58 protein-coding genes and 2 pseudogenes (1 of these 60 running past the window's edge) are annotated in these 57,671 nt (G+C 39.8%); 5 read left to right on the plus strand and 55 right to left on the minus strand.

Features of this window, described 5'->3' with window-relative positions:
• Window positions 1-82 precede the first annotated feature (82 nt).
• The 9 genes and pseudogenes from JOC31_RS00905 to argF all read right to left on the minus strand — a co-directional run.
• Window positions 83-502 (minus strand): annotated as a pseudogene (locus JOC31_RS00905) (ADP-dependent NAD(P)H-hydrate dehydratase); the annotation flags it as partial.
• Window positions 502-1,362, minus strand: a complete 861-nt coding sequence (locus JOC31_RS00910; protein WP_205016344.1) for a bifunctional methylenetetrahydrofolate dehydrogenase/methenyltetrahydrofolate cyclohydrolase — start codon at window positions 1,360-1,362, stop codon at window positions 502-504. The pseudogene JOC31_RS00905 and the gene JOC31_RS00910, both read right to left, overlap by 1 nt.
• Window positions 1,363-1,436: 74 nt before the next feature.
• Window positions 1,437-1,589: a FeoB-associated Cys-rich membrane protein gene (locus JOC31_RS00915; protein WP_205016345.1), complete on the minus strand. Its 153-nt coding sequence runs from the start codon at window positions 1,587-1,589 to the stop codon at window positions 1,437-1,439.
• A 1-nt stretch (window position 1,590) separates the two neighbouring features.
• Window positions 1,591-3,732, minus strand: a complete 2,142-nt coding sequence (gene feoB, locus JOC31_RS00920; RefSeq protein ID WP_205016346.1) for a ferrous iron transport protein B — start codon at window positions 3,730-3,732, stop codon at window positions 1,591-1,593.
• Window positions 3,732-4,202, minus strand: coding sequence for a ferrous iron transport protein A (locus JOC31_RS00925; protein ID WP_205016347.1), 471 nt, complete (start codon window positions 4,200-4,202; stop codon window positions 3,732-3,734). The genes feoB and JOC31_RS00925 overlap by 1 nt, the downstream gene beginning before the upstream one ends.
• 176 nt (window positions 4,203-4,378) lie before the next feature.
• Window positions 4,379-5,113, minus strand: a complete 735-nt coding sequence (locus JOC31_RS00930; RefSeq protein WP_205016348.1) for an amino acid ABC transporter ATP-binding protein — start codon at window positions 5,111-5,113, stop codon at window positions 4,379-4,381.
• On the minus strand, window positions 5,113-5,799 hold the full coding sequence (locus JOC31_RS00935; protein WP_205016349.1) for an amino acid ABC transporter permease: 687 nt from the start codon (window positions 5,797-5,799) through the stop codon (window positions 5,113-5,115). Before JOC31_RS00935 ends, JOC31_RS00930 begins: the two co-directional genes overlap by 1 nt.
• Before the next feature lie 213 nt (window positions 5,800-6,012).
• Window positions 6,013-6,243: a DUF1797 family protein gene (locus JOC31_RS00940; RefSeq protein WP_205016350.1), complete on the minus strand. Its 231-nt coding sequence runs from the start codon at window positions 6,241-6,243 to the stop codon at window positions 6,013-6,015.
• A gap of 100 nt (window positions 6,244-6,343) precedes the next feature.
• A complete protein-coding gene (gene argF, locus JOC31_RS00945; RefSeq protein ID WP_205016351.1) occupies window positions 6,344-7,324 on the minus strand; it encodes an ornithine carbamoyltransferase in 981 nt (326 codons plus the stop codon).
• A gap of 440 nt (window positions 7,325-7,764) precedes the next feature.
• On the opposite strand from argF, the gene JOC31_RS00950 reads away from it, so the two are divergent.
• The 3 genes from JOC31_RS00950 (at window position 7,765) to JOC31_RS00960 (ending at window position 11,109) form a co-directional block, all read left to right on the plus strand.
• Window positions 7,765-10,026 (plus strand): ATP-dependent Clp protease ATP-binding subunit, encoded by a 2,262-nt coding sequence (locus tag JOC31_RS00950; protein ID WP_205016352.1) that lies wholly within the window; start codon window positions 7,765-7,767, stop codon window positions 10,024-10,026.
• A 265-nt stretch (window positions 10,027-10,291) separates the two neighbouring features.
• Window positions 10,292-10,738 (plus strand): NUDIX hydrolase, encoded by a 447-nt coding sequence (locus JOC31_RS00955; RefSeq protein ID WP_205016353.1) that lies wholly within the window; start codon window positions 10,292-10,294, stop codon window positions 10,736-10,738.
• 68 nt (window positions 10,739-10,806) lie between these two features.
• The gene (locus tag JOC31_RS00960; RefSeq protein ID WP_205016354.1) at window positions 10,807-11,109 is read left to right on the plus strand and encodes a DUF1827 family protein; all 303 of its coding nucleotides are present in this window, start codon (window positions 10,807-10,809) and stop codon (window positions 11,107-11,109) included.
• Between the two features lie 141 nt (window positions 11,110-11,250).
• On the opposite strand, the gene ileS is transcribed toward JOC31_RS00960, so the two are convergent.
• The 16 genes and pseudogenes from ileS to JOC31_RS01040 form a co-directional block, all read right to left on the minus strand.
• A complete protein-coding gene (gene ileS, locus JOC31_RS00965) occupies window positions 11,251-14,049 on the minus strand; it encodes an isoleucine--tRNA ligase (RefSeq protein WP_205016355.1) in 2,799 nt (932 codons plus the stop codon).
• Between the two features lie 399 nt (window positions 14,050-14,448).
• Window positions 14,449-15,130: pseudogene (locus JOC31_RS00970) on the minus strand (DivIVA domain-containing protein); the annotation flags it as partial.
• Window positions 15,131-15,147: 17 nt separating this feature from the next.
• Entirely contained in the window at window positions 15,148-15,936 is a 789-nt protein-coding gene (locus tag JOC31_RS00975; RefSeq protein WP_205016357.1) for a YlmH family RNA-binding protein, read from the minus strand.
• On the minus strand, window positions 15,936-16,190 hold the full coding sequence (locus JOC31_RS00980) for a YggT family protein (RefSeq protein ID WP_205016358.1): 255 nt from the start codon (window positions 16,188-16,190) through the stop codon (window positions 15,936-15,938). The genes JOC31_RS00975 and JOC31_RS00980 overlap by 1 nt, the downstream gene beginning before the upstream one ends.
• 3 nt (window positions 16,191-16,193) lie before the next feature.
• The gene (locus tag JOC31_RS00985) at window positions 16,194-16,793 is read right to left on the minus strand and encodes a cell division protein SepF (RefSeq protein ID WP_205016359.1); all 600 of its coding nucleotides are present in this window, start codon (window positions 16,791-16,793) and stop codon (window positions 16,194-16,196) included.
• A gap of 9 nt (window positions 16,794-16,802) precedes the next feature.
• The gene (locus JOC31_RS00990) at window positions 16,803-17,477 is read right to left on the minus strand and encodes a YggS family pyridoxal phosphate-dependent enzyme (protein WP_205016360.1); all 675 of its coding nucleotides are present in this window, start codon (window positions 17,475-17,477) and stop codon (window positions 16,803-16,805) included.
• Between the two features lie 2 nt (window positions 17,478-17,479).
• Window positions 17,480-18,784: a cell division protein FtsZ gene (gene ftsZ, locus JOC31_RS00995; protein WP_205016361.1), complete on the minus strand. Its 1,305-nt coding sequence runs from the start codon at window positions 18,782-18,784 to the stop codon at window positions 17,480-17,482.
• Between the two features lie 21 nt (window positions 18,785-18,805).
• Complete coding sequence (ftsA, locus tag JOC31_RS01000; RefSeq protein WP_205016362.1) at window positions 18,806-20,203, minus strand: cell division protein FtsA; 1,398 nt, start codon at window positions 20,201-20,203, stop codon at window positions 18,806-18,808.
• Between the two features lie 132 nt (window positions 20,204-20,335).
• Complete coding sequence (locus JOC31_RS01005) at window positions 20,336-21,469, minus strand: cell division protein FtsQ/DivIB (protein ID WP_205016363.1); 1,134 nt, start codon at window positions 21,467-21,469, stop codon at window positions 20,336-20,338.
• Window positions 21,470-22,546 (minus strand): UDP-N-acetylglucosamine--N-acetylmuramyl-(pentapeptide) pyrophosphoryl-undecaprenol N-acetylglucosamine transferase, encoded by a 1,077-nt coding sequence (locus JOC31_RS01010; protein ID WP_205016364.1) that lies wholly within the window; start codon window positions 22,544-22,546, stop codon window positions 21,470-21,472. It lies immediately after the preceding gene.
• A 48-nt stretch (window positions 22,547-22,594) separates the two neighbouring features.
• Window positions 22,595-23,947 carry a UDP-N-acetylmuramoyl-L-alanine--D-glutamate ligase gene (gene murD / locus JOC31_RS01015; RefSeq protein WP_205016365.1) on the minus strand — a complete coding sequence of 451 codons (1,353 nt, stop codon included), beginning with the start codon at window positions 23,945-23,947 and terminating at the stop codon, window positions 22,595-22,597.
• Between the two features lie 300 nt (window positions 23,948-24,247).
• Window positions 24,248-24,571, minus strand: coding sequence for a DUF3165 family protein (locus tag JOC31_RS01020; protein ID WP_205016366.1), 324 nt, complete (start codon window positions 24,569-24,571; stop codon window positions 24,248-24,250).
• A 54-nt stretch (window positions 24,572-24,625) separates the two neighbouring features.
• Complete coding sequence (typA, locus tag JOC31_RS01025; protein ID WP_205016367.1) at window positions 24,626-26,467, minus strand: translational GTPase TypA; 1,842 nt, start codon at window positions 26,465-26,467, stop codon at window positions 24,626-24,628.
• A gap of 177 nt (window positions 26,468-26,644) precedes the next feature.
• Complete coding sequence (locus JOC31_RS01030) at window positions 26,645-27,025, minus strand: rhodanese-like domain-containing protein (protein WP_205016368.1); 381 nt, start codon at window positions 27,023-27,025, stop codon at window positions 26,645-26,647.
• Between the two features lie 12 nt (window positions 27,026-27,037).
• Window positions 27,038-28,009 carry an ROK family glucokinase gene (locus JOC31_RS01035; RefSeq protein WP_205016369.1) on the minus strand — a complete coding sequence of 324 codons (972 nt, stop codon included), beginning with the start codon at window positions 28,007-28,009 and terminating at the stop codon, window positions 27,038-27,040.
• Between the two features lie 38 nt (window positions 28,010-28,047).
• Entirely contained in the window at window positions 28,048-28,269 is a 222-nt protein-coding gene (locus JOC31_RS01040) for a YqgQ family protein (RefSeq protein ID WP_205016370.1), read from the minus strand.
• Window positions 28,270-28,385: 116 nt separating this feature from the next.
• On the opposite strand from JOC31_RS01040, the gene JOC31_RS01045 reads away from it, so the two are divergent.
• Window positions 28,386-28,871, plus strand: a complete 486-nt coding sequence (locus tag JOC31_RS01045; RefSeq protein WP_205016371.1) for a prepilin peptidase — start codon at window positions 28,386-28,388, stop codon at window positions 28,869-28,871.
• Here the strand turns inward: JOC31_RS01045 and JOC31_RS01050 are convergent.
• From JOC31_RS01050 to rsmD, 30 genes are all read right to left on the minus strand, one after another.
• Window positions 28,823-30,019, minus strand: coding sequence for a hypothetical protein (locus tag JOC31_RS01050; protein ID WP_205016372.1), 1,197 nt, complete (start codon window positions 30,017-30,019; stop codon window positions 28,823-28,825). The genes JOC31_RS01045 and JOC31_RS01050 overlap by 49 nt on opposite strands.
• A 96-nt stretch (window positions 30,020-30,115) precedes the next feature.
• A complete protein-coding gene (locus JOC31_RS01055) occupies window positions 30,116-31,498 on the minus strand; it encodes a GHKL domain-containing protein (protein WP_205016373.1) in 1,383 nt (460 codons plus the stop codon).
• Window positions 31,499-31,728: 230 nt separating this feature from the next.
• Window positions 31,729-32,511 carry a tryptophan synthase subunit alpha gene (gene trpA / locus JOC31_RS01060; RefSeq protein WP_205016374.1) on the minus strand — a complete coding sequence of 261 codons (783 nt, stop codon included), beginning with the start codon at window positions 32,509-32,511 and terminating at the stop codon, window positions 31,729-31,731.
• A gap of 3 nt (window positions 32,512-32,514) precedes the next feature.
• Window positions 32,515-33,717: a tryptophan synthase subunit beta gene (gene trpB / locus JOC31_RS01065; protein ID WP_205016375.1), complete on the minus strand. Its 1,203-nt coding sequence runs from the start codon at window positions 33,715-33,717 to the stop codon at window positions 32,515-32,517.
• Window positions 33,714-34,295: a phosphoribosylanthranilate isomerase gene (locus JOC31_RS01070; protein WP_205016376.1), complete on the minus strand. Its 582-nt coding sequence runs from the start codon at window positions 34,293-34,295 to the stop codon at window positions 33,714-33,716. Before JOC31_RS01070 ends, trpB begins: the two co-directional genes overlap by 4 nt.
• Window positions 34,282-35,049 carry an indole-3-glycerol phosphate synthase TrpC gene (gene trpC, locus JOC31_RS01075; protein ID WP_205016377.1) on the minus strand — a complete coding sequence of 256 codons (768 nt, stop codon included), beginning with the start codon at window positions 35,047-35,049 and terminating at the stop codon, window positions 34,282-34,284. Before trpC ends, JOC31_RS01070 begins: the two co-directional genes overlap by 14 nt.
• Window positions 35,046-36,050, minus strand: coding sequence for an anthranilate phosphoribosyltransferase (gene trpD, locus JOC31_RS01080; RefSeq protein WP_205016378.1), 1,005 nt, complete (start codon window positions 36,048-36,050; stop codon window positions 35,046-35,048). The genes trpC and trpD overlap by 4 nt, the downstream gene beginning before the upstream one ends.
• Window positions 36,050-36,631: an aminodeoxychorismate/anthranilate synthase component II gene (locus JOC31_RS01085; RefSeq protein WP_205016379.1), complete on the minus strand. Its 582-nt coding sequence runs from the start codon at window positions 36,629-36,631 to the stop codon at window positions 36,050-36,052. The genes trpD and JOC31_RS01085 overlap by 1 nt, the downstream gene beginning before the upstream one ends.
• On the minus strand, window positions 36,628-37,983 hold the full coding sequence (gene trpE, locus JOC31_RS01090) for an anthranilate synthase component I (protein ID WP_205016380.1): 1,356 nt from the start codon (window positions 37,981-37,983) through the stop codon (window positions 36,628-36,630). Before trpE ends, JOC31_RS01085 begins: the two co-directional genes overlap by 4 nt.
• Before the next feature lie 499 nt (window positions 37,984-38,482).
• Window positions 38,483-39,109 (minus strand): GntR family transcriptional regulator, encoded by a 627-nt coding sequence (locus tag JOC31_RS01095; protein ID WP_205016381.1) that lies wholly within the window; start codon window positions 39,107-39,109, stop codon window positions 38,483-38,485.
• Between the two features lie 754 nt (window positions 39,110-39,863).
• Window positions 39,864-40,406, minus strand: coding sequence for an Asp23/Gls24 family envelope stress response protein (locus JOC31_RS01100; RefSeq protein ID WP_205016382.1), 543 nt, complete (start codon window positions 40,404-40,406; stop codon window positions 39,864-39,866).
• A gap of 60 nt (window positions 40,407-40,466) precedes the next feature.
• The gene (locus JOC31_RS01105) at window positions 40,467-40,664 is read right to left on the minus strand and encodes a CsbD family protein (protein ID WP_205016383.1); all 198 of its coding nucleotides are present in this window, start codon (window positions 40,662-40,664) and stop codon (window positions 40,467-40,469) included.
• Window positions 40,665-40,743: 79 nt separating this feature from the next.
• Window positions 40,744-41,247 carry an Asp23/Gls24 family envelope stress response protein gene (locus tag JOC31_RS01110; protein ID WP_205016384.1) on the minus strand — a complete coding sequence of 168 codons (504 nt, stop codon included), beginning with the start codon at window positions 41,245-41,247 and terminating at the stop codon, window positions 40,744-40,746.
• 18 nt (window positions 41,248-41,265) lie between these two features.
• Window positions 41,266-41,460: a DUF2273 domain-containing protein gene (locus JOC31_RS01115; RefSeq protein ID WP_338058821.1), complete on the minus strand. Its 195-nt coding sequence runs from the start codon at window positions 41,458-41,460 to the stop codon at window positions 41,266-41,268.
• Window positions 41,461-41,469: 9 nt separating this feature from the next.
• Complete coding sequence (amaP, locus tag JOC31_RS01120) at window positions 41,470-42,060, minus strand: alkaline shock response membrane anchor protein AmaP (protein WP_205016385.1); 591 nt, start codon at window positions 42,058-42,060, stop codon at window positions 41,470-41,472.
• A gap of 35 nt (window positions 42,061-42,095) precedes the next feature.
• Window positions 42,096-42,335, minus strand: coding sequence for a GlsB/YeaQ/YmgE family stress response membrane protein (locus tag JOC31_RS01125; protein WP_205016386.1), 240 nt, complete (start codon window positions 42,333-42,335; stop codon window positions 42,096-42,098).
• A 318-nt stretch (window positions 42,336-42,653) separates the two neighbouring features.
• Window positions 42,654-43,256, minus strand: a complete 603-nt coding sequence (locus tag JOC31_RS01130) for a response regulator transcription factor (protein ID WP_205016387.1) — start codon at window positions 43,254-43,256, stop codon at window positions 42,654-42,656.
• Entirely contained in the window at window positions 43,253-44,350 is a 1,098-nt protein-coding gene (locus tag JOC31_RS01135) for a sensor histidine kinase (RefSeq protein WP_205016388.1), read from the minus strand. Before JOC31_RS01135 ends, JOC31_RS01130 begins: the two co-directional genes overlap by 4 nt.
• Window positions 44,347-45,081, minus strand: a complete 735-nt coding sequence (locus JOC31_RS01140) for an ABC transporter permease (protein ID WP_205016389.1) — start codon at window positions 45,079-45,081, stop codon at window positions 44,347-44,349. Before JOC31_RS01140 ends, JOC31_RS01135 begins: the two co-directional genes overlap by 4 nt.
• The gene (locus tag JOC31_RS01145; protein WP_386705148.1) at window positions 45,081-45,956 is read right to left on the minus strand and encodes an ABC transporter ATP-binding protein; all 876 of its coding nucleotides are present in this window, start codon (window positions 45,954-45,956) and stop codon (window positions 45,081-45,083) included. Before JOC31_RS01145 ends, JOC31_RS01140 begins: the two co-directional genes overlap by 1 nt.
• 189 nt (window positions 45,957-46,145) lie before the next feature.
• A complete protein-coding gene (locus JOC31_RS01150; RefSeq protein ID WP_205016391.1) occupies window positions 46,146-47,273 on the minus strand; it encodes a hypothetical protein in 1,128 nt (375 codons plus the stop codon).
• Between the two features lie 270 nt (window positions 47,274-47,543).
• Window positions 47,544-49,289, minus strand: coding sequence for an ABC transporter ATP-binding protein (locus JOC31_RS01155; protein ID WP_239551614.1), 1,746 nt, complete (start codon window positions 49,287-49,289; stop codon window positions 47,544-47,546).
• The gene (locus tag JOC31_RS01160) at window positions 49,282-51,030 is read right to left on the minus strand and encodes an ABC transporter ATP-binding protein (protein ID WP_205016392.1); all 1,749 of its coding nucleotides are present in this window, start codon (window positions 51,028-51,030) and stop codon (window positions 49,282-49,284) included. The genes JOC31_RS01155 and JOC31_RS01160 overlap by 8 nt, the downstream gene beginning before the upstream one ends.
• A 322-nt stretch (window positions 51,031-51,352) precedes the next feature.
• On the minus strand, window positions 51,353-51,853 hold the full coding sequence (locus JOC31_RS01165) for a VanZ family protein (RefSeq protein ID WP_205016393.1): 501 nt from the start codon (window positions 51,851-51,853) through the stop codon (window positions 51,353-51,355).
• Window positions 51,854-51,855: 2 nt separating this feature from the next.
• On the minus strand, window positions 51,856-52,944 hold the full coding sequence (gene rlmN / locus JOC31_RS01170) for a dual-specificity RNA methyltransferase RlmN (RefSeq protein ID WP_205016413.1): 1,089 nt from the start codon (window positions 52,942-52,944) through the stop codon (window positions 51,856-51,858).
• A 27-nt stretch (window positions 52,945-52,971) separates the two neighbouring features.
• A complete protein-coding gene (locus JOC31_RS01175; RefSeq protein WP_205016394.1) occupies window positions 52,972-53,628 on the minus strand; it encodes a YutD family protein in 657 nt (218 codons plus the stop codon).
• Between the two features lie 16 nt (window positions 53,629-53,644).
• A complete protein-coding gene (locus JOC31_RS01180; protein WP_205016395.1) occupies window positions 53,645-54,970 on the minus strand; it encodes a bifunctional metallophosphatase/5'-nucleotidase in 1,326 nt (441 codons plus the stop codon).
• 133 nt (window positions 54,971-55,103) lie between these two features.
• A complete protein-coding gene (locus tag JOC31_RS01185) occupies window positions 55,104-56,141 on the minus strand; it encodes a SepM family pheromone-processing serine protease (protein WP_338058823.1) in 1,038 nt (345 codons plus the stop codon).
• Complete coding sequence (gene coaD, locus JOC31_RS01190; protein ID WP_205016397.1) at window positions 56,131-56,619, minus strand: pantetheine-phosphate adenylyltransferase; 489 nt, start codon at window positions 56,617-56,619, stop codon at window positions 56,131-56,133. Before coaD ends, JOC31_RS01185 begins: the two co-directional genes overlap by 11 nt.
• Complete coding sequence (rsmD, locus tag JOC31_RS01195) at window positions 56,609-57,148, minus strand: 16S rRNA (guanine(966)-N(2))-methyltransferase RsmD (protein WP_205016398.1); 540 nt, start codon at window positions 57,146-57,148, stop codon at window positions 56,609-56,611. Before rsmD ends, coaD begins: the two co-directional genes overlap by 11 nt.
• 143 nt (window positions 57,149-57,291) lie before the next feature.
• Between rsmD and JOC31_RS01200 the strand changes: the two genes are divergently transcribed.
• Window positions 57,292-57,671, plus strand: partial view of a hypothetical protein gene (locus JOC31_RS01200; protein WP_205016399.1) — the start only. The gene runs 721 nt beyond the window's last position; the window shows 380 of its 1,101 coding nt (coding positions 1-380); it begins with the start codon at window positions 57,292-57,294; the stop codon falls past the right edge of the window.

The following is a 57,671-nucleotide window of genomic DNA, read 5'->3' on the forward strand; positions in this document are numbered from 1 at the left end:
CTTAACAGGACACCTCTACTTTAACACAAAGAAAAAGTAGTGAGTACTCTCTCCCGTCAGAGATTTCCTCACTACTAATCTTAGTATGTTTTTGTCGCTTCGCTAGCAGATTAAGAGCAGAGCCATCAATCACTAATGCTGTTTTCGGTCCTATCTCACTTAGTACCGTTTCAAATACTGAACTGGCTCTGCTATTTTCACCTAAGCCCGGTCCTATCAAAATCACATCTGCCTTAGCGATATTCTCCAAAAGGAGATCTTGATCGACAACATCAAAGGCCATAGCCTCTGGAAGATGGCTGTGTAGGGCAGTGATATTATCCTGCTCTGTCGCTACTGTAACAAGGCCCGCCCCGCTATGCACACAGGCAAGTGCCGACATGATAATGGCACCCCCATAGGGATAAAAACCTCCTACCAGCATGACCCTACCGTAGCTTCCTTTATGACTTTCTTTTTGACGCTCAACAACAACTCTACGAACAAGGTCAAATGCTTCCATCAGCGATCTGCCTTAGCACTTCTAAGAGCTGCCTGATAGGTCTGTTCAAGCAGCATGGTAATCGTCATCGGACCAACACCACCTGGTACAGGTGTAATCATGCCTGCTTGAGCCGCTACTTGTTCATAATCGACATCTCCAACTAGCTTACCGTCTTGATCACGGTTGATTCCGACATCAATAACAACTGCTCCATCCTTCACATAGTCTGCAGTAACAAAGTTAGCTCGACCAATAGCCACAATAAGAATATCTGCTTGTTTACAAACTTGGGCAAGATTTGGTGTACGCGAGTGTGTCAATGTTACCGTAGCATTTTTGTCCAAAAGTAGTTGTGCCATAGGCTTGCCGACGATATTAGATCGTCCAATAATGACAGCTGTCTTTCCTTCTAGCTCAACATTATAATCATGCAACATCTCCATAATCCCTGCTGGTGTACAAGGTACCATCTGCGGACGTCCATTCCACAGGTTACCAGTATTCATTGGATGAAAACCATCCACATCTTTTTTGGGATCAATCGCCAATAAAATTTTCATTTCATTGATATGCTTTGGAAGTGGTAACTGAACTAAAATGCCATGAAAAAGATCATCTTGATTGTATTGTTCAATAACTTCAATCAATTCTTCTTCGCTGATACTTTCTGAGAGACGGACTGTCTCACTTTTAAAACCAGCTTTAGTGGCAGCGCGCTCTTTATTGCGAACATAAACCTGACTAGCTGGATTGTCCCCTACCAAAATAACAACAAGACCTGGAACTACCCACTCTTTTTCTTTAAGTTTGATGACTTTCTCAGCAAGTTGTCCTTGCATCTTGGCCGCCAAAGCTTTTCCATCAATTACTTGAACCATTTGTATCCTCCTAAAACGATTAGCACTGCTCATATTATATCAAAAAACACCTGGTTTCGATACTCCATAGCTAGTCACCCCCGATGATTTGTCTCGGAGTGAGACATCTTATCCTTGATTGGACACGCACAATCACAGTCCCCACAGGAGCCTTTTCCCTTTATGAAACTTCTCAATGAGATAAATACCAAAACTAAAATCAAGCCAAAAATAATAAACGTTGACATACTAAACCTCCTTGCTCAATTCACCTAAAGTCGATAGACTAATCACTTCTTGCCGACTTGCTTTCGGTCTTCTGAAAATAAAATAACAGAAGATAAGGACCAATAAAAGCGCCAAAAACGTCTCAACTGTTATTGGTTTGCCATAACCTAAGACAAGACCAAATTGATAAATCATAAAACTAATCCCATAGGCTAAGCCAGTCTGAAAGACGATGGCTCCCACGGTCCAAGCCAAGTGATTCATCTCTCTTTTGATAGCTCCAATAGCTGCAAAACAAGGGGCACAAATCAAATTAAAAATCAAAAATGAATAGGCTGCTAGTGAACTATAGTCCAGCTCCAAAGCCTTCCAAAGACCAGATTGGCTATTATTATGATAAAGAATACCAAAAGTAGCTACAACGGTTTCTTTGGCCGCCAACCCTGTAACAGCAGCAACAGTCGCCTTCCAGTTTCCAAAGCCGACAGGAGAAAAGATAGGGGCTATCAAATGCCCAAAGCCAGCCAAAAGGCTCTGGTCGGTATCCACTTGTTGCAGCTGCCAATTGTAGGACGATAAAAACCAAATCAAGACTGTCAAACTAAAAATAATAGTTCCCGCACGCTTAACAAAACTAAGTGCCTTTCGCATAGCATAAGTCAAAACCGTCTGCAGTTTAGGGAAATGATAGGTTGGCAATTCCATAATAAAAGGACTGGTGTAACCTCCTAAAAACGATGTCTTTTTCAAGGCAATTCCTGACAAGACAATAGTGATCAAGCCGATAAAATACGTCGACGGAGCAACGAATGGATTTTCTGGGAAAAAAGCTCCTGTAATCAGCGCAATAATTTCCAGCTTGGCCGAACATGGCATAAAGGTAGCTGTCATAATTGTGATTCTACGATCTCTCTCATTTTCAATGGTTCGACTCGACATAATCGCTGGAACACCGCACCCTGTCGCAATCAACATTGGGATAAAGGATTTTCCGGATAGGCCAAATCTTCTAAAAAGACGATCCATAATGAAAGCAATCCGACTCATATAGCCAATATCCTCTAATATTCCCAGACAAGTGAAAAGAACAAAAATTTGAGGCAGAAATCCTAGTACAGTCCCCACGCCTGCTATGACTCCATCGATAATTAGTGAGCGTAGCCAGCCAGCAACCTGTAACCAGTTCAAAAAGTCTTGAGCTATTTTGGGGATATACTGACCAAACAAGACATCATTAACCCAATCTGTCCAAAAAGTACCCACTGTTTGTATCGCTAAAAAATAAACAATAAACATGGCTAAGGCAAAAATAGGAAGAGCCAAAAAACGATTGGTAACAATCTTATCAATCTGATCTGACAAAGTCATTCTAAGTTCATCGGATGAACTCTGCACCTCCTTGGCAACTTTTTCGATAAAAAGGTAACGCTCATTGATGACAATACTTTCAGAATCATCGGTAAAAACACCTTCGGTCAGCTCGATAATTTCAGTTATCTCATTCTTTTGATAGTCTGATAAGGTCAACTCTTGCCAAATCAGTGGGTCTTTTTCAAACAGTTTTATCGCATAGAAACGCTGAGCAGACGAAGGAACCAGGCCAAAGATTAAGTCACTAATCTGAGAAATCGCTGCTTCTAATCGGTTATCGTAAACAACCGACTCACTTCGGTCACTCCTAGAGCCAGCCTCTTTTTTAGCCACTTGAATCGCCTTTGTTAACCCTGTATTTTTTAAGGCACTGGTTGCTACCACAGGTGTTCCCATTAGGTAGGACAGTTTATCCAGTCGGATTTTACGTCCTTGACTTTCTAAAACATCACTCATGTTCAAAGCTAGGACAACTGGTATTCCCAGATCTAAGAGCTGTGTTGTCAAATATAAATTTCGCTCAAGATTAGTAACATCAATGATATTTAAAATCACATCTGCCTCTTGGGTCACTAAGTAATCCCTTGCCACCTGCTCCTCAGGAGTGTAGGGAGATAAGGAATAAATCCCTGGCAAATCCTGCAGTTTTATAGTCTTATCAAACTTGACATAACCCATCTTTCGCTCAACAGTGACACCAGGCCAGTTACCGACACGTTGATTAGCTCCTGTCAACAGATTAAAGACACTCGTCTTACCACTATTTGGATTTCCGATTAAAGCTATCTCCATTACCTTACCTCCTCTAGTGGAATCACACTAATCAATTGCGCTTCTGAACGTCGTATCGTCAACTCATATCCCCTCAAGCAAAGCTCGATAGGATCTCCTAAAGGAGCCACTTTACGAACATACACCTTAGTCCTCTTTGTCAAGCCCATATCCATCAGCCGTCTTTTCGTTTCCTTAGTTGCAAAGATATTGTCAATATAAGCAGAGGAGCCAACAGCTATTTCTGATAAAGCCAGTCTCACATCACTACCTGAAACTTCCTGAACATCAACCCTGGTCAGAATAGAATCATCAAAAGCCAATCGGTGTGATTTTAACATGATGATGCCTCCTGTTTTCGTCATACTGACTAATTGAAGTAATTCTCCTTCTTTTAGCCCAATATTGGCCAGATGTCTCCGACTGTCACTTGGGAGATCAATTCCGATAATCCGATAACTTTTTCCTAAAACAGTATCGCTTAACAGCATTTTCCTAACCTCTTCTCTATATCAGATAGCTACATTTTATCACAGAATATTATAAAAACCGTAAACTAAAGGAATATTCAGTTATTTTTGTTTTTCTTAGAATCATTATAAAAAGCTCTTGAAACGAAGCCTAAACAAGGCCTCATCTCAAGAGCTCAGATTTATATCGTGTAAGATTACAAGACTTTAGACAAGAAGTCTTTCGTACGTTCTTCTTTGGTATTACCAAAAACCTCTTCTGGGCTACCATCTTCAACAACAACACCACCATCCATGAAAATAACACGATCTGCAACCTCACGCGCAAATCCCATTTCATGGGTAACGATAACCATTGTCATACCAGATTTAGCAAGATCCTGCATAACAGCAAGTACCTCTCCAACCATCTCAGGGTCAAGAGCAGACGTTGGTTCATCAAAGAGCAGAACATCTGGATCCATCGCTAAACCACGAGCAATCGCAATACGTTGTTGCTGACCACCTGATAGACTTGGAGGAAAGGCAGTCGCTTTTTCTTTCAAGCCGACTTTTTCCAACAGGTTATAGGCTTTCTTTTCAGCATCAGCTTTAGAGATTCCTTTTGTCTTAATCGGTGATAAAGTGATGTTATCAAGAACACTCATATTTGGAAAGAGGTTAAACTGTTGGAATACCATCCCCATCTTTTCACGCATCTTAAACACATCATTTTTCTTATCAGTGATATCAACACCTTCAAAGGTTACCGTTCCCTTAGTTGGAACTTCAAGAAGGTTAAGAGAACGTAGGAAGGTTGATTTCCCAGATCCTGACGGACCAATCACTACAACCACTTCACCTGGCATAATATCCAAGTTAACCCCTTTTAAAACTTCATTTTTCCCAAAATATTTATGAAGATTTTTAATTGAAATAATCGCTTGCGTCATTAAGCGTGACCTCCTTTAGCCATCTTAGACTCGAAAAATTTTAAGAGCCAAGACATTGCACTTGTAACCATGAGATAGTAGAATGCTGCAAACAAAAGAGGTTCTACTGGAATATAAGTTGCTGTTGCAACCGACTGAGCTCCATTCCACAACTCCATTACACCAATTGTTTGCAGAAGCGAACTATCCTTGATAATCGTGATAAATTCATTTCCCAAAGCAGGTAAGATATTTTTAATCGCTTGTGGAAGGATGACATAACGCATGGCATTCACAGGTTTAATCCCCAATGAATACGCAGCTTCCATTTGACCCTTTGGAACAGCCTCAATACCGGCACGTACAATTTCTGAAATGTAGGCACCACTATTCAAAGAAATAATGATAATACCAGGAACAACACGTGTCAAGTCAATGTCCAAAACACCAAAACTAATGGTTGGTAAGCCACTAAATTGCATCCAAGTGAAGGCAATCATGATTTGAACCACCATAGGTGTTCCCCTAAAAATCCAAACATACAGACTAACCAACCACTCAAGAGGCTTGATATTAGAACGTTTAGCTAGGGCTACTAAGATACCAATGATCGTACCAAACAAGACCACACATACTGAAATCATGATGGTCACCATCACGCCATAGTTAAAGTAAGCCCAATATTTGGACAAGAATGAAAAATCCATTACTAACTCCTATTTACAAAATTCATATGAGAGATATTATACCACAAGTCGTATAAACATACAAGAAAACTCCTTTATTAAACCGTATTTCCCCTTCTTAATGTATAATACACCCATGTATCCTCAAAAATCAGATTGTTTATCCTTATCTTACTAGCAGACAGGTATAAAAATAAAGCTAGGTACCTTGACCCAGCTTTATTCGTCATCATATTAGTACAAAAGATCGTAGATTTCCATAGCGATCAAGTCAATGCTGTCAAATGAGTATGACTCACGAGCCTCAACATCACGCAATGTGAAAACTGGACCATTTTCAGGATCGTTGCTAAATGACACTTCTGCCACAACAACACCCTCACGTTCAAAATTACGTTTTAAATTATTGTCATCAGTTGCCATCAATTCAAGACGGTTGATGATTCTCACCAAATGTGATTCCATGAATAGATTCTCCTATTTGTTTATTCGTTACCCCTATTTTAACATAAAACCCAGCAAACAAACAAGACAAACCCTTATTTATAGTCAAAAAGGCTAACTATTAGAGTCTTTTTAAGCTACGGTACATGATAGCTTTGATAGAATGCATACGATTTTCAGCTTCTTGGAAAATAGTTGTACTGTATTTTTGAAAGACCTCATCTGTGATTTCAAGTTCAGATAGCCCGTATTGCTCATAAATATCTCGACCAATCTCAGTATTTAAATCATGAAAAGCAGGCAGGCAATGCATCACAATAACCTGATCATTACCTGTTTTAGCAAGCAAATCGCTGTTAATCTGATAAGGTAATAGCAAATCAATTCTCTCTTTAAAATCCACTTCTTCTCCCATGGATACCCAGACATCTGTGTAAATCATATCTACTCCAGCGACAGCATTGACATCATCTGTGATAGTCAAGATGGCACCAGTATTATGGGCATGGGCCAAATCAATAATTTCCTGTTCTGGCTGCAGAGTCTTAGGCGAGATGATCGTCACATTGACACCCAAAATAGCCGAAGTTACTAAAAGTGAATTGGCCATATTATTGCGTCCATCACCAATATAAGCAATACTAAGACCTTCCAAAGTCCCAAAGTGCTCCTTCAATGTCATAAAATCTGCAATCATCTGAGTCGGATGCCAAGTATCTGTCAAACCGTTCCAGACAGGAACACCCGAGTACTTAGAAAGGGTTTCCACATCCTCTTGCTTAAAACCACGGTATTCAATACCATCAAACATAGACCCTAGAACCTTGGCAGTATCCTCAACAGACTCTTTCTTACCCAGCTGAATCTCCCCAGATCCTAGATAGGTCACATTCATCCCTAAATCTTGTCCAGCAACGGTAAAAGCCGAACGTGTCCGAGTTGAGGCTTTTTCAAAAATAAGCGCTATATTAAGCCCCTCCAAGTACTTGTGACTAATTCTCTTTTCTTTAAGCCCCTTAAACTGAATGGACAAGTCGATAAGTTCCATCAACTCTGCTTTGCTAAAATCTATTTCTTTTAAAAATGATGCTTTATTTACCATACTCTTTTCCTCTTTTATATCTATCTTTTGGTAATATGATAGTATATTTATACATATATGTCAATATTTTTATTATTTATTTTATTTTTATTCAAAAACTCTTTTTTAGCACTCTCTTTTATAGACTGCTAAAAACAAACACTTTTTACTTGCAATGTAGAGCGAGAGTGCTATAATAAGGGCATAAAGTCTTGACCATTTTTGACCTTTGATCAAAATAAGATGACTGGTCCCAAAACTAAAATAATTTCTACTACACGATTGTTTTGATAATGGTCAATAGCTGACTTTATTGACACAACGACACAGTCTTTTACTTCTATAAGATGATTTTTATACAAATAGATTATTAGAAGTAATTGCTACTTAAAGAAGATTGGGCTTTCTTACCTAGCCCTGTCCTTTTATATCATTTTTGTGAAAGGAAAAGGTAACCAACTATGCTATGTCAAAATTGTAATCTCAATGAATCTAGTATTCATCTTTATACTAATGTTAATGGACAACAAAAACAGATTGATCTCTGCCAAAACTGCTATCAAATTATGAAAACTGATCCTAGCTCTGCTATTGGCAGTATTACCAACCAATCATCAAATCTTTTCGATGACTTCTTTGGTGATTTAAACAACTTCCGCGCCTTCAGTGGCGACCTCCCAAATGCTCCTAAAACACAGTCTGGTGGTAATGGAGGAAATAACGGTGGCGCTGGTAATAACAATCGTGGACCTCAAGGAACAAGACCTCAGCAGCAACAACCGCAAGGACTTCTGGAAGAATTCGGAATCAACGTGACAGATATTGCGCGTAAAGGTGATATTGACCCTGTTATCGGACGTGACGAAGAAATTATCCGTGTCATCGAAATCCTCAACCGCCGTACTAAGAACAATCCTGTTCTTATCGGCGAACCTGGGGTTGGTAAAACTGCCGTTGTTGAAGGCCTAGCCCAAAAGATTGTCGATGGTAACGTGCCTCAGAAACTACAGAGTAAACAAGTTATTCGCCTAGATGTTGTCAGTCTGGTTCAAGGAACTGGCATTCGTGGCCAATTCGAAGAACGCATGCAAAAACTCATGGAAGAAATCCGTCAACGTCAAGACGTCATACTCTTCATTGATGAAATCCATGAAATCGTTGGTGCTGGTAATGCAGGTGACGGCAACATGGATGCTGGTAATATCCTCAAACCAGCCCTCGCACGCGGTGAATTACAACTGGTCGGTGCCACAACACTCAATGAGTACCGTATCATCGAAAAAGATGCAGCCCTGGAACGTCGTATGCAGCCTGTCAAGGTTGATGAACCAAGTGTTGAAGAAACCATTACGATTTTACGCGGCATTCAGCCAAAATACCAAGACTACCACCATGTCAAGTATACTGACGAAGCTATCAAAGCTGCAGCAGAATTATCAAACCGCTATATTCAAGACCGTTTCTTGCCTGATAAGGCTATCGACCTCTTGGACGAAGCAGGTTCTAAGATGAACTTGACCCTCAACTTTGTCGATCCTAAAGAACTAGACAAACGCTTGATTGAGGCTGAAAACCTCAAAGCCCAAGCAACACGTGATGAAGACTTTGAAAAAGCTGCCTTCTTCCGTGACCAAATTGCTAAATACAAAGAAATGCAAACTCAGGAAATCACTGACCAAGACATGCCAGTCATCACTGAAAAGCACATCGAAGCGATTATTGAGCAAAAAACCAATATTCCAGTTGGTGACCTCAAAGAAAAAGAGCAATCACAACTCATTAACCTAGCTGACGACCTCAAAAAACAAGTCATCGGACAAGATGATGCTGTTGACAAAATTGCCAAAGCTATCCGTCGTAATCGTGTTGGACTGGGTGCCCCAAATCGTCCAATCGGTAGCTTCCTCTTTGTCGGACCTACAGGAGTTGGTAAGACCGAACTCTCTAAACAACTGGCTATCGAACTCTTCGGATCAGCCGATAGCATGATTCGTTTCGATATGTCTGAGTACATGGAGAAACATGCTGTCGCGAAATTGGTCGGTGCCCCTCCAGGTTATGTCGGTTACGAAGAAGCTGGACAACTAACTGAAAAAGTTCGTCGCAATCCTTACTCACTCATTCTTCTTGACGAGGTTGAAAAAGCTCATCCAGATGTCATGCATATGTTCCTCCAAGTTTTGGACGATGGTCGATTGACAGATGGACAAGGTCGCACAGTCAGCTTTAAAGATACCATTATCATCATGACTTCTAATGCTGGTACTGGTAAAGTTGAAGCATCCGTTGGTTTTGGAGCTGCTCGAGAAGGGCGTACCAATTCTGTCCTCGGTCAGTTAGGAGATTTCTTTAGCCCAGAATTTATGAACCGCTTTGACGGTATCATCGAATTCCAAGCCCTCAGTAAAGATAATCTTCTTTCTATCGTTGATATCATGCTTGATAATGTCAACCAACGCCTTGCCAACAACGGTATTCACCTTTCAGTCACTGACAAAGTGAAAGAAAAACTGGTTGATCTAGGCTACGATCCAAAAATGGGTGCTCGTCCCCTTCGTCGTACCATCCAAGACCACATCGAAGATGCTATCACAGACTACTATCTAGAACACCCTAGCGAAAAAGACCTCAAAGCTGTTATGACTTCTAATGGAAATATTATCATCAAATCAGCTTATAAGGCAGAAACATCAAGTGTTTCAGAAGAAATCAAAGAAAACTAATCCTATCTGATTGAAAATAGCCTTGACCTGTTTAATGAATAAAATAAGAGCAGTAGGTTCATACAGTCACTCTGATTGTATGAATCTACTGCTCTTTTAATAACTCAACAGTTACACTACTAAATTCCTAGAAGCATTTCAATACCTTATCTCGTAAACCACTACCTTTAGTAATTCTTGAATTTTCGGAAAATTATGACTTTAACTTTAAATAACTTTTTAGTATAATATAAGCACATTAAAAAACCATAATAAGGAGTCTACTATGACCAATCCAACATTCGGCAATAAAGAAGAAGGGGTCCATTATCAAAACCGCTACGGCGTCTATGCAGTTATCCCAAATCCTGAAAAAGATAAAATCATTTTGGTGCAAGCACCAAACGGAGCATGGTTCTTACCAGGTGGTGAGATTGAAGCAGGCGAAGACCATATGAAGGCACTCGAACGTGAACTAATCGAAGAATTAGGATTTACAGCTCAGGTCGGTCACTACTACGGTCAAGCTGATGAGTATTTCTATTCAAGTCACCGAGATACCCACTACTACAACCCAGCCTATATTTATGAAGTCACTAGTTTCAAAGAAATTGATAAACCATTAGAGGATTTCAATCACCTTGCTTGGTTTGATATTCACACTGCTATTGATGAACTCAAACGTGGAAGTCACAAATGGGGAATCCAAGAATGGCAAAAAAATCATCACTAATGACATTTAGCACGTCCGCTTTTTGAAATAAGTGTTATAATAAAGGTAAGAATAAGCAGGAGGTTCCTATGAGACTTATTAACACAACAAGTAGCCATTCTGAAATGGTTCGCAATCAACTACGTAATACCGATGCAACTCTGGTTGAAGTCTATTCTGCTGGAAACACTGATGTTGTCTTTACTCAGGCACCTAAGCACTACGAGCTTCTCATCTCTAACAAGCATCGTGCGATCAAAGAGGATGAACTAGATGCCATTCGTGAATTTTTCTTAAAACGAAAAATCAACAACGATATCACTATTCAAAATCAAATTAAAACATTGCATACTGCTAACTTGATTGAGATTTCTATCCCTACAACAGTCTAAGAATTTTCTTAGGCTGTTTTTTTATTGTCTCAAAGAGATAGATTCTAAAATCCTCTTAATAGAACTCAACACAAAAAACCTCACTGGAAATTCATTCCTAGTGAGGTTTTCTATCACTTAAATCAAACTAGCTAGACTAGTTTATTTAGCTTTTGCTTCAAAGCCTTCTGTAACTGCTTGAGCAAAATTGTTTTCTACAATTTCAGCACAGTGATCACAGATATGAGCATTATAGCTATGGTCTGCTGTTGTTAAATCAACGCGACGGCAACGATCACAAACATCACCTTCTGCAGCAACTACTGTAAAGGCGACATCTTCAAAGCTAACTGCTTCTGTAGGTGCGGTATCTTCTGTCACCGTTAATTGTGACACGATAAGAAGTTGTGCAACATCACTTTGGATGGCTTCAAGCAAAGCTTTAACGTCAGCTGATGCATAAACTGTCAAATGTGCTTCCAGTGATTTACCAATCACTTTTTCGTTACGAGCTTCTTCAAGAGCTTTTTGAGCCTGTGTACGGAAGGCCATGAATGACTCCCAGTTAGCAAGAAGAACTTCTGCATTATCAAAAGTTTCTACCTGAGGCATCTCTGATAATTGAACAAAGTCTTCTGTCTCAAACTCAAGATATGACCAAATTTCTTCAGCCGTGTGAGGCAAGATTGGGGTCAAGAGCTTAGTGATTTTAACTAAAATATCGTAAAAGACAGTTTGCATTTGACGACGAACAGTGCTGTCTGCTGCTTCGATATAAACAACATCTTTGGCAAAATCAAGATAGAAGGCTGACAAATCAACTGTGATAAAATTGACAACTGCTTTATAGATTGCCATGAAATCATAGTTGTTGTAAGCGTCAAGGATTGTCTCAACCAATTGGTTAAATTTAACAGTCATGTATTGGTCAACCTGACGAAGATCTTGGTAGGCAATCTTATCTGTCTCTGGGTTAAAGTCTGATGTATTGGCAATCAAGAAACGAAGCGTGTTACGGATTTTACGGTAAGTTTCAGAAACTTGTCCAAGAATATCCATTGACACACGCACATCATTGTCAGTATCAACAGATGTTACCCATAGACGAAGAATCTCTGCACCGTATTGTTTGGCCACATCGTTTGGTGAGATGATATTCCCTTTTGATTTAGACATTTTCTCACCCTTACCATCAAGAACAAAACCTTGTGATAAGACTGATTTGTATGGCGCATGACCATTAACGGCAACTGAGGTAATGAGTGATGAGTTGAACCAACCACGGTATTGGTCTGAACCTTCAAGGTAAAGGTCAGCAGGGTAGCCAAGATTGTCACGAGCATTCATGACACCATTCCAAGATGAACCAGAGTCAAACCAAACGTCCATGATGTCTGTTTCTTTCTCAAAGATACCATTTGGTGATCCTGGATGTGTAAATCCTTCAGGAAGAAGGTCTTTAGCATCACGTTGCCACCAGATGATTGATCCATGCTCTTCAAAGAGGTCAGCAATATGGTCTGTGATTTCTTTAGTCAAAATAGCCGTGCCATCTTCAGCATAGAAGATTGGAAGTGGAACACCCCAAGCACGTTGACGTGAAATGACCCAGTCACCACGGTCACGAATCATATTGTAAAGACGTTTTTTACCCCATTCTGGTTGGAAACTTGTTTTTTCAATTTCATCAAGAATTTCTTGACGGAATTGTGAAACTGAAGCAAACCATTGTGGGACAGCACGCCAGATGATTGGTTTTTTCGTACGCCAGTCAAATGGGTATGAGTGGTTGATGACTTCGCTAGCAAGAAGAAGGTCTCCTAGTTTTTCTTGAACGATAGGTGTAACCTTGTCATAGAATTGACCTTCGAAGTCAGGACCAGCATTTTCCATCATGAGACCACGGCTATCAACAGTCACTGCTACTTCTAGACCATTGGCAATACCGACATTGTAGTCGTCCTCACCAAAACCTGGTGCTGTATGGACAATACCTGTACCAGAATCAGTTGTAACGTGATCACCAAGGATAACTAACTCATCAACCTCAGTATCCCAAGGGTGTTCTGTCACGATCTGCTCAAGTTCCTTACCTGTGTGATGTGCAAGGACTTCAAAAGTTTCCCAGCCAAATTTAGCAGCTAGGCTATCCACAAGTGCTTCAGCAAGAAGGTATTTACGGTCACTGCCAGATGGTGTTACTACTACATATTCCATGTCTGGACCAACTGTCAAACCACGTGAGGCTGTAACTGTAAAAGGTGTTGTCGTCCAAACAACGATATAAGTATCTGTATCAAGCACACCCTTACCGTCTTTGACCTTGTTGGCATAGTAAAGTGATGTTGAATCAATATCATGATACTCAATTTCAGCTTCGGCAAGAGCTGATTCTGATGACCATGACCAATAAACAGGCTTAGCACCACGGTAAATATAGCCTTTGTCTGCCATAGCACCAAAGACACGAATCTGATCTGCTTCGTACTCAGGTTTCAAAGTGATGTAAGGATTTTCCCAATCAGCTGATACACCAAGACGTTTGAAATCTTCACGTTGCTTATCCACCTGGCTAAGGGCATAGTCACGACACATCTTAAGGTATTCAGCCAAATCCATTTCTTTACGCTTGACACCTTGCTTAGCTAAAACTTGCTCGATAGGAAGACCATGTGTATCCCAACCTGATACGTAAGGCGCACGGAAACCTGACATTGATTTTGAACGAACAATAATATCTTTTGAAATCTTGTTCAAGGCATGTCCAACGTGGATATTTCCATTGGCATATGGAGGCCCATCATGCAAATGGAAAGATGGTTTGCCTTCATTTAATTCTTGACGCTTTTTATAAATCTCAGCTTGGTCCCAAGCTTTTTGCCATTCTGGTTCTTTATTTGGAAGACCGGCTCTCATTGGGAATTTTGTTTGCCCAAGATTCAAGGTTTCTTTTAATTTCATAATCGGTATGACTCCTCTAGTAATATATAACTGACGATAATATAAAAAGAGCTTTCATCACAAAGGACGAAAGCTCGTGGTACCACCTTAATTCGGATAGAAAGTATTCTCTTCCATCCCTCTTTGACTTGTAAGGTAAGTCAGCCCTCCTAGCTTACTTCATTCAACTAGAAAGATAGAAAATGATAAGGATTAATCAAGGGAATGCAGGACTTCCACCCTCACCTGCTCGCTGAAAATATCAATTAACCTTGTGTTTTTCTTATTCTTGAATATTTAATTTAAAGGTTTGTGTTTCATTCAAATTGATTTCAACATCTTGGCTCTCTTCTTGAGTTAATGAAGTCGAATCAAGTGTGAAAGAATCAACGGTCACTACTTCTGAAACTTGCTCTTGTTGTTGAACTTCTTCTAATTGTTTGTTGCTTTCTTCAACACGACGTTGAAGCTCGGCCATCTCCTCTGGAGTAAATTGACGAGTTGCATCAAACGACGCTTCCTCAGTCTCTTCTGGAAGGTGCTCATCCAATACTTTTTCAACAACTTCACGGAAAGCAGCATCTGAATTTTGAAGATAGACAGCAGTTGGTTGTAATAATTCTGCCCATTCTGGAGAATTAGCAAGCCCAAGTTGTCCTTCCACAGCTGCAATCAAACGTTGGTGGAAAACGCGACTTTGACGTTTAAGATCCTCAGTCTCAACTGCTACACGCTTAGCTTCATCTGTTGCATCTCGAAGAATCTCATTCGCTTTCGATTTCGCTTCTTCAACCAGGTGATTAGCATCGTAATGAGCTTTATTTAAGATATTTGTAGACTCATCTGTCGCAGACAGTTTCACCTTTTCAGCTGTTTCTTGTGCTAGGATAACTGATTGACTCAATGATTCTTTCATTTCATCAAAATAAGCAATTTTTTCTTCAAGCGTTTTAATTCGTGCTTCTTGTTCTCTGTTTGTACGTGTAAGTGCTTCATAGTCAGCTACAATGATATCAAGAAATTCATCAACTTCTTCAATATTGTAACCACGGAACTTACTACCAAATGTCTTGTCTTTAATTTCAAGTGCTGTAATAGCCATTACGAGTCTCCTTAATATTATATGGTTCTCTTTATAATTAACTTATGTTTTCCTTGTTTTGATAAGCCCGTTTGGCTATCTAGAGTAAATCGACCATAGCCTCGAACACTAATCATATCTCCTACTGATACTTCTTCAGAGGGAGAATCAGCCAGACTATAATTCAACTTAACCTTTTGCGATTCAATCAGCTTAACACTGACAGATCTTGATAATTTTAATACCGATGCAACCACTTTGTCAAGTCTTAAACTAGATACCAAAATCTGACTTTCCTTAAATTGCTCTAAAATCGTGATTTTAGCATCCAGACTTACTTCATTTAAGCGAACAGAAGCCTTGCCTATCTTGGTTACATTTTCTTGAAAATAGCTAAGCATAGACCTCTCAACAAATAGTTGTAACTGATCATCCCCTACTAAAATATCACCAAATACCGTTCGGCGAATGCCCAGTTGATTAATCAATGTTCCCATCACCTGACCGTGGTTTAAATAATTGAACTTACGGTTATAGTTCACTTCAAGAAGACTGATATCAAAGTCAGCCAAGTCAAATTGATAATAGTCTGGTGCAATCAAGAGACGACCATACTCTCCACCAAGGTAATCTCGGCTGGAAAAGCCCTGTAATTGACTTGAAGCGACTAACGATTGGGCTATCATCATCTGTCTAGGATCTAAAAAGTCAGTTAGGTAGATACTGTAACTATTGTCTACCTGAGTTATCCAACCGAAAACTTTATCAATAAAGGCTGCTTCATTAGATCTAAAATGCTGATAAATATCTTGTGATCGTTTTGCCATTATAATAGAATCAGCGCCAGAAGACGTAGGATTAGATTGAGTAGAAAGATAACAACAATTATTGTAAAATCAAGCCCCATAAACTGTAATCTCAAACGTCTAAAAGGGTTTAAAACGGGTTCAGCTATCTTTCTTATAAAGCGACCAATAGATGAATCATAGGCACCTGGTAGCCAAGACAAAAAGGCATAAATCACCAAAATATAAGAGTAAACTCTCACTAATCTCGAAAGAATGATCATTAAAAGCAACATAGTTTAACGTCTCTTCATATCAAAATCAAAATTAATATCTTGACCTGAATATTGAAGACCCATTTCTTCCACATCCACGATGACATTAATTGGTGTCAAAAGATACATTGATGCCCCAACTTTTTGAAGATTTCCTGAGAGAACTCGACTAGCTCCATCTACAAAATCCAAACAACGACGTGCTTGGGCATCTAGCATGTATTGAAAATCAATTAACACACATTCGTTATCAATGAGTAAATCAACGATTTCAGTAGCGTCTTCATATCTTTTTGGATATTTCAAAGCTATTGTTGTCTTCGTTGAATGAGGACTTGACTGTGCGGCTAACTGTTCTTGACGTGAACGTAATGTCGACATATTTTCTCCTGTTGATTGATAATGTGTTTGGGAAATTATTTTAGTCTGTTCCCTAGTAGGTTTCGAAGATAATTCTTGAACCTCTACTCTTGATTGACTTGACTGATTCGATGTAGATGCTACTTGTTGAATATCTTGATTTTTAAGTGACTCCTGCGGTTGTTCAGCCACTTCTTCTATTTCGCTAGCTTCTTCAGTATCGAAGTAACTAATTGCTCTATTAAAATAATCTTTTAGCGCCATCGCATCTCCTTATTCAAAGAATGCTGTGCCAATACGAACAAAAGTAGAACCATGCTTAATGGCAACTTTAAAGTCGCCACTCATTCCCATACTGAGTTCAGTCATTGGCATATTCTTTATATTTTTTTCTTTTAACTGTTTACGCAACTGATCAGTTGTTTCAAAAATATTTTCTAGCTCTTCTTCAGTAGCATCAAAAGGAGCCATTGTCATCAAACCAACAAGCTCAACTTGTTTAAGCTCAGCTAGTTGATCAATAACGTCATCTATCTCATCCACTTTAAATCCGTGCTTGCTCTCTTCTTCAGAAATATTAACTTGAAGGAAACACTTTATAGTACGATCTGCTCGTTTTTCAATTTCTTGTGCTAATTTAATAGAATCTAAAGCATGAAAATAATCAACAAAATTAATAACATCCTTTACTTTGCGACGTTGCAAAGTACCTATTAAATGCCAAGTTAAGTCTTCTTTATCTTTCAGAGCATTGTATTTATCAAGAAACTTATCAACACGATTTTCACCAATATGATGAATACCCGTATCAATAAGCTGTCCTGCTACATCACTATCAACATATTTAGTAACAGCGATAATAGAAACTGAGTCTTGCTCTCTCCCCGATTCAGAACAAGCTGTTTGAACCTCTGAAAAAACGCGTGACTTATTTTCTGCTAATGACATTTTTAACGATTTTTAAAGAATGGGGGAGTATCCAACTCATCATCTGATTCCGATGATGGTGTGAAGGTTGACATTGTCAACTGGCTATCTAATTCACCTTCTGTAGGACGGGTGATATTATCACGACGTAAATCCCAATTTCCAAAAGCAGATTGTTGTGGAGTATTAAACTCTTGTTTCAAGTTACTTTGTTGGGTTGGCATATCAACACTTGGTGTCATATCAAAATCATAGTTTGATTGACGACGATCGATTGTTGATGAAGCTTGTTGATCAAACCTAGATGTTGCTTGATTTCCTTGAGTGAAAGTACGTGGTGTCGAACGTACACCTGAAACTTGTTCTGCTTTTTCTTGACGAACGCCTGTAGCAACTACTGTTACTCGAATTTCATCTTTCATTGTGTCATCAATAGAAGTACCAAGCCAAATGTTTACCCCATGACCAGCTGCTTGACCTACAATTTCAGAAGCTTCTTCTGCTTCAGTAAGAGTCATGTCAAGACCACCTGTTACATTGACGATAACGTCTTCTGCACCATCGATAGTTGTCTCAAGTAATGGTGAGTAAATCGCTTTACGCGCAGCTTCCACAATACGCTCTTCACCTGAGCCAATACCAATACCCATAAGGGCATTACCTTTATTTGCCATAACTGTCTTCACATCGGCAAAGTCGAGGTTGATGAGTCCAGGACTTGTAATCAAGTCTGTTATTCCTTGAACACCTTGACGGAGAACATTATCTGCTTCGCTAAGTGCCTCAAGAAGAGGGGTTTTCTTGTCAACGATTTCAAGCAAGTTGTTATTTGAAATAATCAATAACGTATCCACTTGTTCACGGAGTTCTTGAATCCCTTCAATAGCAAAGTTACCACGTTTATTTCCTTCAAAACCGAATGGACGTGTTACGACTGCTACTGTTAGAGCACCTAAGCTCTTAGCAATGCGAGCAATAACAGGAGCGGCACCTGTACCAGAGCCACCGCCCATACCTGCAGTGATAAAGACCATGTCAGCTCCATTAAGAGCCTCTGTCAATACTTCTTCGCTTTCTTCAGCTGCCTTACGACCAACCTCAGGTTGCCCCCCTGCACCAAGTCCACGTGTTAATTTAGGACCTAATTGAATAACAGTTTCAGCTTTTGATGAACTGAGCGCCTGAATATCAGTGTTTGCAGCGATGAACTCAACACCTGCAACACCTTCGTCAATCATACGGTTGATAGCGTTACCGCCACCACCACCGACACCGATAACTTTAATTACTGCACCTTGAACTGATGCTGCATCGAATGAAAATGCCATCTTATTTCCTCACTTTAATTATTAATCGAACATGCTTCCAAAAATACCACGCAAACGATCGCCAATTTTTTGTTTTGGTTCTTGAACTACTTGATTTTGTTCTTGACGAACTGGCTTATTAGTTGCTACTTGACGGTCATCATTGAAAGACTGTACTGGTTGAACCACTGCTCTAGGAGCCACAGGTGCTTCTGATACTGATAAATGACGTTGTGGTTTAGGAGCAATATCAATCGGTTGTCTACGCAGTAGCTCCTCTCCTGATACGGCTGCTTGTGAGATAACATCCACTTCTGTCATCGTACCAACATACTCTACCAAACTAATGACGTTAGCAAACATTGGGTTGCGAATACCAACTTGATTTGGAACATGTAGTTTTACATTAGTACCGAATATTTCTTGAGCTATTTCAACAACTCCTGGAAGAATAGCACCACCACCGACAATGACAATACCACCTGGTAAATCTAGCAAACGACTTCTTTCCAAATCTTGTTTAACACGATCTAATAAGTGACGGATACGGGCAGAAATAATTTCTGACAAATAGCGTTCAGTAATTTCAACGGGTTGTTCATTTCCAACAACCTCGACTTGAACTTTCTCATTGCTACTTGCTTCCAATAGATTTGCTGTTCCAAAATTAAATTTCAAAGCTTCTGCAATTTGTCCAGATGTTTTAAGAACCTTAGAAATATCTTTTGTAACGTAATCGCCACCTTCTGGATAAATATTAGTCTGTTGAAGCTCTTGAGCTCTCATAGAAGCTACTGTTGTTTGACCTCCACCCATATCAATAACAGTGGCACCGAACTCACGCTCTCCTTCATTGAGAACTGAACGTGTTAAAGCCAATGGTGAAATGATAATATTTTCAACCTTAATGCCTGCACGCTCAACTGTCTTACGTAGATTATGCAAGATAGTGCTTGGACCTGTGTAAATCAAACCACGCATCTCAAGGCGAATCCCCATCATACCACGTGGATCTCTAATCCCTTGAAAACCATCTACGATAAATTCTTCAGGAATAAGAGAGATCACTTCACGTTCTGGTGTGATGCTCTTAGTCAATGCAGATTTTACAACGCTATCAACATCTTCATCTTTGATTTCTTTTGACTCACTTGGAACTGGAATCATACCTTGTGTTGGTTCAATCTGAAGAAGATTTGCTGGCAGTCCCACATTGACTTTATCAATTGTAATACCAGATTTTTCCTCTGCTTGTTCAATTGCTGTTTTTATTGCTGTTGCTGCTGTTTCGATATCAACGATGATACCATCTTTAACACCAGCACTTGGAACATTACTGACGCCAATAACATTCATTTCTCCGTTAACATATTCTGCAACGAGTACTTTAATCGAGCTTGTCCCTATATCTAAACCCGTAAAAAAGCCATTTCTAGCCATTAACTCGACCTCTCAATCTTTCTACTACTAATACTATTCTAAAGTCTGTCAAAACAGAATTATTCAGAGAATATTATACCATAAAAAAACGTAAAAAGATAACATTTTACGCTTTTTCTTATGAAGTTTATCTTACTCTGATACGATTGTTTCTGTGCTTGTTTCACTATCAGCAGTCGTATCAGCAGCTGTTGTTTCTAAAGATGTCGCAGTTGTTTCTGATGAGTCCTGCGAAGCAGAGTCTTGACTGCTTTCACTTGTCTCAGTAGTCGAAGATAAGGCAGCAGCAACACTATCTTCAATATCACTGGTTGTTGTATAAATACCAACTTCCATATCGACAATCCCTGTATCTGTCATGTTAGCTACTATTTTGGTGTAGTAAGGAAGTTTTTGTGACAGTTGAGACAGAGGAACCTTAACCGTATTGCCATCAGACATTTCAAGTATTAAGAGGTCTGGTGTTGATTGTGACCCTGCTAGACTAACTGTTCGTATAGACTTTTGTAGTTTAGAGCTTAAGTGTGAAAACTGTTTGACAAACAACTGAATCTGTTTTGCTTTTTTTAACTTTAATGAGAGACTGTTATCAGGTAGGCTACTTAAGTGCTTCTCAGTAACCACCGTACCATCCTCTAAAATAGGTGAGTAACCATTGTTAGAGTCTAAATAAGCAAGAATACTATATTCTTTCACCTTAATTGTAAACGTATTCCAAAATTGATAAGAAACTGTAGCTGACTTTACCCACTTATCATAACGAGCAACACGGCTAGCAATTCGAGATTGACTAAAAAATGTCTTCGCTAAGTAATCCGTAGATTTGATACCAGAAGCTGATTTTACCGCTTGTTCTGTTGTATTAGTTTGCCCTACCACCTTTACAACTCTCAATTTACTCAAAGGTGACACCATAAATAAAGAAATCAAAAAGATAACCATCGATGGTATGACAATACTTCTTAAACGTCGTTTCGCAACTTCTTCTTTCTTACTAAGTTTTTTTACGGTAGCTACTTTTTTACCCGCTTTTTTTGCTTTGGTCTTTTCTTTTTTTGCTTTTTTAGCAGTAACTTCTTTCGAATTTTCTTCTGCTGTAGATATAGAGCCTGTTAATCTCGCTTTTTGTTGAGCCTTTAACCTTGCCGTCTGTTCTTCTTTTTCTTTCTGATCACGTGCTTTTTTTTGAAGAAACTCTAAATTACGCTTCTGCCATTCTGTCAGTGGCTGCTCTTCTTTGTGTTCTTCAGGTGTTTTATTAGCCATTTACTTTCCTTTTTGACTGATTTCTTGGTTCAAAAGTTGATAAAAATCGTCTTGCGACTGAAGTTCTTCTGTAGCTGCCATCTTAGATTTGTAATGAGATTCTTGGGCAAAAAGTTGGGCTAGTTCCACTTGTAAATTTTCCAAAGTTAAGTCTGACTCTGACAATTGACGAGCATAGCCTTTTTTCTCAAAATAAGCCGCATTCTCCAATTGGTCACCTCGACTGGCTTCTTTACCAAGTGGCACAATAATATGCAGTTTTTGCATCGCAAGCAATTCAAAGATGGTGTTTGAGCCACCACGTGTAATCACAGCATCTGCCATTTCCATCAAAGGCTGATAAAGATCCGTCACATAGGCAACACGATATAAGCCTTTTTGAAGCGTGTCTAAGCTAGAATCCCCTGAAATATTGATCACATTAAAGTCATCTGTTAAAGAAGGGTTAGCACTGATAAAATCATTAAATACCTTAGCTCCAGCAGACCCTCCGATAAACAAAAGGGTCTTTTTATCGGCATCAAACTGTGATTGAATATTACTGATTTCAGGATTTAGAGAGGTTGATAAGTCTTTGGCTACTTTGGTAATAGCTCCGACATGCTTAGCTTTTGCTAGTCCTGACGACTGTTCGAAAGTGGTATACATAGTCGTCGCAAATTTATAGGCAATTTTATTAGCTAATCCCATAGACAAGTCTGACTCATGTACAAAAACCGGAACTCCTAGTGTCTTAGCAGCGATAACTGGAGGTACTGAAACAAATCCTCCTTTTGAAAAAAGGGCTTGTGGACGAATTTTAGCGATAATAACAAGTGACTGTAAGACTCCCCAAGAAACCTTGAAAACATCAAGCATATTTTGCCATGAGAAATAACGGCGCAACTTACCTGTCGCAATAGAATGAAAGGTCACCTCTAAACCTGACTGAGTTATTTGATCATGTTCAATACCGTTTTTATCACCGATATAATGAACTTCCCAGCCATCTTTTAAAAACTTAGGGATTAAAATAAGATTGAGGGTCACGTGGCCTACTGTACCACCACCTGTAAAAACAATTTTTTTCTTCGACATTATCTCAGAGATGCTGGTTTTTTACTTGCAGAAAACCCAGCTTCCTTTCTAATTTTTTAACGCTTCAAAGCTAGTGATAAATTCGTCACCACGAACTTCAAAATTCTTATACATATCCCAGCTTGCATTAGCTGGACTGAGTAAAACAACCTCACCAGACTCAGCATTTTCAAAAGCTAAACGAGTTGCTTCTGCAACATCCTTAGCATCAATATAAACTACGCCTGCTTTATCAGCTGCACGTTTCACACGAGGCGCTGACTCTCCAAGAATAACCATCATTTTAAGACCTTGAATATCTGGAACAAGTTCATCAAACTCGTTGCCACGATCAAGTCCCCCCGCAATCAAAATAACCTTGCTATTATCAAAACCTGACAAGGCTTTTTGAGTCGCTAAGATATTAGTTGATTTTGAGTCATTGTAGAATTTAATCTCATCAATCTCTCCAAGATACTGCAGACGGTGTTTAACACCTCCAAAGGCCGATAACGTTTCTTTAATAACATCATTTGACACACCCGACAGTTTTGCCACAGCAATCGTCGCAAGAGCATTTTCGATATTGTGACTTCCTGGAACACCGATTTCAGAAGCTTCCATGACCTTCTCTCCTTTGAAATAGAGAGAGCCATTTTCTAGATAGGCACCATCAACTTTTTCAATTGTCGAGAAGGGTACAACGGTTGCACTTGTCTTTTCAGCCAAACGCTGTGCCAAGTCTTGATTAAAGTTGAGGACAAGGTAATCCTCTGCCGTCATCTGATTTTGAAGATTCCACTTTGCAGCGACATAACCATCGAAATCACCATGATAATCAATATGGGTTGGCATTAGATTTGTAATAACAGCAATATGAGGACGGAATTGCTCAACTCCCATCAGTTGGAAGGATGATAATTCCATCACAAGAGTATCATCTTTAGTAGCCCCTTGAGCAACCTCTGAAGCTGGAAAACCAATATTACCAGATAAGAGGCCTGATTGACCAGCATTATTTAGCACCTCTGCAATCATCGTAGTGGTTGTTGTCTTACCATTTGAACCAGTAATACCAATAATAGGTGCCTCTGAAATAAGGTAGGCAAGTTCCACTTCAGTCCACACAGGAACCCCTTTTTCAATGGCTCTAGCTACCATCGGATTGCTGTAAGGAATCCCTGGATTTTTTACCATGAGTTCAAAGTTTTCATCAAGAAGTTCTAGTGGGTGACTTCCACAAACAACCTTGATTCCATCTTCTAAAAGTGCCTGTGCTGAAGGGTTCTCATCAAAAGGTTTGCCATCATTAACGGTAACAATAGCACCAAGTTTAGCTAGCAGACGTGCAGCAGCTTCACCTGATCGTGCCAAACCTAATACCAAGACCTTTTTATTTTCAAATTGCTTAATTGCTTTCATAATAAGTCCAATCTATGCTTTTCTATCCCTTAATTGTACACGTTAAGCCTATTTTTTTCAAGTTTCAAATGGCTATTCCTACCAGTCCTTTTAAGAGAGTTACCGATTCGATTCTCCTAACCCAAATTCTCTATCCTGAGATGAGCTAGTACTTAGTAATATCGTAATTAAGAAAAACGCAAACAAGTGTCGAAATAAAAAAATGGAGTTCGTTTCACCACCTGATATGCCCTTAAATAGCATTCAGATGTTAAAACAAACTCCAGTAAAAAGATTGAATAATTGCAACCTTTTTAACTATCATTGATTGGGACGAGACTGAAATAGACTCTTTATCCCTTTATAGATATTACCTAAGCTCAAATCAGGTAAATTTTGAGGACGTGGGCGTGCTGTTAATCTGTATACATCACGTACCACAAAATAAGCAAAAATGCTCATCATGATACCTAAAAAATACTCAATAGGTAAGCTAATCAGCTTTTGAATTCCCCCAACAATCACAAAGAGGAGCAAGGCTCCTAATGCAACGACACCGATCAAACCCGCTGTTGACCGAATGGTTTTCGGAGCTCTAAAAATGAGATACAGCAAAATCAAAATAATGATAATGAGATAAAACATAGAGACTCCTTTCTAATGAGAATCATTCAAAATAATCTTAGGTTTTTCCAAGGCTTACTCAGCTGATTTTTTCTTTTTGTTAGCTTTATCACGTGCCGCTTTGTTAAGGATTTGTTTACGTAAACGAATCGATTCTGGTGTTACTTCCATATATTCGTCGTAATCCAAGAACTCAATTGATTCTTCAAGCGTCAAGATACGTGGTGTTTTAATAACAGCTGTTTGGTCTTTGGTTGCTGAACGAACGTTAGTCATTTGTTTAGCAGTTGTGATGTTAACACCGAGGTCGTTTTCACGAGCATTTTCTCCGATGATCATACCTTCATAAACTTCTGTACCTGGGTTAACAAAGATTGTACCACGTTCTTCGATACGCATGATTGAGTAAGTTGTTGCTTTACCGTTATCGATAGAAACAAGGGCACCACGGTGACGACCACCGATTTCACCTGGAACAAGTGGAAGGTATTGGTCGAAGGTGTGGTTCATGATACCATATCCACGTGTCATTGAAAGGAATTCAGTTGAGAATCCGATAAGACCACGAGCCGGTACCAAGAAGATGATACGTGTTTGACCGTTACCAACCATTTGCATATCAAGCATGTCACCTTTACGTTCTGAAAGGGCTTGGATAATAGCACCTTGGTACTCTTCTGGTGTGTCGATTTGAACACGCTCGAATGGTTCCATTTTCACGCCATCAATTTCTTTGATGATAACTTCTGGTTTTGATACTTGAAGCTCATATCCTTCACGACGCATCGTTTCGATAAGGATTGACAAGTGAAGTTCACCACGACCTGAAACTGTCCATTTATCTGGTGAGTCAGTTGCCTCAACACGAAGTGACACGTCGGTTTGAAGCTCTGCCAAAAGACGCTCCTCAACTTTACGAGAAGTGACGTGTTTTCCTTCACGACCTGCAAATGGTGAGTTATTTGCCAAGAAAGTCATCTGAAGGGTTGGTTCATCAATACGAAGAACTGGAAGTGGCTCAACCGCATCAGTCGGTGTTACTGTTTCACCAACGAAGATATCTTCCATACCTGAGACGGCAATCAAATCACCAGCTTTAGCTTCTTGAATTTCACGACGTTCAAGACCGAAGAAACCAAAGAGTTTTGTAACACGGAAGTTTTTAGTTGTGCCATCAAGTTTTGAAAGGGTAACTTGGTCACCAACTTTAACAGTACCACGGAAGACACGACCGATACCGATACGTCCAACGAAGTCATTGTAGTCAAGAAGTGACACTTGGAATTGAAGTGGCTCATCTGAGTTATCAACTGGAGCTGGGATATGCTCGATGATTGTATCGAAGATTGGTGCCATTGTTTTTTCTTGGTCAGCTGGATCATCTGAAAGTGAAGATGTTCCGTTGATAGCTGATGCGTAAACAACTGGGAATTCCAATTGCTCATCGTCAGCTCCAAGTTCGATGAAGAGTTCAAGAACTTCGTCAACAACTTCTTCTGGACGAGCAGATGGTTTATCAATTTTGTTAACAACAACGATTGGTGTCAAGTTTTGCTCAAGAGCTTTTTTCAACACGAAACGTGTTTGTGGCATTGTTCCTTCGTAAGCATCTACGACAAGGACAACACCGTCAACCATTTTCATGATACGCTCAACTTCTCCACCGAAGTCCGCGTGTCCTGGTGTATCCATGATGTTGATACGAACATCGTTGTAGGCTACAGCAGTATTTTTAGCAAGGATAGTGATACCACGCTCTTTTTCAAGATCGTTTGAGTCCATAGCACGCTCATCGAGCTCAGCACGCGCATCAAGTGTTTGAGATTGTTTCAAAAGCTCATCAACAAGGGTTGTTTTTCCGTGGTCAACGTGGGCGATAATGGCAACGTTACGGATATCAGTTCTTAAATTCGTCATGTTTTCCTCTTATTGCATAATTTATTTTAACTTTTCAAGTATATCACATTTTTTGGAAAATAGCAGAGCTGAACTGATTGTAAATGTTTTCATTGCTTTTACCGATAAAATGAAAAAGACTGTAAAATCGAGCTGAAAATGACTTCTGACTAGACTCTACACTCTTTTTATCTCATTCTATGACTTGGTCTTACCATCCCAAGCTGAAAAACCTGATTCAAGAACGTAAATTTGATGATACCCTGCCTTGTATAAGGTTTTGACTGCTAGTGGAATTAAACGACCATTCCCTGATTCATAAATCAAGACAGGCTTATCTTTTCTAAGAGCAGACAAGGATTGCTGCAACTGTGCTTGAGGAAAATTTCTAGCTCCAACAATATGTCCACTGTAAAAACTAGATGCATCACGTATGTCAATCAACTGCCCCTGTCTCATTAGCTCTTTAAATTGTTCATTTCCAACAAACTGAGCCTGTTTTCGCAAACGGTAATAATTCCATGCAGAATAGGCTGCCAGAATTCCAATAACAATTAAAAGACTAATTACTAAAACCATTGCCGTGATTCCTTACCCTTCTATAAACTGACTTGCCAAGCTAGCTGCTCCAATAATACCTGCATCATTACCGAGTTCTGCCAACTTGATTTGAGTTGTTTTGCGGACTTGTGGGAAGGTATATTTCTGGAAGTTAGCTTCTACACGACTTCTCAAGAATTCGCCTGCCGCAGATACTCCTCCACCAATCACGACTGAATCTGGATTGAGGATATTTGAAATGTTAGCTGTCGCTAGACCTAGATAGAAAGTAAAGCGATCTACAATGCTGTTAGCAAAGCTATCATCAGATTGAGCTGCATCAAAGATATCTTTCGAGGTTACATTGTCACCATTATCCAAAGACGCTTTGATTGGAGATGATCCTTCATAGCTTTCTGCCATTTGATGCGCCAAGCGAACAATCCCCGTTGCAGAGGCAACTGTCTCAAGACAGCCCTTATTACCACAAGTACAATCAAACCCATTTTCAGGTTCAACAATAATATGACCAATCTCACCGCCTGCCCCAGCAACACCATGAATCAAGTTACCGTCTGCGATGACACCACCACCAACACCTGTTCCAAGTGTTACAAAGACAACATCTGGATTGTTAGCCCCGGCTCCAACCCAACGCTCACCTAAAGCAGCAACATTGGCATCATTATCGATGGCAAATGGAATCCCGACTTCTGCTTCAATAACAGAACCAACTTGCTGTGTCTTAGCCCAGTTAAGGTTGAAGGCACCTGTCACTGTTTTTTCTTGACGATCAACAGCCCCAGGAGAACCCATACCAATCCCTACAAAGTCATCTTTGGTCAAACCATAAAGCTCCAAATGACGTTTGATAGAAGCTACAATGTCAGGAACGATGTGTTTGCCATCCTCCAAGCTATTGGTTGGAATAGCCCATTTTTCTTGAACCTCTCCTTCAAGTGATAAAATCCCAAATTTTACAGTTGTTCCACCAAGGTCAATCCCTAAAAGTTTTTTCGCCATCTCACTACCTCACTTCATTCATCCTGTCCGAAACCTCATCAAGCCTCGTCCATCTTAGTGTTTTCTTTTTCCTCTTCAATGCGGTGTTCACGCCTTAAAATCAGCTCTGCCATCAGGTAGTCCTCCTTAGAAATCAAAAGATTATCGTAGAGCCTTTCAAGTTCTATCTTCATCATCTCGATATCGTAGAGTCTCTTACCAAGGTAGACGTATATTCCAAAGCGTTTTAATAACTGTTGCACATCATATAAGGTTTTCATAATTAAGATTTTAGCAGAAAAAGAAAGAGTTTTCAAGATAAAAATGCAAACGTTTGCGTTGTTTTTGTTTTCCTCTCAATTATAGTGCAACAAGAATAAAATGCGAATAATAAAGTATGACACTTTTATATCATTATTTTTTCAAAACCTATCTGGCTGAGAGTTTCTTAAGCTCCCTTTTTATCTGCTTTTTTATCTCTCAACAGAGTTGGGAATGGGGTAAAATCGCTCTTTTATTTCTAGGGCTACTGCTGAGTTTCTTTGACCTAAAAACGCAGACCTATCCTCTGCTTATCTGGCTAATTTTTACAGGATTGATTGCTTATGTTCATCCTATCAATTCACTGACTCTTGTTTTAGTAGCCTTGGCCGTTTTATCTTATATGGGCTGGATAAAAATAGGCGAGGGAGACTTTCTTTATCTAGCGAGCTCTTCACTTTTATTATCACTTAATGAACTACTCTGGATGATCCAGATAGCTAGCCTATTAGGATTAGCCTACTTTTGGATTTCTAAACCACCAAAAAAGACAATAGCCTTTATTCCTTTTCTCTACCTCGGATTGGCTATTGTACTCTTTATTGATATGATCACTAAGTGATTGTTTTGATTATTTTGATAGCTGATAGTTAACGTCTTTGCTTCATCCTGTAAGCTTTTCAAACTAAAACTTTCGTCAAAAAACGGTGTATCACCTTGGCTTTGCCAGCTGATATGAAGCTCTGTTTCCTGTTTAATTTGAAGTAAAATAGACCTAGAAAATCTAGTTTTCCCTTGAAATCCCCTCTCTAACAATTGACTCAAGCAGACAAGTAACTCATGACGTATCTGACTTTCCTGTTCTGGAAAATAAGGACAGTCAACAGAGAATAGGATACCGAGGCGCTTAGCCTCTATCATTTTCGATGATAGAAAACCTTTGAATATCGGGTCCTCAATACCTTCTAACCGACACATTTCAACATCTCCTGATATGGTCTCAATTGAAGGTTTAACGATTTGTTGATAAACCTCTTTGACCTGATTGATATCCTTACTATCTAAACTCCCCCGTAAAGTTAGCAAAATGTTTTCATAATCATGCTTGAAACCTCGCAGCTCTTTATACTGCTCTTCAATATAAGTATTGTATTCTTGAAGATTAGCAAGATTTTCCTGTTCTTTAGCTTTTAATTTTCTTCTCAAAAAAGCCTTAGAACAATAATTTGAATAGCTGACCATTATAATCAAAATCAGAATATAAAGAAAGATAAACAGGCTCTGATGCAAGTAATAAATAGGCAGATAGCCAGGAATGACAACTGATAAAATCCCTTCTAGGTGTGAATAAGCGTAGAATAAAAAGACTATTCCGATACCAATGTAGTCCCACTTAAAATGGGTCTGATCCAAATAAAGGGATAAGAGCGAAAATTCCAAGCGGAGGGTTTTGATCAAAAAATAATAGATTGGAACTGTTAAGGCATAGACAAGAGATAGCATCCAATTATTATTAGCTATTATTTCCGATGAGATGCCTAAGACAGCTGGAAAAATAAATAATAATAGGATATAAGCAATAACTTCAATGATAACAACTGTGCACAAAGCATAAAAGACATGTTTAACACGCCGTCCGTGTTTATCAAAAAATCTACCTACAAGATATAGATAAATAAAATCTAAAGGAACTGTTGTGTAATCTCCAAAATAAGTAATGACGATAAACAGTATCGCTAGAAGACTAATTTGTTTTTTAGAAATCCTCATCTGGCTGCTGGTCGAAAATATCACCCAGTTAACGCAGAATAAAATCAAGTAAAACAAAAAAAAGGATAAAAGAAAAGATATATAATCTATCATTGACTACCTCAAAATAGTATTTTTCTCCTCAAGAGACATAATCAAACGTTGGCTAAAACGATTTTTCTTACTTTCTGTAATCAAACTAATGTTTGGATAAGCATTTAGGATTTTTTGAACTGTCCATAAGCCAACCCCTCTATCATTTCCCTTGCTTGAATACCCTTCGTCAAAGATATTACCAATATCCAGTTGATCCTCCTTGGTCGTATTTTCAACAATAACCATCAATTGATTATCAACTTCAAAAAAGGCAAAATTCAACTGGGGCTTATCACTTAGACGCGTTGCCTCAATGGCATTGTCCCAAAAAATGGAAACAATACGCACCAGCTCTAATTCAGTCAAGGGAGTGCTTGAAATAAGATCTGGAAGTTCTACATTAATCTCAATGCCTTCTTCCTCACCTGAGATAATCTTAGAAGCTAAATAGCTTTTTAGAGAGGTGATTTGTAAATGGGATAACTTGGTCAAACTATAATAATTTCGATCAAAGGTATGTGAGTCTGATAAAATCTCATCAAAACAGTGATTAGCTAAATCTAAATCATTCTGATTTAGAATCCTCTCAAATTCTTTTAACTCTCCTTCTGACTTCAACTTAAAGTGAGACAGGCTTTTGTAGATAACTTCTAGTTGCTTTCCATAATTTTCTAAGTTTTGTAACCGTTCATCATATTGTTGTTTCAAACGTTCTCGTAGTTGCAATTTTAAAAATTGATCACGATAAGACAATAACCAAGCTGTCGATAAGGCAAATAAAAAGACAGAGGTCTTTCTATAAGATGCTAACAGTGGGACATGTCCCATGAGGTAAAAGTAATACTTCTCTCCCAAAATCATCGGAACAAGATAAACAATCAAAAAATAAGCAAGCATTCCATATAAAACAATATTTAGATAGTGTAGCTCGCGTTTATCATTTGGATTGTAAAGGTCAACTGTTGAGTTTGCTTTTGGTAGGATACTACGACTAATAAAATAGGTTGGAAATACTAAAAGGTAGGATAGTATATATAAAATCAAACTCTTATTAACTTCTTCAATAGATAAAGAAAACAGATAGGTAAATAATACCAAGGCGTAAAATCGAGACCAAAGATCAACGTATAATACTGAAAAAAAGCCGTAGTAAAGGCGATAACGCCACTCTTTTTCTCGATTCTGCCACCAACTCAAACCACCAAATACCATTAGATGAACAATCAACATCTTATCTTTTAAAAAAAATGAGAGGCAAAAGAGAAGGATAAAAATAACTACACTCTCTTTTAGAGACCATTTTTGATTGGATAGCGTGACATAGGTATAGTAAACAATAGATAAGATGGAAAATTCAATGAAAATACCAAACAAAAAAAGTAAAAGATAATGATAAAATGCCATTCTTTTTCTCCTTTTGATTATATTGCAATACATTTTAATCTAAATGTGTACTAAGTTTATCACATATATGACACTTAAAGCAATTAAAATACTTAATAAAATAAACACAATATTTGATGAACTCAACTAATGATATTCAAAAAGACACCTCTTCAATCACTTACCTGTCGCAACTATTTCCTTTTACGAACATCAGGTGATAAAGGGGTATCTTAATTTAATGTTAGTCTTTACTTCTGATAAGAAGAACCATATGTGACAAAGTCTGCAATTTCTTGGTCTTTGCCTTCATGTAAGCCTTTGACAATCTTAGTTCCGACGATAACACCGTCTGAAACTTTGTTGAAACGAGCGATATCTTCTTCTGTTGACACCCCAAATCCTGTCAAGACTGGAATGTCAGCGAGTTCTGTCAGATTCGCCAAGTGTTTATCGAGATCATCACGGTAGTTTCCTGCCTTACCAGTCACCCCGTTAATAGCAACAGCGTAGATAAAACCTTCTGCTCCGTCAATCAAAGTCTTTTGACGGTCAATCCCTGTTGTCAAACTAACAAGCGGAACAAGAGCGATGTCCGTATCTGCCAAGAAAGGCTTAATCATATCTTCGTGTTCATGTGGCAGGTCAGGGATAATCAAGCCTTTAACAGATGTTTCTTTCAAATCAGCGATGAATTGTTCAATGCCGTATTGGTAAACAGGGTTGATATAAGTCATGATAACCAAAGGTACTTGGCTTTGTTTTTCCTGTAATTTTTTAACGATGGCAGTCAAGGTGACTCCTTTTGCCAGACTACGTTGCCCTGCCAATTCGATGACTGGACCGTCAGCTACTGGGTCTGACCAAGGAATACCGACTTCAATGGCAGAAGCGCCGCTATTTTCCAAAAAAGCAATGGTATCAAAGAGACCGTCCAAACCTTTGGCATGGTCTCCTGCCATGATATAAGGGACGAAAATCCCTTTTTTTGCTGCCTTAATGCTTTCCAACTTTTGGGTCAATGTCTTTGTCATGGCTTACTCCTTTTCTGCTTCCAAACGTTCTTTCACCTGCATGACATCCTTGTCACCGCGACCTGATAGGCAGACGATGATAGACTTGTCAGGGCCTAGCTCCTTAGCGACCTTCTGCGTGAGGGCAATGGCATGGCTAGACTCAAGTGCAGGGATAATTCCTTCAAGACGTGAGAGTAATTTGAAGCCTTCCAAAGCCTCGTCGTCAGTGATAGAGTCGTAGGTAGCGCGACCGATATCATTGAAATAGCAGTGCTCTGGACCAATCCCTGGGTAGTCAAGACCAGCTGAGATTGAGAAAGCTTCCATGATTTGACCGTGCTCGTCTTGAAGAACTTCCATAAGGGCACCGTGCAGGATACCTGGGCGACCTTTGGCAAAGGTTGCTGCATGTTTTTCCGTATCAAGTCCAAGACCTGAAGCTTCTGCACCGTACATGGCAACTGATTCGTCTTCGACAAATGGGTGGAAAAGACCGATGGCGTTTGAACCACCACCGATACAAGCTAAAACGGCATCTGGCAATTGACCACCTGAGACTTCAGCGTACTGGCGTTTGGCTTCTTTCCCGATAACGGATTGGAAATCACGCACGATTTCTGGGAATGGTGCTGGTCCAAGAGCTGAGCCCATGATGTAGTGTGTATCATCAATATTAGCCACCCAAGCACGAAGGGCTGCATTAACCGCATCTTTCAACACACGAGAGCCGTCCGTCACTGAAAAGACCTTAGCGCCAAGCAATTCCATACGAAAAACGTTGAGAGATTGGCGTTTCACATCTTCTTCACCCATGTAGATCGTACATTCCATATCAAAAAGGGCTGCTGCTGTGGCTGTGGCAACACCGTGCTGACCAGCACCGGTTTCAGCGATGATTTTCTTTTTGCCCATACGTTTGGCAAGAAGAACTTGACCAAGGGCATTGTTGATTTTGTGGGCACCTGTATGGTTGAGGTCCTCACGTTTGAGGTAGATTTTAGCCCCACCGATATGCTGGGTCAGACGCTCTGCGTAATAAAGCGGTGTCTCACGACCCACATAGTTTTTAAGCAGGGCATCTAGCTCCTCTTGAAAGCTCGGGTCTGATTTGGCTTCACGATAAGCCTCGTCAAGCTCAATGACGGCTGTCATCAGCGTTTCAGGGACAAATTGTCCACCAAATCGTCCGTAAAATCCTTTGTTATCTGGTTGATTATAGGTCATTTTTTCACACTTTCTATAAATCTTGCAATTTTATCTAAATCTTTGACACCGTCTGTCTCCACACCTGACGACACATCAACAGCGTAGGGTTGAAAAAGAGCTATCGCTTCTGCCACATTATCAGCCGTCAGACCGCCAGCGATAAAGTAAGGCTTTTTGATATCCTTATCCGCCAATAGGTTCCAATCAAAGGTCTGACCAGAACCAGCTACTGGCGCATCAAAGAGTAGGAAGTCAGCCTTGCTATCAAGTACCGTGTCGCTATCAGTCACTTGAAGGGCTCTGATGCTGGGCACCGTCAACTGGTCAAAAATCTGGTCATCAAAGTCACCATGCACCTGAACCACATCTAGAGGGATAGCTGCAATCGCCTCTTTCAGTTCAGCCAGGCTAGGACTGACAAAGACACCGACTTTTTTAACATTTTTTGGAATGGCTTGGGCTAGGTCATGAGCCTGTTCAAGACTAACCTGACGCTTGCTGGGGGCCAGTACAAAACCAATGTAGTCTGCTCCGCTATTTACCGCCTGAGCGACAGCCTTCTCGTCAGACAGTCCACAAATTTTAACCTTTAGCAACGGCAAGCTCCTTCACTTTTTCAGCGACATTGTCAGCCTGCATGAGGGCTGTTCCGACTAGGATACCATCGAAAAATGGAGCAACTAGACTGGCATCTTCTCCTGTGAAGATAGCTGACTCAGAGATGTAGACGGGTTCTGCCTTGAAATGCCTTGATAGCTCAAGACTGGTATTGAGGTCAACTTCAAAGGTCACCAAATTACGATTGTTGACACCGATAATCTTGGCACCGATGCGGTGAGCCACTTCTAACTCAGGCAGATTGTGGGTTTCAACCAAGACTTCCAGCCCCAAACCAGTCGCAAAGTCGTAGAGTTCTTTGAGGCGACTCTCTGGCAGAGCAGCCACAATCAAGAGAATAACCGTCGCCCCTGCATTACGAGAACGCACAATCTGCTTCTCATCAATGATGAAGTCCTTAGCCAAGGTCGGAATGGCAACCTGACTAGAAATCTGACGGAGAAAATCAATGTCTCCCTTGAAGAAGACTTGGTCTGTCAAGACTGAAATCATGGCCGCCCCATTTTTCTCATAAGTCTTGGCTTGGGCAACAATGTCTACGTCCAAATTGATATCTCCCATGCTTGGGCTGGCTTTCTTAACTTCTGAAATAATCTGAAGTTTTTGAGGATTCTCTTTTAAAAATTGGTAAAAAGAGTAGGTCTGGCGAAGAGGCTGCAAGTCCTCCATAACAAGCTCTGCCACCTCTTTTTCCTTAGCTTCTAAAATAGTTGGTAGGAAGGTCTTACTCATGCTTGCACCTCTTTAAGCGCTTCAAATTTAGCAAGGGCTGAGCCATCTGCAATCAGCTGACGAGCAAGGTCAACACCCTCTTTCAAGCTGTTAGCTTTGCCATTGGCATAAAAACCAAGGCCCGCATTAAGGACTGTCGTCTCAAGGTAAGGGCTAGCCTCACCACGCAAGACACTAAGGAGAATCTCGGCATTTTCCTTGGCATCGCCACCTGTGATGTCAGCAAGCTCAACCTTAGGCATACCGAGGTCTTCATAGGTAAAGCTGTGCTGACTGATGACACCATTGTCCAAAAGGGTGTAGTGGTTGACACCGTAGAGGGCAGCCTCATCCATATTATCTGGACCTGTGATGATAATGGCACGCTGACGTCCCAACTTGTCCATAACCTGTGCCAGGGTCTCCTGCAACTCTTGACGGTAGAGACCCATGAGCTGTGTTTCAAGGTCAAGCGGATTTGCCAAAGGCCCCACCAAGTTCATAATGGTTGGAATACCCAATGACTGACGAGCAGGTCCAATAAAACGCATAGCTGGGTGCATGCTTTGAGCAAAAATGAAAGCAAGTCCGACTTCTTTCAAAGCCTTGTTGAGGACTTCTGGACTGGCTGCGATGTTAATGCCAAGTGCCTCAAGGACATCAGCTGAACCAGACTTAGAAGATACCGAGCGATTACCAGCCTTAGCCACACGAATGCCTCCCGCAGCGAGAACAAAGCAAACAGTAGTTGAAATATTGAAACTGTAAGACTGGTCACCACCTGTACCACAGTTGTCCATGGCATCAGTATAAGTTTCTGGCAGAACGACCGCATGTTTTTTCAGTGCTCGCACGATGCCGGTAATCTCATCTGCCGTCTCTCCCTTGACCTTTAGCCCCATCAGAAAAGCTGCAATTTGTGACTCATTAAGGCGGTCATTGAGAATATCATCAAACAAAGCTTCCACTTGCTCTTGACTTAAATCTTCTTTATTAGCAATTTGGGTAAAGATTTCTTTCATCAGCTCTTCTCCTCTTCGTTTTCAACAATCTTGATAAAGTTTTCAATCATTTTAAGCCCATCTGGTGAACCGATACTTTCTGGGTGATACTGAAGACCGTAGATTGGCAAGTTTTTGTGCTGAATTGCCATGATTTCCTTGTCATCTGTTGTAATGGCTGTCACTTCAAAATCGGCTGGCATCTCATCAACAACAATGGAGTGGTAACGCATGATTGGCACGTCATTAGCAATCCCATCATAAATTGGTGACGGTGCTTCAAAGGTGATATTGCTCTGCTTACCGTGCATGACATTCTTAGCTAGACCTAGCTTTCCGCCAAAGGTTTCAGCGATGGCTTGATGCCCTAGACAAACTCCTAGAATCGGCTTTTTACCTGCAAAATCTCGAATCATGTCTTCCATTTTTCCAGCATCGGCTGGCCAACCTGGACCTGGTGAGAAAACAAGACCATCTGCTTTTTCAGCCTCTTCATAGAGACTATCGTCATCATTTCTCAAGACCTTGACCTCTGTAAAGGTTCCCAGATACTGAGCTAAATTATAGGTAAAGGAATCGTAGTTATCAATCAATAAAATCATTGCACATCTCCTATTCTTGTCATGGCTTTTGCCTTATTGATAGTTTCGTAAAACTCATTTTCTGGGATACTGTCGTAGACAATACCTGCCCCAGCCTGGACGTAAGCTCTGCTATTTTTCAAAATCATGGTACGAATAGCAATGGCAAAATCCATGTCACCAGTAGCTGACAGGTAGCCGATTGCTCCAGCATAAACGCCACGCTTTTCTTGTTCCAACTCATAGATACGCTTCATGGCACGAATCTTAGGAGCTCCTGATACCGTACCTGCTGGAAGGGTCGCCTTGAGGGCATCCATGGCATTGAGCTCTGGAAGGAGCTGTCCCTTAACCACACTGGTCAAATGCATGACATAACGGAAGTACTCCACCTCCATGTACTTGGTCACTTGAACGCTACCATTTGTGGCAATGCGACCGATGTCATTTCGTCCAAGGTCAACCAACATGCGGTGCTCCGCAGTTTCCTTGATGTCTGCCAAGAGGTCTTCTGCTAAAGCTTGGTCTTCTTCCTCGTTGGCACCACGATGACGGGTCCCTGCAATCGGGTTAGTCGTTACCACACCATCTTTGACTGAGACCAAACTTTCAGGACTTGCCCCAATAATCTGATAATCCCCAAAATCATAGAAATAGAGGTAGTTAGATGGGTTGGTCACACGTAAGTTACGGTAGTAGTCCAACGGGTCACCATCAAAAGGACTTGAGAAACGCTGACTAAGCACGCACTGGAACATATCCCCCTCACGAATGAGACGTTTGGCTTTCGCTACCATGTCTTCAAATATCTCTTTTTCGATATGGTTTGAAAATTGCAGAGCATGTAAGTCTTGTGGGCTAAATTCGTTGGCTGCCTGGGTCTGTAAATCTGACACCACCTGACCGAGAGCTTGACGCACGGCATCATTGTCACGGTGGCTATAGATATTATCCTCAACCACATAGACCTTTTCTTTCTTGTGGTCAAAGACTAGATAAGACTCATAGACAAAGAAGTGCATATCAGGAGTGCCAATGGTGTCCTCTGGAAGCTCACCAATATTTTCATAGAGGCTAATCATGTCATAGCCAACAAAACCAATGGCACCGCCACCAAAAGGCAGATCTGTACTTGACCCTTTGACTGTTAAAGCGTTCAAATAATCCAAAGGATCTTGATCAACCGCTTTGCCATTTTCTGTCAAAATACCCTTGTCGTACTTGACTTCAAAAACGGGATTATAAGCGACAATGGAGAAGCGGGCATTTTCTTTCTCACGAGGAATGGACTCAAGGATAACCTTATGTTCACCTTGCACACGCATGTAAGCAAGAATTGGTGTCAAGGTATCAGCAGTCAAAATTTTACGCATCTATTGGTTCCTCTTTCTATCTTTCTTGTGGTTATTTGTCTTCATTAGAATAAACAAAAAACCTCACACAGAAAACATCTGTGTGAGGGCATTAAATCGAGTTTAATACGGTACCACCTCAACGGAGTAGCCTTCATCTAAGCGACTACTATCTCATGATCCTCTAACAAGGACTCGCACTGTAAGGGGTGCCTACCTGAAGGCTATGTGTTACCTTCACTTTATCACTATCAGCCCATTTCCTAATAGAGCTTGACTGACTCGCAACAACCGTCAGCTTTCTGAACGTCACTCCAAGAGTACTTCTTCTGATTTGTCTTCTATTATACACCTTTCACCTTAAATTGCAAGGTATTTTCGATATTTTCTGAAAAATGCAAAGGCTTTCTAGTTTATTCCAGACCAAATACCCAAATAAAACAGATAATAAGGGAAAACGGCATCAATATAAAATGAAATTAATTCTCCTCGTTGTTTTAGGTAGTCACTAGTCTAAGATTTAGATACCTAAAAAATTTTTCATTCTTAAATAAGACTCCTCTTCACCCACAAAGTAAACGATATCTCCTTTTTCCAATGTTTGATAAGGACTAGGTGAAATCAATAACTCATTACCTCGCTCAATCCCTACAATTGTAGCACTTGTATGACTCCATACATTGAGTTCACCTAACTGCTTACCGAGGTATACTACACTTTCTGTTATCTTCAAACTATAGGGTTCTAGTGGGTATTTCTTGTGGACGCGTTTTGTTTGATCTAAGTAAACCGTTACCATACCACGAAGTTCTTTCATAAGAAGGTCTTGTTGGTCTAATTTATCCAGTATCTTATCTTTCTGGTTGTTCAGAGAATGGGTTGCTTCAAAATTTTCTAAAAATTCATTTGCTCTCTCTTTAGATAGTACCGTAGCTCCACTCCCATGTTTAATGGATACAATGTGTAAGTCAGCTAAAATGTTCAAAGCTTTTCTAGTTGTCTCAGGAGAAACTCCAAACATACTTGATAAGGTTGATCTTGACTTGATACTTTCTCCAACAGGATAATCTCCAGCAACTATACGTTGCGCAATACCCACAGCTATCTGTTGATACTTAGACGCTTTAACCATTTTTCGATTAGGCATACTGTTCTCCTCACTGAAAAGAAACTGTATTAAAAAATCAGTTTCTTTTTTGTATTTAATAAAAATAAATTTAGGAAGTGGTTAGAACATCATACTCAAAGATTTTTAAACTAACTCATCGGACTAATTGTCTCAAAATTTCCTTATACGATTCCTTCATTACCCTAGCCCCAGCGAAAAGACTTCGATTGCTACATCTGTTCTAGTAAAATTGGAAAGGTGAGCTTCGTCGAAATCAAACTATACTTGATGATCTTTTTAAATACAACAAATCCATCAATTAACAATACAATCACTAGATTTTATTAGTATCCTTTAGTTTATTACAGTTCTCATTCACTTCCATTAATTGATAGTCTATCTATATTTTATCATATTTTTTCTAAAGTCAGCAACTTGAATTCTCCTATGATATTTCAATTAAACATCAAAAGCATGTAGCCATTTTTAGACTACATGCCTTCACTTAATCCAATTTCAAAGTGTCTCATTATTAACCGAAGCGAGTTGTGATTATTAGAGTATTTTACCTGTTTTATTTATAGATTTACCATACTACCAAGAAAATAGGTTGTAAATTATTGATGGTGTTTACGATCTCGGATAATACTATAAATGAATTGAAGTAAGGGAATTAATACTCCAATAAACTGTATAATGGTTCCAATTTTCCCTCTTTTCCTTTTATTCAATTTAAACATGACACACCTCCTCAACTCTTATAAAGTAGTCAGACTAAGCATACTAAACTTCTTTATTTAACCCGCGACTCTTCAATCTGAGCCTTAACTTTATCAGTTGTATTTGAAATGGCTTCTCCGGCTTTGGCAGATTGTTCTGAGACAAACTCACCAGTCGCTCTTCCAGCCTCTGTTACGCGATCTTGCAAGGTTACTTGTGACGCTTCAAATTCTTCCTTAGTCTGAATATCCACAACAGCTACATTAACTTCGACAACTTCAAGATGTGTCATTTCAAGTACTCGCTCTGAAATGATTGCTTTGATGTTATCAACTATTGCAGGAATATCTTTCCCGTATTCTGTAACAATTTTCAAATCTGTTGCAACTTGTTTTGTTCCAACTTCAACATGAATCCCTTCAGTGACATCTTCACTATTTACAACTTTATTTTTAAGATTAGTGAAGAAACCACCATTTACAGCCAATAAACCATCAACTGTCTCCAATGATTTACCGATGATTTTTTCAATCACTTTATTCTCATATGTGATATCACCTTTAAGTGCAGATGTTCCATGTGCTTGTTTTTCAGTATTTTTTTTAGTTTCAGTCATAATAGTTACCTCTTTCTCCTCGTATCTTTGATAAGCTACGTCATGTTATTAAAACACAACTTATCTTTTGTCTTTTAGGCCTTCAACAGCACCTTTGACAGTATCTTTGACATCTTCAACAAATTCTTTAGCTTTTCCAGAAAGTTTTTCAACTTTTCCTTCTGACTCAGTCTCTTTATCTCCTGTCAATTTACCGAATCCCTCTTTCAAAGAGCCTTTTACTTGATCTAATTTTGCATCAAATTTTTCTTCAGACATAACGTTTACCTCATTTTCTACTTACAACTCTTATTACATTTATCAAACTAACTTATTAGTATTTGAACACTAAACTCTCCTAAATAACTCGTGGTTCTTCTTTTTCAGTCAAACTCCCTATGCTATCTGTTGCTTTATTGTATTGGTCACTTGCGAATTCTCCTGTTGCTTGCGCTACACCTGTCACACGGTCCTGCAAACTAACCTTATCTGTATCAAACTGCTCACGCGTTTTAATATCAACCACATTAACATTGACCTCAACAACATCAAGGTCTGTCATTCGTTTGACTTCACGTTCAATCACTTCTTTAATGTCTTGGTAAATTTTAGGAACATTTTTTTGGTATTCTGCAATAATATCAAGGTCTACAGCGACTTGTTTTTGACCAACTTCAACATTGACACCATCGCGAGTCGTATCAGTATTAACTAATTTATCTTTGATATTAGAGAAGAAGCCACCATCAGCCTGAAGAAGACCATCAACAGAATTTAGTGCAATTCCTACAATTTTCTCAATGACTTTATCTTCATAAGTTAATTGGCCTTTTATAGTAGTATTTTTATCTTGAGTTGTCATAGTCATTTCCTCTTTCTATTATTTCTTAAATAAATTATCCAAGATGTCTCGTCGTTCTATAAATATAGCTAAGTAAATTCCTAGCGCTATAAAAACTAGAATTAAGATGGTCTTAAATAAGCCATAAGTTACCAAGAGAACCGCAAAGATTAATCCTAGCAAACCTCCAACAATTGGGTAACGATATTTTTTTAATAAAGTCATCACATCCATCTTATCCACCTACTCTACACGACTTGAGGTCGTTTTTTCTTTTTCTTCAATGTGCTTAACAAGAACCGTGAAATCAACTAGCTTATCAATACCAAAAAATTGCTCTAAACCATGATGGATATCCTGCTCTAGTTGAATTGATTTCTCAATGGCATTTATCCTTGGAATCATTCGCCCCGATACTGATACTTTGAATTTTTTTCGATACATTTTAACATCAACTTTAGGAGATGCCATTACTCCTTGACCCACTACAATGGACTTAACATAACCTTCGATTGCTGATTTTTTAAGTTTTAAAGAACCTGAGTTTGACTTATCTAGCGTAAGCTCACTATAAGTTCTTGGCCAAAAAATAATTAATATCAGAGCAATTACAATAAATACTACAATGATAATAGGACCCCAGAAAAAATAATTTCCTAAAATATCAGATAGAACATCTTGTCCAAAAGAATAGTCAAATTTCAAAGAAGCTAATTGATCTGCAATGTCTTTCGGAACGCTTGCCTGGTCCAAATACATATAGCTAACCGATAATAAAAAACTGATTAAAATGAGACCTAGGATAACCGACAATGTTTTAGACAGCTTCGTCATCTTAATCTCCTCCTTGAATTTCTTTTTTAATAAGACTAATCACGTCGTGACAAGAAGAATGAGACCACTGCTACAACAATAACCGCTCCGATAATAGAAGGAATCAAAGCCATACCAGCCAGACTTGGTCCCCAAGTTCCAAAGAGAAGTTGCCCTACATAGGAACCAATCAATCCTGCAAAAATATTTGCAATCCACCCCATTGAGCCACCTTTTTTAGTAAGAGTCCCTGCAATCACACCAATTAGTGCACCAACTAAAATTGTCCATAACATAATCTTTTCCTCCGAAAATTCTATAAGCGTTTGTTTCACCAAAAACGAAACAAAGTGACAATATTTATTTTTTTTTATATTGTCATTATAACATGGGATAGAAAATAGTCAAATAAAACGTTTTCTTTTTATATTTTTATAAAACTTGCTGTCTCAACCTTTGAAATATAGACATTCATAAACACAGAAGACATCCCCTAAACTTCTACTCTCAACCCCTAGCTTCCTTATAATCAAAAAAATCACTTCAATCCCTAGAAACTTCGTCTAAGAATTGAAATGATTAACAGTTATTTAAAATAATCAATAAGCTCAGTCTCAGTCCAACCATCCCTTATCACGCGCCTTGGTCATGGCTTCAATCCGTGTTCCGACCGATAACTTATTAAAGATTGAAGAGACATAATTGCGGACCGTTCCGTTTGATAAAAACAGTGCTGCTGCGATCTCTTTGTTGGTCAAACCCTGACTAAGCAAGTCTAAGACCTTTTGTTCTTGCAAACTGAGTGGGTTAGGATCCACAAAAAGACTTTCCATCAATTCTGGCGAATACTCTTTTTGTCCTGCCATGACTTTTGAGATTGTCCCCATTAGCTCAGCCGTCGAGCGGTCTTTTAACACATAGGCATCAACACCAGCTTTTACAGCTCTTTGAAAATACCCTGTCCGCTTGAAAGTCGTCACGATGATGATTTTTAAGTCAGGCTTATTTTTCTTAGACCAGTCTAGGACATCCAGACCCGATAAGTCGGGCATTTCAACGTCTAAGATAGCCAAATCTACCGCTTCTTTTTCCAGCAGTCGCTGCGCCTCTAAGCCTGTCCCAGCTTGAAAAATCTCATCAATCTCTTCCTCCATCAACAGGAGCTGGCACATGGCATCTCTGAGCATGGCCTGGTCTTCTGCCACTAATAACTTCATTCCCTTACTCCTTCAGACAAAACAACCTCAATCGGAGTAGGATTTTTCAAGGACGTCACCGAAACCTCTCCCTTGACCAATTGCAGACGCTCTTTGATAGAATACAACTCCTGACCGGTCAGGTCTTTAAAACCACAGCCATCATCTGTCATAGACACATGGACGCCCTTATCACGCCAAACAGTCAAACGAGCTGACTTGGCCTGACTGTGTTTGATGATATTATTGGTCAATTCTCTCACAATCATAACCAAACTAGACTGTAAGACAGGCGATAAAGTCTGACTATCCAGATGATTGTCAATCGTCAAGTCAATCGCAGACTGCGAAAACATGTCCTCTAAAATCCTCAACTCCTCTGAGAAGCTACGGTATTTGAGATTGCTGACAATGCTTCTAACCTCCTGCATGGACTGGCGACTGATGTGGTTTATCTCCTGCAATTCTTTTTGAACCGCAGTCAGATTTTCCTTCTCCAACTGCTTGAGTGCCAACTCTGTCTTCAAGGTCATCATAGCAAAAGTGTGTCCCAGACTGTCATGTAAATCACGTCCAATCCGATTACGCTCATTTTCAGCAGCTAAAAGATTGATGGTCTGGTGTTGTTGAAAAATGACTTTCTCTTGCTTGTCACGCTCTCGCTCCCTTGTCCAATAAAAGACGAGAGTAAAATTGATAAGTGGTAGCAAAATAGCCATGATACGAGAACCAAAATCTGCTCCCCAAATCAAGGTCAGCAGGGTTATCAAGAAATTGGCAAAAAGAAATGAGAGATAACGATATGACCTGATAGTGTCTTCAAACCGATAAACCAAGAGATTAACTGTATAAAAGAAAAACCACATCATGCCACCATTAACCGCCAATGTCATAAACACGATATAGGCTAACAGATAAGTCCAGACAACATTAGTTAGCCAAGTTACTCTCGCATGAATGATGTAAAGATAAGAGACTAAAAAGAGCGAACTAGGTAATAGTGTCCACAAGGGATACTGGAAATAAAAAGGTCCCGTAAATGGAAATACCATGAAAATCAAGGGCATATAATATAAGGGATGCTCCCATTTGATTTTCTTAATATAAGAAATCATCCGTTAATCTCTCGTCTTTCTTTGATAAATAAGGCTAAACCTGCCACTATTATAGCATAGATGAGCACGATCACAAATGACTGCCAGGCAAACACATTGTCCAAAGCAAACGCCTTTACCAAGTGATTGACATGATAGGTTGGTGTTAGTTTTGAAATAGCTTGTACCCAATCTGGAAATACCGATATTGGCATCCAAGAGCCACCTAAGATTGCCAAGCCCAAGAAAGTAATATTGGCTAAAACAGTCATCAATTGTTGTGATTTAATCTGCGAAAATAACAGTCCAAAAGCTAAAAAGACCAAACCTGATAATAAGAGCAAAACGACTGACAAGAACCAACTTCGAACTGGCATGGACACCTGTCTAAAGAAGAAACCAACAGTAAATGTCACAAGAATAGCAATCAAGAAATACACAAGTACACGAAGTACCTTAGCCAAATAATAATAAGACATAGACAGTGGCGAATGCTCGATATAGGTCAAATAATGATCATTTTTATCGCTCTTGAGCATAGCAGGAAAGCTGAAGAAACCAAAGCTAGACATGGAAAAAGCTGTCATGGTCAGCATATAACCTTTGATAAACAATTTTTGTTCCACTGGATTATCAGACATGGTCATACCTGAGTACAATAAAAAGAAGAAAACTGGTAATCCTATTGACAGAATAAAAACCTGCCAATTTCTCACTGTTGAAATCCATTCTATTTTCAATAAAGCTTTCATCACTTATCTCCTCTCGTTGTATCAAACAAACTATTTAGCAAGGTCTTGTTTTGAACTTCAATATCTGAAATACTGCAACCAGACTGCTGCAATTTTTCCCAGACACTTCCCAAGTCTTTTGTCATAAACTGAACCGTATCTCGACCTTGTTTAACATCATAAACATTCTTCAATCCAAGAACCAAGTTTTCGAAATCCAAGGAAAGAGTGACCTGCTTCTCACATTCTTCATTTCGCATGGCAAAAGGTGTTGTATCACGTATCAATTTACCTTGATTTAACACCAAAATCCGATCTGCCGTATGTTCAACTTCTTCAATGTAATGACTGGAATAGACAATCGTTACGCCCTTTTTCTTTAAATCAGCGATAATTTCCCAAAAGTGTTGACGGGTTGTCGTATCCATCCCTGCTGTTGGTTCGTCTAAAAAGAGATAGTTTGGCTTTCCAATCAGACACAGCACAAAGGCTAACAAGCGTCTTTGCCCACCAGACAGATTATCTGCCAGTTGATGGTATTGTAACGGACTAAAACCAAGTAAATCAACTATCTCTGACTCTCTTAAGCTATCACGGTGAATAGCCCTAAAAAAGGCAATTAACTCTTTGACCTTCAATCCTTTAGGAATGAGATTTTCTTGAGCTAGGTAGGCTATCTGCTCTTTATTTGCCCTCGATTTGGGAGCTTCATTGTCCACTAAAACAGTCCCCCTACTAGCAATCTTATCCCCCAACATACAAGACATAAGTGTCGTTTTCCCAGCACCATTCGGACCGATAAGAGCCAGACAGTCTCCTGCCTCAATCGTAAAACTAATATCCGATAAAATAGGTTTGCCTTTAATCGCTTTCGATAAATGATCAACTGTAATCATCGTCATCCTCCCAAATTTCTATTGATAAGGCTATTTTATCATTAACGATGACAAGACATTAGCACTAACAGTCATGACATCACATGACATTTGTCATAAAAGATAGAGACAAAATAAGAAAAATAAACCATCAAGAACATCAAAAAAACAAACCTACACAAGTAAGTTTGTCTTCTAATTGACATTTGATTAATAGCTAAAGCTATCACTGACCACGTGCCAGTTGGTTGCGTCAAGATTGCCTTCTTCCAGTTTTCCATCCGCATTAACACGGTATAAAGCTAGTCGAGTTCCTTTGTCACTGGTCTTTCTGACGCTGGCATAAACAAGACCATCATCATATGACTTCACATTGACAAAATAGTTGGACTCATCACTATCTGACAAGCCTTTAGCACTAGCATAGGTCTCTAAAACCCATGACTGGACTTGAGATTCTGTTAAAGTCTTTGTGTCAACAGATGTTGTGGTACTAGAGCTTTCCGTCGTTGAAGAAGAGCTTGAAGATGAACTTGATGATGATGAACTTGACGATGATGAACTTGACGACGAACTACTGCTAGATGACTTAGAACTTGAGCTTGGAATATAGGAAACTCCCTTGGTAAATGCTGTTGCCTTTGAGGTTGTGTAATCTGAACTAAGATTGCTACTAGTTTGCCAGACTTGAGGATAGATGCTGTCTGACGACGTCAAGACACCATAAGAAGTCCCAGCTTGGCCAAATTGAAAGGCTGAAGCATCTCCAGAAACAAAGTTCAACTTAAAGAGACCTTTCCCAACCAATTGGTAAGACTCAATCTGTCCATAGCTGTAGCCATATGTGCTGTCATAACGAGTAATATAGCCCGATTCATCAATCATCAAAGTCACCTTACCAGTCGTAGTTGTACCACCCCAGGTACCAACTAGAGACGACGGCACTCCAGAAATGGCTTGACCTATGGTGTCGCTTGAACTAGTGCTCGTACTGGTTGATGACATGGTTATGCCAGTGGACCTACTGGTCATATCTGATTTTTGGCTTTGAATCTGGAACTGCCAAAATAGGTAAATAATGATTGACAAAATCGCCAAAACAATAAAAACAATGAGGTATTTTAACCAAGGCTTCTTCTTAGAGGTTTTTTCAGGCGACACTAGCACTGGTTGTTCTAACATAGCCTCATAAGTCTTGATCAAGTCTTGAAGTTGACGGACCTGCTCCATCGTTTCAGCCTGTTTCAAGGCTGACTCAAGTTCTTTGATTTTAATCTTAATCTGTCTTTTAGTCAAATGATTTTCTGAGTCTTGACGACGAAATACTTGTTCTGACAACGGCTTACTCCTTAACATATCATTGTACACATGGGTTTTCACATCAATATAAAACAAAGAGACAATGACCTAAACCTAAAAACCGACCCTTACCTTATAGAGATCTAATTCAGACTTGGTTTAGACAATCCTAGCTCTTCTTTTAAACCTTTTATTCCATTATAACCAAAGAAGCTATCTATTTCATGACGTAACTGTTGATTAGTTTACAATTTGATGACAAAAAAAGATTCATCGCTGATAAAACGATAAACCTTCTTAAAAATGAACCTAATTTCCCATAGAACCTGCTTGAAGCTGGTACATCTTGTAATAAGTACCTTTAAGAGCTAGTAGCTCCTCATGATTACCACTCTCGATGATACGCCCCTTATCCAGCACATAGATGCAGTTGGCATCTTGGATGGTTGACAGGCGATGGGCGATAGCAATCGTCGTGCGACCCTGACGCATCTTAGCCAGCGACGCCTGCACGATCCCTTCAGTCTCTGAGTCGATATTGGCAGTTGCTTCATCTAGGATAAGCACCTTGGGTTGGCTGGCGACGGTTCTGGCAAAAGCCAATAGCTGACGCTGACCTGTTGAAAAACTTGAGCCGCGCTCTGAAACAGCTTGGTCATACTTGTCTGGCAACTTCTGGATGAATTGGTCGGCATCGACAAACTCGGCTGCCGCCTTAATCTCATCGTCAGATAAGTCTTGGTACATGGCAATATTGGACTTGATAGTACCGTGATAGAGGAAAGGATCCTGCAAGACCAGCCCGACATTAGCTCGTAGCTCTTCTTGAGCGTACTGTCGAATATCCACTCCGTCCAAGAGAACCTGACCTGAGGCAAACTCATAAAAACGCATGAAAACGTTGATGATGGATGATTTACCAGAGCCTGTATGTCCAACAAAGGCAATGGTTTCACCCTTATTAACCTTAAAGGAAATCTTGTCTAAAATCTGATGTTTACCATCATAAGAGAAGGACACCTCTTTAAACTCGATATTCCCATCGACTACCTTAGCACCGCTATTTTCCTGCGTCGGCTCATAGCCACGCTCATCAATCAAGTCAAAGACACGCCCCGCAGAGACCATAGAGGTTTGCAAGGTTGAAAAGTTTTGCGTCACCTCAATCAGTGGGTCAAAAAGACGGTTAATGTACTGGATAAAAGCGTACATGACACCTGCTGAGATACCAATATGAGCCCCTCTAAAGCCAAAATAGGCCATAAGAACGGCATAAGCGAGCAGCTTAAGAAGTGACATAGCTGGTCTCAAAAAGAGAGAATCCAAAGCCATTGAGCGATTGGCATAAGTCACATGATCTTCATTAATTTCATCAAACTCTGCTTTAAGACGCTTTTGCTGATTGAAGGCTTGAATAATACGAATCCCTTCAATACTCTCAGATAATTTGGCGTTGATATCTGATAACAAAGCACGCGTACGGCTAATAACATGAACAGACTTCTTACGATAGAGATTAACTAAAATAAAAATAAAAGGTAAAAAGATGGCTACCAAACCTGTCAAACGAACATCCAATAACAACATGGCGTAAAGGGTCGTAACAAAGATAAAGATAGCTGATATGAAACTAGACAAAAGCCCAGAAAACATATCACTCACTGTCTCTGTATCGTTGGTGATACGAGAAACGATAGAACCTGCAGGTGTACGGTCAAAATAAGACATCCCTAGCTTTTCCATATTAGCGAAGGCATCACGACGAATGTCCCTTACAATACTATAAGACACACGCGCAAAAAAGAGATTTCCCAAGTACTGGATGACTGTCTGAAGCAAATAAAGCCCGTAGTAAGCCACAATCATCAGAAAGGCTGGCTGGGTTAGCTTGCCGAGGTACTGGTCAATGAAGTGGGAAGCAACCAAAGGAATCACACTTCGAACCACCGTTGTCAACAAGAGAAATGTCAAGGCGACAATAGTCAATCCCTTATAGGGTTTTAAATAGGTCAACAGACGTTTAAAAACCTGCCATTGATCATAATTTTTAGACAAGGTCAGCACCTCCTTCATCAAATTCAAGTTGTTGTGACTCATAAGTGTCAGCGTACCAACCACCTTGAGCCAACAAGTCATCATGACGACCTCGTTCAATGATATGACCATCCTGCAATACCAAGATAAGATCAGCATGGACGACTGCGCTGAGACGGTGGGCAATGATAATAGTTGTCTTGTCCTGACGCGTTTCCTTAAGGTTATCAATAATCGCATATTCTGTCTTGGCATCAACCGCTGAAAGCGAGTCATCCAAAATCAAAATATCAGGATCCAAAATCATAGCACGACTCATGGCAATCCGCTGCTTTTGACCTCCTGAGAGTGAGACACCTTTCTCACCAATCAAGGTCTCAAAACCATCTGGCATAGCCTCAATATCATCATAGACCTGAGCTAATTTAGCCGCTTCTTTAACCACTTCAAGCGATAAGTCAGGATTTCCAAAGCGGATATTTTCAAGGATAGTTGTCGCAAATAAGAACTGATCCTGAGGCACATATCCTATCAGACCACGCAAATCTTCAAGCTTATAGTCACGAATATCATGCCCATCCAAGGTAATCTTTCCTTTATCAACATCATACTCACGCAAGAGCAACTTAATCAAGGCTGTCTTTCCTGAACCAGTCTGACCGACAAGCCCCAAAGTTTGTCCCTTTTCAAGTGCAAAATGAATCGCTGACAAAGTCTCATCTTGATCAAAGCTAAACTGTTCAAGATCATACTCCAAACGACCATTCTTAGGATTGGTGATAGCCTGCTTAGGATCATTGATATCTGACTCCTCTTCTAAAAGGGCGTTGATACGATCGTAAGAGACATTACCACGTTGGATCATATTAAACAAAAAACCAACTGCCATCAAAGGCCAAACTAGCATATCAAGATAAGTGACAAAGGTGACCAAATTCCCCACGGTAACCTGACCTTTGGAAACCATGAGAGAGCCAACTAATAGTGTCAAGGCGTAGGAGGCTCCAACAAAGAGGAGAACAACAGGATCCCAGAGCGTATCGTAGGTCATTGTCGTCATGTTCTTTTGGAAGGTCATTTCATTGGTTTCTTGGAAAGAATGTAATTCTTTCTCTTGATAGCCAAAGGACTTGGTTACCTTAATACCAGACACCGACTCTTGAACCTTGTTGTTTAACTCTGAAAAGGCTGCCTGCGATGCTCCAAAGGCTGTATGTGTTTTTCTTCCCAGACGACTCGTTGCTAATGCCATAAAAGGTAGGGGAATAATAGCGACCAAGGTCATCTGCCAGGAAATGCTAAAGAACATTGTAATCAGAGTCACCAAGGCAGTAATGGAAGCGTCCACTGCTGACATGACCCCACCACCTGCAAGACGTGTTAAGGCATTAATATCATTTGTAGCATGAGCCATCAAGTCTCCCGTACGGTATTTTTGATAGAAAGACGGTGACATTCGAGTAAACTGCTCAAACAGACGCGAGCGGACAATTTGTCCCAAGCGATAAGACGTCCCTAAGATATACATTCTCCAGAGATAACGTAAACCATACATGGCAAGAGCTGACAACAAGAGCCACAGCAAGTTCCACAATAATTGCGATTGTGTTAGGGATTTACTGGTAATCGCATCTATAACCTTCCCCATAACAGCTGGTGGAATAAGGTTCAAAACGGACACTAAACTCAGTGCAACTATCCCTAAGATATAGCGTTTCTTTTCTAATTTAAAAAACCACCATAGTTTTTTGACAATAGACATAAGGTTCCTTTCTTCATCATTTTCATCTAAAAGCGTGATACAGATCCAATCACATCACTTCTTAGATAATAGCAAGAGCTAACCTCCTATCAAGACCCAGTTGATAGGCTACAGTCACCTCATAAACATAGAAAAAAGAGGTCACTTTCTCACCTCTACTTGGTTGAATAGATCAGCTCAAGAGCGTATAGGGCAAACGAAACCACCATTCAAACACTGCGTTTAGATGTTAAAATGAACTCTACTTGGTGAGAGAGAGCACCCCATCTCACTGTCTTAATAGATCTTTGTTATCACTTTCTGATCACAAGAGATCTCTTTTTTATAAAAAGCCTGATTTCTTACTTTGAATCACACGATAGGTCCAGTAAGCTAACAAAATCCCCAAACTATTGGTCCACAAATCATCAACTTCAAAAACCCTATTGGCATCAATCAAAAAATCTAGCAAAAGCTGGGTACATTCAATGAAAAGACTAAGGGCAAACCCAAGACATAGACTTTTCTTCCCACTACGCCATGCATTGGAGAGAAACATCAGACAAACTCCCAAAGGATATAGTAACAAAACATTACTAAGATTCTGTCCTATCACCCAAACAAGCTGCTTTAGACTAGTCAGTTGTCCCAAGCTCACCAAAGAGTTGAAGGGAACTAAAAGCAAACGTAGGCGCCCCCAATAAATAATATTTGGTGTACTGATGCCTTCTACCACTCCCCACTGAGGACTAAAGCAAAGCAGGCAAATGATAAGGGCGTAAAGAACTGTGGCTCCCTTAAGCCATACTGACTGTGACTTGGTCTTTCTTAGATGCTCTGACACGTTTACTGACCTGCGGTATCCGCAACTGCTTTTTGGCGATCACGTTTCATGGTATTTGAACGCAATTGGCCACAAGCAGCATCGATATCTGTACCGTGTTCTTGACGAACAACACAGTTAACACCATTTTTCTTGAGCACATCATAGAAAGCAGCAACACGCTCTTTAGATGAACGACTATATTGGTCATGCTCTGAAACAGGGTTGTAAGGAATCAAGTTGATATAAGATAACTTACGGATATTTTTAGTCAAATCAGCCAATTCCTGAGCATTTTCAGGATGATCATTAACCTCGCTGAGCATAATGTACTCAAAGGTCACACGGCGATTAGTCGTTTCAATATAGTATTCGATGGCATCAAACAATTTTTCCAATGGGAATGAACGGTTGATACGCATAATACTTGAACGAAGCTCATTGTTTGGTGCATGAAGTGATACTGCCAAGTTAACTTGAACACCTTCGTTTGCAAAGTCCTTAATTTTATGAGCAAGCCCTGATGTTGATACTGTAATATGACGAGCTCCGATAGCTAAGCCGTGATCGTCATTGATTGTACGCAAGAATTTAAGTACATTGTCATAGTTATCAAAAGGCTCACCAATTCCCATAACAACCACGTGGCTGACACGGTCTCCTTCACCACGATCATCAAAGTATTTTTGAACGAGCATGATTTGAGCAGTGATTTCACCGTTGTTAAGGTCACGTTGTTTTTTGATCAATCCGCTGGCACAGAACGTACAACCGATGTTACAGCCAACCTGAGTCGTCACACAGACAGAAAGGCCATAGTGCTGACGCATCAAAACAGTTTCAATCAACATACCGTCTGGTAGTTCAAAGAGGTATTTAACCGTACCGTCTTTAGATTCTTGAACGATACGCTGTTTCAAAGGATTGACGCAGAAATTAGCATTCAAGGTTTCAATAAACTCTTTTGAAATGTTGGTCATTTCTTCAAATGACTGCACGCGTTTGCGATAGAGCCAATCCCAGATTTGTGTGGCGCGGAACTTTTTCTCACCGTGCTCAATTGTCCACTCGATCAATTCATCACGAGTCAAAGTATAAATAGATGGTTTCATTGACATATTCATTCTCTTAGAGTCAGATTATGCTCTATCTGACTGCTTCCTTTCTTGCTTCTTACGGATGGTAAAGGCTTGTCGTCCCTGAGAAGACTTCGTCTTACTAGATTCAGCTAGCTGTCTTGGTCTTGATTTTTGGGATGACTGACGCTTCTTACTGGTAAAGGTTGGTTCAAGCTTTTGCTTAGCTTGTTTTGTTGACTGAGAGGAGGATTTTCTCTCCTTAGACCTTCCTTTGTCAGTGGAAGGTTTCAGTGAGGCATCAGCCCCTTTAGATTTTGATTTACGACGACGCTTACGCTTTGGTAGCATCTCTTCTTCAAAGACAAGCTCGATGGGCTGGCTATTTTCGAGAATAAAGTAAGCACACCCATAGTTGCAATACTCTTTAAGGTAATCCTCTAAGCGTGAGATACGACTCAATCGCTTGATATCCTGCCTATCCTTATAAAAGCCTCGTAAACGCAATTGTTCATTACCCCAATCGCCAACAATATAGTCATATTTAAGGAGAATTTCCGAAAAGCGCTGATTAAAAACAGTCACATCAAAGGCATCTTTGACATTATCAACAAGCGTAAACTGATAATCATCGCACTTCACCTGATTCTCAAAAAAGACAAACTGAGGACCTGGAAACTTGTTGTAATTGTACATATCCGCCGTGATTTCTTTTCTCATAATCCCTCCCAAACCTTTATTGTCCTAAATCATTTGCCACCACTTCTCGTAGCAGTTCTGGAAAAAGAAGCTTGACCTCCTTGTCCTTAATCCGTTCAAAATAAGGAGCAAAATAATACTGATCCACGAGAACGAGACGGTAACAATCTGATTTATTGATAACCTTTTTATTATACACTATTTTTCCATTTTTGTAAGTAAATCCACTCGTCAAAACGTTTCCAAACTGCTTGCCTCTAAAGCCCATCCCACGTATCTTTTGTTGCTTCAATAAGGGCTCTTTGGCAAAAATTTCCTGACAAATCGCTAAGAGTTCATCATGGCTAACCTCTAAAGAGATCAAACGCATCTGATGAGGCAGAGATTCCTGGAGGTCTGCCATCGTGAGATCTTGGGCAAAACCCTTGACAACAAGACCTGAATTCACTATAGATAGACTGGCATCAGCATAATGCTTCATCGCTGTCATCATCAAGTCAGCAGATTCTTCTACTCCTAAACTTGACGGCAAGTGACAGATAGAATCTTTAGCTAAGAGCTGACGCCCTTGTTCCAATCGGTCTTCAACCCATTTCTCATCTCCCGCTTGACTGCCAAGCTGAGAAATCGCTTGAGCAAAAATTCTGACATCCGTCAACTGACCATCACATAAGCTTAAATCAATCTGACCAACATGCTCACCATAACGTCCCGCAGCTGCTAAGTAGGTTCCTTCAAGATAAGCACCTTCTTCCAACAAGTGGTGGGTGTGGCTTCCTATAATCAAATCAACCTGATCAAACTCCCTTGCAATACGCTCATCATAAGGAAGACCCAGATGACTCATAAGGACAATCACATCCGCACTAGCTACCTCTTCTCTCGATAAGTCCCTCTTAAGTGACTCAATCGGATCTTCAACCTGCCAGCCATTGGGCTGATAGGTTAGATAGTAAGGGAAAGTATAGGCTAAAAAGGCAACTGTCGTCCCCCCAGCAGTCCGATAGATGTGATAAGGAGTTGCCCAAGAAGGCTGACCGTTCTCATCTTTTAGATTTCCAATCAAAACCTTAAAGTCAGCCTCATCATAAAGACTGCTTATTTCAGCCTTACTAAGTCCAATCCCTTCATTATTCCCAATAGTGGCAAAATCTAACCTCAAATCATTCATCAGATCAACATTAGCCCTTCCTGATGTTGCAGCAGTTAGCGGGTGACTCTTGTCGACATTATCCCCAAGGTCTAGTCGGACAATCTCCCTCTCTTCGTCAGACTCCTGCTCAAAGAAGCGCTTCACCTTAGGGTAATGTTCAAAATGGGAATGTAAGTCATTCAAGTGTAGTATTCTTACGTTTTCAATCATGCTCCTATTGTAACACTTCTCTATCAAAATACACCTATTTTAGCTACTAAGATCAACTCCTTTAGAAATAGCCAGACAAGGCAACTAAAAAACAGCCAAGAACCTCTATCATAGATTTCTTGACTGTTGACATCTAGTCTGTATTTCTTAAATAATCAATAGCTTCTTGGACAGTTGATACCTTCACAATTTTCATATCAGTACCATACTTTTTAGCTGCCTTGACAGCCGCCTTGTAGTTATCTCCTGCCGGTGCGAAAAAGATGCTTGCTCCAGACTTGGCCGCAGACACAACCTTCTTATCAATCCCACCGATTTCACCAACAGAGCCATCCATACCGATTGTTCCAGTTCCTGCAATCACACGGCCTTTTCTCAAGTCCTCAGTTGATAACTGATCGTAAATATCCAAGGTAAACATCAATCCAGCACTTGGTCCACCAACAGCTCCTGTACTAAAGGTCACCTTGTCATCAGACTTAACCACAGTATGATCAACTAGACCGATACCAATACCATTTTTACCATTTGACAAGGAAATAATCTTTCCTTTAGCTTCTTTTTTCTGACCTTGGCTAGTGTACTGGACGGTCACATCTGCCCCCAGATCTAAGTCAGCTACAAAGTTAATCAACTCTTGTGAGCTATTAAAGGTATGCCCATCAACTCCAGTTACAGTATCCGCTAAATTCAATACCCCTTTAAAGGTTGATTTATCTGACACACTGAGAACATAAACTCCTTGATAATCCAAGGTAACCGATTTACCGGCCAGCGTCATAGCTTGGTAAATCGCTGTGTTTTGAGACGTCTCCATGTAAAACTGATTGATACGAATGTAATCTGCTTCGCTGTAGTCTCCTGTTGTTTCCTCAGCAGTAGTGATATCTGTAAAAGGAGTTGCCCAAGCATAGAGCAACCAAGCAAAAGTAGCCCTCACTTGAGATACCGCTACAAATTCATAAGAGCCTTTTTCCTTGTCCTCTTTATCATTGACCGTTAATACCTGTGCAATATCAAAAGCACCTCCAGGCATCTCAACATAATAAGGTAAAGGAACTAGTATAGCAACTGCTAATAAAATTGTCACACAGATACCAGCTAACCACCACTTAAATCGCTTTAAATAGGATACGATAGTAGCCCACCGAGACACTTTCTTATTTTCCACTTTTTTTCTCCACTTCTTTGATAACACTTTCTGGGACATAGGCCTCTAGGTCCACTCCAAAATGAATCAACTCACGAACACGACTAGATGAAATGGGCTGCACCTCATGACTAGCAATCAAATAGATGGTTTCCAACTCTTTCGCCAACTGCTTATTAAAAAAGTCAAGATTAGCCTCATAATCAAAATCAGTCGCATTACGAAGCCCTCTGACAAGACAAGTCACTCCCAGTTGATTTGCAAAATCAACAGCTAAGCTATTATCAGCTGTCACAACCACCACATTTTGAAAATCAACTACTGCCTCTTCCAAAATATGCTGACGCTCATCAATTGTAAAGAAACCTTGCTTTTCACGGTTGAAAAAAATACCAACATACAAGGTGTCAAAGAGTTTACTGGCTCGAGAAATAATATCCATATGCCCAAGAGTCACCGGATCAAAAGAGCCTGTTAATAGTCCAATTCTATCTGACATAAACAGTCACCTTAGAAATACCGTAGGTTTTCTCTTTCCAAATACCAACCGAAGCAATCTCCTCTGGCAAAATGACGGACTTGTCTGTCTCACAGACAATCATAACGTCCTCACCAAGTAGATTTGCCTCATCCAAAGCCTCGATATTAGCCACAATCTGCTCTTTAGCATAAGGAGGATCTAAAAAAATCAAGTCAAAGGTCCCAGTCAACTGACCAATAGCACGCTCTGCTTCCATTTTCAAGAGGCTAAACTGCTTCTCAGACTTTGTCATCTCGATATTCTCTTGGATAATAGCTTGCGCTCTGCGATCTTTTTCAACCAGAACTGCCTCATCCATACCACGAGAAACAGCCTCAATTGACAAACCACCTGAACCCGCAAAAAGGTCCAAGACACGCCCACCATCAAAATAAGGACCAATCATATTAAACATGGCACCACGCACCTTATCAGAAGTCGGACGCGTTGTTTTACCCTCTAGCGTCTTCAAAGGACGCCCACCAAATTCACCAGATACAATTCTCATAATGTCTTCTATTATAACAAAAAAATAACAGATTATCTTAAAAGGACTTTTCTAATAGAATGAAAAGTCACTTTACATGAAATCCTTTTCATGATAAGATGGATGCATAAAGTTTTATGAATAAAAGTATTTTGGAGGTTATTATGAAAAAAAGCAAATCACTTATACTCACAAGCCTACTACTTGGAGCCTTCGGAGTTCAACTATCTCATCCACAGCTAGTCACTCCTCTACCAAACTCAATTGTCTATGCAACGACTAACAATGAATCTGAAAATACTGCCGAAATAGCTGTCAAGACATTAGAAGATAGCCAAACCCGAAATAATCTTGCCAAAGCTAAAGAAACTGTCGCTACATTAGACAGTTCTAGCAACAAGGAAAAACTTGAAGACCGTATCACCGCGGTAGAACAAGCTATTACTATCAAAGAAGCTAAGGAAGCTGTTAAACGACTTGAAGACAAGCAAAATCGCAATAACCTCACTAGCGCCCAAACTGCAAGTGACCAAGTCAAGGATGC

The sequence above is a fragment of the Streptococcus saliviloxodontae genome, assembly GCF_016908655.1.
Classification (GTDB): domain Bacteria; phylum Bacillota; class Bacilli; order Lactobacillales; family Streptococcaceae; genus Streptococcus; species Streptococcus saliviloxodontae.

Excerpts from the sequence above, each read along its gene's own strand:
- murD (WP_205016365.1), bottom strand. The coding sequence starts at position 23,947 with ATGAAAGCAATTAAGCAATTTGAAAATAAAAAGGTCTTGGTATTAGGT.
- ileS (WP_205016355.1), bottom strand. The coding sequence starts at position 14,049 with ATGAAATTAAAAGAAACCTTGAATCTTGGGCAAACAAAATTCCCAATG.
- trpA (WP_205016374.1), bottom strand. The coding sequence starts at position 32,511 with ATGACAAAGACATTGACCCAAAAGTTGGAAAGCATTAAGGCAGCAAAA.
- JOC31_RS00930 (WP_205016348.1), bottom strand. The coding sequence starts at position 5,113 with ATGACGCAAGCGATTATTTCAATTAAAAATCTTCATAAATATTTTGGG.
- JOC31_RS00960 (WP_205016354.1), top strand. The coding sequence starts at position 10,807 with ATGAGACTTATTAACACAACAAGTAGCCATTCTGAAATGGTTCGCAAT.
- JOC31_RS01115 (WP_338058821.1), bottom strand. The coding sequence starts at position 41,460 with ATGGATGTGATGACTTTATTAAAAAAATATCGTTACCCAATTGTTGGA.
- JOC31_RS01105 (WP_205016383.1), bottom strand. The coding sequence starts at position 40,664 with ATGTCTGAAGAAAAATTTGATGCAAAATTAGATCAAGTAAAAGGCTCT.
- trpE (WP_205016380.1), bottom strand. The coding sequence starts at position 37,983 with ATGCGTAAAATTTTGACTGCTGATACCTTGACACCAATTCTTGCTTAC.
- trpD (WP_205016378.1), bottom strand. The coding sequence starts at position 36,050 with ATGAAAGAAATCTTTACCCAAATTGCTAATAAAGAAGATTTAAGTCAA.
- rlmN (WP_205016413.1), bottom strand. The coding sequence starts at position 52,944 with ATGAAACCATCTATTTATACTTTGACTCGTGATGAATTGATCGAGTGG.
- JOC31_RS01035 (WP_205016369.1), bottom strand. The coding sequence starts at position 28,009 with ATGGCGAAAAAACTTTTAGGGATTGACCTTGGTGGAACAACTGTAAAA.
- rsmD (WP_205016398.1), bottom strand. The coding sequence starts at position 57,148 with ATGAGAATTGTATCTGGTGAATTTGGTGGGCGTCCTTTGAAGACGCTA.
- JOC31_RS01010 (WP_205016364.1), bottom strand. The coding sequence starts at position 22,546 with ATGTCGAAGAAAAAAATTGTTTTTACAGGTGGTGGTACAGTAGGCCAC.
- JOC31_RS00975 (WP_205016357.1), bottom strand. The coding sequence starts at position 15,936 with ATGGCAAAACGATCACAAGATATTTATCAGCATTTTAGATCTAATGAA.
- JOC31_RS01055 (WP_205016373.1), bottom strand. The coding sequence starts at position 31,498 with ATGGCATTTTATCATTATCTTTTACTTTTTTTGTTTGGTATTTTCATT.
- JOC31_RS00950 (WP_205016352.1), top strand. The coding sequence starts at position 7,765 with ATGCTATGTCAAAATTGTAATCTCAATGAATCTAGTATTCATCTTTAT.
- JOC31_RS00955 (WP_205016353.1), top strand. The coding sequence starts at position 10,292 with ATGACCAATCCAACATTCGGCAATAAAGAAGAAGGGGTCCATTATCAA.
- JOC31_RS00990 (WP_205016360.1), bottom strand. The coding sequence starts at position 17,477 with ATGTCATTAGCAGAAAATAAGTCACGCGTTTTTTCAGAGGTTCAAACA.
- trpB (WP_205016375.1), bottom strand. The coding sequence starts at position 33,717 with ATGACCTATAATCAACCAGATAACAAAGGATTTTACGGACGATTTGGT.
- JOC31_RS01180 (WP_205016395.1), bottom strand. The coding sequence starts at position 54,970 with ATGATTGAAAACGTAAGAATACTACACTTGAATGACTTACATTCCCAT.
- typA (WP_205016367.1), bottom strand. The coding sequence starts at position 26,467 with ATGACGAATTTAAGAACTGATATCCGTAACGTTGCCATTATCGCCCAC.
- JOC31_RS01130 (WP_205016387.1), bottom strand. The coding sequence starts at position 43,256 with ATGAAGTTATTAGTGGCAGAAGACCAGGCCATGCTCAGAGATGCCATG.
- feoB (WP_205016346.1), bottom strand. The coding sequence starts at position 3,732 with ATGGAGATAGCTTTAATCGGAAATCCAAATAGTGGTAAGACGAGTGTC.
- JOC31_RS01050 (WP_205016372.1), bottom strand. The coding sequence starts at position 30,019 with ATGAGGATTTCTAAAAAACAAATTAGTCTTCTAGCGATACTGTTTATC.
- amaP (WP_205016385.1), bottom strand. The coding sequence starts at position 42,060 with ATGACGAAGCTGTCTAAAACATTGTCGGTTATCCTAGGTCTCATTTTA.
- JOC31_RS00940 (WP_205016350.1), bottom strand. The coding sequence starts at position 6,243 with ATGGAATCACATTTGGTGAGAATCATCAACCGTCTTGAATTGATGGCA.
- ftsA (WP_205016362.1), bottom strand. The coding sequence starts at position 20,203 with ATGGCTAGAAATGGCTTTTTTACGGGTTTAGATATAGGGACAAGCTCG.
- ftsZ (WP_205016361.1), bottom strand. The coding sequence starts at position 18,784 with ATGGCATTTTCATTCGATGCAGCATCAGTTCAAGGTGCAGTAATTAAA.
- JOC31_RS00910 (WP_205016344.1), bottom strand. The coding sequence starts at position 1,362 with ATGGTTCAAGTAATTGATGGAAAAGCTTTGGCGGCCAAGATGCAAGGA.
- JOC31_RS01045 (WP_205016371.1), top strand. The coding sequence starts at position 28,386 with ATGACACTTTTATATCATTATTTTTTCAAAACCTATCTGGCTGAGAGT.
- JOC31_RS01125 (WP_205016386.1), bottom strand. The coding sequence starts at position 42,335 with ATGTTATGGACAATTTTAGTTGGTGCACTAATTGGTGTGATTGCAGGG.
- JOC31_RS00915 (WP_205016345.1), bottom strand. The coding sequence starts at position 1,589 with ATGTCAACGTTTATTATTTTTGGCTTGATTTTAGTTTTGGTATTTATC.
- JOC31_RS01175 (WP_205016394.1), bottom strand. The coding sequence starts at position 53,628 with ATGAGAAAAGAAATCACGGCGGATATGTACAATTACAACAAGTTTCCA.
- JOC31_RS01160 (WP_205016392.1), bottom strand. The coding sequence starts at position 51,030 with ATGTCTATTGTCAAAAAACTATGGTGGTTTTTTAAATTAGAAAAGAAA.
- JOC31_RS01005 (WP_205016363.1), bottom strand. The coding sequence starts at position 21,469 with ATGGCTAATAAAACACCTGAAGAACACAAAGAAGAGCAGCCACTGACA.
- coaD (WP_205016397.1), bottom strand. The coding sequence starts at position 56,619 with ATGTCAGATAGAATTGGACTATTAACAGGCTCTTTTGATCCGGTGACT.
- JOC31_RS01100 (WP_205016382.1), bottom strand. The coding sequence starts at position 40,406 with ATGACTGAAACTAAAAAAAATACTGAAAAACAAGCACATGGAACATCT.
- JOC31_RS00935 (WP_205016349.1), bottom strand. The coding sequence starts at position 5,799 with ATGGATTTTTCATTCTTGTCCAAATATTGGGCTTACTTTAACTATGGC.
- JOC31_RS01030 (WP_205016368.1), bottom strand. The coding sequence starts at position 27,025 with ATGGTTTTAGTAATTAGTCTTTTAATTGTTATTGGAATTCTGGCAGCC.
- JOC31_RS01085 (WP_205016379.1), bottom strand. The coding sequence starts at position 36,631 with ATGATTTTATTGATTGATAACTACGATTCCTTTACCTATAATTTAGCT.
- JOC31_RS01135 (WP_205016388.1), bottom strand. The coding sequence starts at position 44,350 with ATGATTTCTTATATTAAGAAAATCAAATGGGAGCATCCCTTATATTAT.
- JOC31_RS00985 (WP_205016359.1), bottom strand. The coding sequence starts at position 16,793 with ATGGCGCTAAAAGATTATTTTAATAGAGCAATTAGTTACTTCGATACT.
- argF (WP_205016351.1), bottom strand. The coding sequence starts at position 7,324 with ATGGTAAATAAAGCATCATTTTTAAAAGAAATAGATTTTAGCAAAGCA.
- JOC31_RS00980 (WP_205016358.1), bottom strand. The coding sequence starts at position 16,190 with ATGTTGCTTTTAATGATCATTCTTTCGAGATTAGTGAGAGTTTACTCT.
- JOC31_RS00925 (WP_205016347.1), bottom strand. The coding sequence starts at position 4,202 with ATGCTGTTAAGCGATACTGTTTTAGGAAAAAGTTATCGGATTATCGGA.
- JOC31_RS01095 (WP_205016381.1), bottom strand. The coding sequence starts at position 39,109 with ATGCCTAATCGAAAAATGGTTAAAGCGTCTAAGTATCAACAGATAGCT.
- JOC31_RS01020 (WP_205016366.1), bottom strand. The coding sequence starts at position 24,571 with ATGTTTTATCTCATTATCATTATTTTGATTTTGCTGTATCTCATTTTT.
- JOC31_RS01140 (WP_205016389.1), bottom strand. The coding sequence starts at position 45,081 with ATGAAAGCTTTATTGAAAATAGAATGGATTTCAACAGTGAGAAATTGG.
- JOC31_RS01110 (WP_205016384.1), bottom strand. The coding sequence starts at position 41,247 with ATGACAACTCAAGATAAAAATACTACTATAAAAGGCCAATTAACTTAT.
- JOC31_RS01145 (WP_386705148.1), bottom strand. The coding sequence starts at position 45,956 with ATGATTACAGTTGATCATTTATCGAAAGCGATTAAAGGCAAACCTATT.
- JOC31_RS01040 (WP_205016370.1), bottom strand. The coding sequence starts at position 28,269 with ATGAAAACCTTATATGATGTGCAACAGTTATTAAAACGCTTTGGAATA.
- trpC (WP_205016377.1), bottom strand. The coding sequence starts at position 35,049 with ATGAGTAAGACCTTCCTACCAACTATTTTAGAAGCTAAGGAAAAAGAG.